Here is a 55,654-nt window from a genome sequence, read left to right on the forward strand (position 1 = left end):
GCTCCGGGACCGCCGGGGTCGCTGCGGGCTCCGGGGTCACCGTGGGCACCGGACGCAGCCGGGTCCGCGCCCGGGCACCCGCCGTGGGCAGCAGGTGTACGGCCGACTCGGCCGCCCGGGCCAGCAACCGTCGGTCGGCATCACGGGCCGGGTGCAGCGCGGCGGCGATCGTCACCGACACCACGATGTCCCGCGCCGCCACCACCCGCGCCATCGAGCGCAGCAGGGTGTCCGCCCCGAGGAAGGCCGTTGCCGTGGTGGTGGAGTCGATGGCCTCGCAGCGGTAGGCGAGCCGCAGCGGCACCACCGGGCTGCCCGCGTCGATCGCCGCCTGGAACATCGCCGGCCGGAAGCCGCCGCCGGGGCGGCAGTCGGCAGCGCCGTCACCAGCGCACCAGGTCGTACCCTCCGGAAAGACCGCCACCGAGCGGCCGGCGCGCAGCACGTCGGCGACCCGGCCGACGCTCGTCGGCAGTGCCCGCGGCCGGGACCGGTCCACGAAGACCGTGCCCGCCGCCGCGGCCAGCAGGCCGACCACCGGCCAGGAGCGGATCTCCCGCTTCGCGACCATCCGGGTGGGCGCGACCGCCAGCACCGCGAGGATGTCCAGCCAGGAGACGTGGTTGGCGACCAGCAGCGCCCGCCGCCGGGGCAGCCGGCCCCGGATCACCAGCCGGACGCCGAACGCGCGCGTGGTCGCCCGGGCCCAGCCGCGTACCGCCGCCTGCCGTTCCCGGGTCGGAAGCACGGGCAGCAGCAGCACCAGGCCGACCCCGGCAACCAGCATTCCGGCCGCGGCGACCAACCGCAGCACCCGGCGGGCCACCGGCACCGTGGGCACCTCGCCGGCCGGCGGCAGACAGTCGTCGCCACAGCCCGAGGAGGGCCGCCACAGGTCGTGCGCCCCGGTGGTCACCGCTGCTCCCCGCCCAGGAAGTGGCGCAGGTAGCGCGGGTTCATCCGGTCCAGGGAGAACAGCACGTAGAAGTCCGCGCACCCGAAGTCGGGGTCGTACGACGGCTCGCCGCAGATCCACGCGCCGAGCCGGAGGTAGCCCCGCAGCAGCGGTGGCACCACGACACGCCCCGCCGGTCCGGCAGCGGCCACCGGCGCGGCGGCCGGCCCGAGAGCCGCGGCCGACTCGGCGAACCAGGGTCGCCGTGGGCGGACCCGCAGCGGCGGCGGCGACAGGTGCCGGGCCTCGGCCTGGCTCCACACCTCGGCGACCGTCCGCCCACCGTCGGCGACCGGCACCGAGGCACAGCCACCGAGCCAGCGGGAGCCACGCAGGTGCAGGTACCGGGTGATGCCGGCCCACATCAGGTTGATCACCGCGCCCGAGCGGTGGTCCGGGTGCACACACGACCGGCCCGCCTCGACGAGGTCGTCGCGGAGCGGGTCGAGCGCGGAGAGGTCGAACTCGTCCTCGGCGTAGCGCTGGTCGGTGCGGCCGGGCGGTAGCAGCCGGTAGGTGCCGACCACCTCGCCGCTGCTGTCCTCGCGGACGATCAGGTGGTCGCAGTACGCGTCGAAGGGGTCCACGTCCAACCCGGCCTCGCCGGGGAGGAGGGTGGCGCCGAGCTCGGTGGCGAACACCTCGTGGCGCAGGCGTTGCGCGGCCGCGACCTGGGTGGGGTCGTCGGCGATCAGCAGGGTGTATCCGCTGGTCTTCAGGGATGTGCCAGCGGCATGCAGAACGGCCATGGGATCTGTGTAGGTGCCCGGGTTGCCATCCACGGGGACCACCGGTGTCGATCGGGTGAACGCCGGCCGGCAAGACCGCTGGCGACACCCCGCGACGACCGTGCGAGGCTGCCCGGGCAGGCCGGCGAGGGCGCCGGTACGCCCACCGGAGGTCGACGATGCGCATCGAGTCCCGCTACAACGGGCCCCCCGGCTCCGGCAACGGCGGCTGGAGCGCGGGAGTGTTCGCCACCGAGGCCGGCGGCACCGGACCGGTCGAGGTGACGCTGCGCCGGCCACCACCACTGGAGACCGAGTTGACCCTGGTCGGCGGTGAGGTCCGTGACCCGTCCGGCGAGCTGGTGGCCGAGGTGCGCCCGGTCGGGACCGTCGATGCCGTCGTACCCCCGGTGGACCTGGCCACGGCGGCAGCCGCGGCGGCCCACTTCCCCGGCCTGGTCGATCATCCGTTCCCCGGCTGTTACGTCTGCGGGCCGCAGCGGGCGGACGGGTTGCGGATCTTTCCCGGTCGGCTGCCCGATGGGCGGACCGCAGCGCCGTTCCGGGCACCCGAGCAGGTCAGCGAGGCTACGGTCTGGGCGGCGCTGGACTGCCCCGGCGGCTGGGCGGTGCTCGCGCCCGGTCGCCCGTACCTGCTGGGCCGGATCGCCGCCGTGGTCACGGCGATGCCCCTGCCGGGCGACGAGTGCGTGGTGACCGGAGAGCTGCTCGGCGTCGACGGACGCAAGGCGCTCGTGCGGACCAGCCTGTACGGCCCGGACGGCGCGCTGCTGGGCGCGGCCCGGGCGACCTGGATCGCGTGCTGACCTCCGGCCGTCGTCCGCAGGGATGAGTCGCCTCCTCCCCTCGGCGGACCCGAACGTAGCGACCGCGCCTGATTGACCTTGTTGCCATGGGCCGTCACGCTGTGCCACGGCGTACCTCGACGCCACACACGGGAGGAGAACGATGTCTGACGGGCAGAGAAGCCCCACCAGCGACGGTCAGATCGTGGTGTCCGGTCTGACGAAGCAGTACAAGAGCGTCCGGGCGGTGAACAACCTGTCCTTCACCGTGGCGCCGGGGCGGGTGACCGGCTTCCTCGGCCCGAACGGCGCCGGCAAGACCACCACGCTGCGCATGTTGCTGAACCTGGTCACCCCCACCGCCGGCACGGCCACCATCAGCGGCCACCGGTACGCCGACCTACCCGACCCACTGCGGCACGTCGGCGCGGTGCTGGAGGCCTCCAGCGCGCACAAGGGCCGTACCGGCATCAACCACCTGCGGGTGATCTGCGCGGCGGCTGGGCTGCCGAAGCAGCGGGCCGACGAGGTGTTGGCCCTGGTCGGGTTGACCCCGGCGGCGAAGCGCAAGTTCAAGGGTTACTCGCTGGGCATGAAGCAGCGGCTCGGCATCGCCGCGGCGATGCTCGGTGACCCCCGGGTGCTGATTTTGGACGAGCCGGCCAACGGGCTCGACCCGGAGGGCATCCGGTGGATGCGCGGCTTCCTCAAGAACCTGGCCCACGAGGGCCGCACCGTGCTGGTCTCCAGCCACCTGCTGTCGGAGATGCAGTTGCTGGCCGACGACGTGGTGATCATCGCGGCCGGGCAGCTCGTCCGGCAGGGGCCGGTCGACCAGGTCCTCGGGTCGATGGCGCAGGGCGCCCTCGTCCGGGTCCGCACTCCGCAGGCCGAGGCGCTGACCGCCGCGCTGAAGGCCCAGTCGGCGACCGTCGACACCGACGAGCACGGCACCCTGCTGGTCGGCGGGGTCGACGCCCCGACGGTCGGTCGGGCCGCCCTGGCGGCCGGGGTGGAACTGCACGAACTGTCCACCGAACGGCCCGACCTGGAACGGGTCTTCCTGGAGCTGACGGCCGGAAAGGCGGGCATCCGATGAACCTGGTCCGATCCGAGCTGCTCAAGATCCGTACCACCAACACCTGGTGGATCTTCGCGCTCATCTCACTGCCGCTCTGGGCGCTCACCCTGCTGATCAACTGGCTGCAGGCCGACACCCTCACCAACGGGGACCTCGGCGAGGTGCCGGCCGACCAGGCCGACACCCTGACTGCCGCGTCCAGCGCGGACGCGCTCTCGTCGAACCTGTTCACCACCGGGCAGTTCTTCGGGCTGCTCATCGTGATGCTGCTCGGCATCATCGTGGTGACCAGTGAGTTCTTCCACCAGACGGTCACCACCACCTTCCTCACCCAGCCGCACCGCACCGCGGTGATGAGCGCCAAGCTGGTCGCGGCCGGCGTACTGGCCCTGCTGTTCTGGCTGGTCACCACCGCGTTCAACCTGATCGCCGGTTCGGCGGTGTTGAACGCGATCGGGCTGGGCTCGCAACTCGGCAACGACGCCGCGTGGCGGGCGATCGGGTTGAACCTGCTCGCGTACCTGCTCTGGGCGGTGTTCGGCGTCGGCATCGGCGTGCTGATCCGCAGCCAGATCGGCGCCACCGTGACCGGCATCCTGCTCTACCTGGGCGGCTCGATCGGCGCCATCTTCGTGATCGCCATCCTGGCCGACCGCTGGGGCGACTGGATCAACAACCTCCAGTTGCTGGTGCCGTCACTGGCCTCGTCGCTGATGGTCACCGGGGCGGACATCCCCGGCAACCCGCCGCGCTGGGCGGGCGCCGCCGTGCTGATCGGGTACGCGGTGGTCACCGGCGTGGTCGGCACCCTGCTGATGCGCCGTCGCGACATCTCCTGAACCGACCGGTCCGGGGTGGTGACGACACGTCCGCCACCCCGGGCCGCCCGGCCAGTTCGCGCGGCTGCTCAGCTCTCCGGTCGTCTGGCCTTACCAGTCGCGGCGGGACCCCGCAGCGGTTGGTGAACTTCTGGCATCTTCTGTGAAACCGGCCACGGGACCGAGGCGGAAATGCCTGCGGGATCGGTACGGCGTAGCCTGGGAGGCGTCCCTTCCGCGCCCCTGACCGGGCGCGGGGAACACACCGCGTGCCACACAAACCCGCGTGAAAGAGGCGATTACCGGCCGTGTCGACCCAGCAGACTTCGCAGGAGAACCCACTAGCGGGTTTCGGCCCGAATGAGTGGATCGTCGAGGAGATGTACCAGCGTTACCTCGCCGACCCAACGAGTGTCGATTCGGCCTGGCACGACTTCTTCGCCGACTACCGCCCGGCGCCCGGAGCGGCCACCCCGCGCGGCGCCGAGTCGTCGGACAAGCCGGCCGCCGCTCCCGAGCCCGACGGCCAGCCGGAGGCAGCCGCCAAGGTCAGCCAGCCGAGCGCCACGGCGAAGCCGGCGACCGCGAAGCCGTCCGCCGCGCAGTCGGCACCGGCCAAGCCCGCCGCCGCTCCGGCCAAGGCCGCACCGGAGAAGGCCGCCCCGGCCAAGCCGGCCGCCAAGGCCGCCGCGCCGACCGCTGACGGCCCGCAGACCACGCCGCTGCGTGGCGTCGCCGCGAAGATCGTCCAGAACATGGACGCCTCGCTGAGCGTGCCCACCGCGACCAGCGTCCGCGCGGTCCCGGCGAAGCTGCTGGTCGACAACCGCATCGTGATCAACAACCACCTCGCCCGTGGGCGCGGTGGCAAGGTCAGCTTCACCCACCTGGTCGGTTACGCGATGGTCCGGGCGCTGGTCCAGCACCCGGAGATGAACAACTCCTTCGCCGAGGCCAACGGCAAGCCCGCCGTGGTCCGCCCGGCGCACGTCAACCTCGGCATCGCGATCGACCTGGCCAAGCCGGACGGCAGCCGCAACCTGGTGGTCCCCTCCATCAAGGGTTGCGAGACGATGGACTTCCGCCAGTTCTGGCAGGCGTACGAGGACGTGGTCCGGCGGGCGCGGCGCAACGAGCTGACCATGGAGGACTACTCCGGCACCACGATCTCGCTGACCAACCCGGGCGGCATCGGCACCGTGCACTCGATGCCGCGGCTGATGCAGGGCCAGAGCGCGATCATCGGCGTCGGCGCGATGGAATACCCGGCCCCCTACCAGGGCATGTCCGAGGCCACCCTGGCCGAGCTGGCCGTCAGCAAGATCATCACGCTGACCAGCACGTACGACCACCGGATCATCCAGGGCGCGCAGTCCGGCGAGTTCCTCAAGGTGATGCACGAGCTGATCCTGGGCGAGCACGGCTTCTACGACCAGATCTTCACCTCGCTGCGCATCCCGTACGAGCCGGTGCGCTGGATGCGCGACGTCGCGGTCAACTCCGAGGGTCAGATCAACAAGACCGCCCGGGTGCACGAGCTGATCCACGCGTACCGGGTGCGCGGTCACCTGATGGCCGACACCGACCCGCTGGAATTCACGATCCGCAAGCACCCCGACCTGGACGTCCTCCAGCACGGGCTCACCCTGTGGGACCTCGACCGCGAGTTCCCGGTCAACGGCTTCGCCGGCCGGCAGCGGATGAAGCTGCGCGAGATCCTCGGCGTGCTGCGCGACTCGTACTGCCGCCGGGTCGGCATCGAGTACATGCACATCCAGGACCCGGAGGAGCGTCGCTGGGTCCAGGAACGGATCGAGCGCAAGTACGAGAAGCCGGCCGCCGACGAGCAGAAGCACGTGCTCAACCGGCTGAACGCCGCCGAGGCGTTCGAGACCTTCCTGCAGACCAAGTACGTCGGCCAGAAGCGCTTCTCGCTGGAGGGCGGCGAGTCGCTCATCCCGCTGCTCGGTGAGGTGCTGGAGTCCTCCGCCGAGAATGGCCTGGACGAGGTCGTCATCGGCATGGCCCACCGGGGTCGGCTCAACGTGCTGGCGAACATCGTCGGCAAGCCGTACGAGAAGATCTTCTCGGAGTTCGAGGGCCACCTGGACCCGCGCTCGACGCAGGGCTCCGGCGACGTGAAGTACCACCTCGGTCAGAACGGCAAGTTCACCACCCCCGACGGCGCGCACTCGGTCAAGGTGTCGGTGGTGGCCAACCCGTCGCACCTGGAGGCCGTGGACCCGGTGCTGGAGGGCATCGTCCGGGCCAAGCAGGACCGCATCGACCTCAAGCTCGAGGGCTACACCGTGCTGCCGCTGGCGGTGCACGGTGACGCCGCGTTCGCCGGGCAGGGAGTCGTCGCCGAGACGCTCAACCTGTCGCAGCTGCGCGGCTACCGCACCGGCGGCACCGTGCACGTGGTGGTCAACAACCAGGTCGGCTTCACCACCGCCCCGGAATACAGCCGGTCCAGCCTCTACAGCACCGACGTGGCCCGGATGATCCAGGCGCCGATCTTCCACGTCAACGGCGACGACCCGGAGGCCGTGGTCCGGGTGGCCCGGCTGGCCTTCGAGTACCGGCAGACGTTCAACAAGGACGTCGTGATCGACATGGTCTGCTACCGGCGGCGCGGGCACAACGAGGGCGACGACCCGTCGATGTCCAACCCCCAGATGTACAAGATCATTGACTCGAAGCGCTCGGTCCGCAAGCTCTACACCGAGGAGCTGATCGGTCGCGGTGACATCACCGTGGAGGACGCGGAAGAGCTGCTGCGCGACTACCAGGCACAGCTGGAGAAGGTCTTCAAGGCCACCCGGGACGCCGCGTCGGCACCGCGCCAGCTCAACCGGCCGCGCCGCGAGGAGGAGCCGGAGCCGCAGGTCGACACCGCCACCGACGCGTCCGTGGTCAAGGCGGTCGGCGAGGCGCACATCAACCTGCCCGAGGGCTTCACCCCGCACAAGCGGATCCAGCAACTGCTGGACCGGCGGGCCAAGATGTCCGTCGAGGGCAACATCGACTGGGGCTTCGGCGAGATCATCGCGCTCGGCTCGCTGCTGCACGACGGGGTCACCGTCCGACTGGCCGGTCAGGACTCGCGGCGCGGCACGTTCGTGCAGCGGCACGCCTCGGTGGTCGACTCCCGCACCGGCGACGACTACCTGCCACTGAAGTCGCTCACCGGCGACGGCGAGCGCTCCCGGTTCTTCGTGCACGACTCGCTGCTCAGCGAGTACGCGGCGATGGGCTTCGAGTACGGCTACTCGGTGGAGAACATCAACGCGCTGGTCGCCTGGGAGGCCCAGTTCGGTGACTTCGTCAACGGCGCCCAGTCCGTGATCGACGAGTTCATCTCGTCCGGCGAGGTGAAGTGGGGCCAGCGCTCCGCCGTCACCCTGCTGCTGCCGCACGGGCACGAGGGCCAGGGCCCGGACCACACGTCCGGCCGGCCGGAGCGGTTCCTGCAGATGTGCGCCGAGGACAACATGCGGGTGTCCATCCCGACCACCCCGGCGAACTACTTCCACCTGCTGCGCCGCCAGGCCCTGTCGCCCAAGCGCAAGCCGCTGGTGGTGTTCACGCCGAAGTCGCTGCTGCGGCACAAGCTCTGCGTCTCGTCGGTGGAGGACTTCACCACCGGCACCTTCCAGCCGGTGCTGCGCGACACGGCCGCCCCGGCGCCGGAAGCGGTGAAGCGGGTGCTGCTCTGCTCCGGCAAGGTCTACTACGACCTGTTCCAGGCCCGTCAGGACCGCGGCGTCACCGACACCGCGATCCTCCGGATCGAGCAGCTCTACCCGCTGCCGGTGGAGGAGATCCGGGCCGCCCTCGCGCAGTTCCCCAACGCGGAGGACTTCGCCTGGGTGCAGGAGGAGCCGGCCAACCAGGGTGCCTGGTCGTTCGTCGCGCTCAACCTGCTGGAGCACCTCACGGACGTCCGGCTGCGGCGGATCTCCCGCCCTGCGGCGGCCGCCCCGGCGGTCGGCTCGGCCAAGACCCACGAGGTCGAGCAGAACGCGCTGATCGAGGCGGCTCTCCCCCGCCCGTGACCTGACGCACCACGAGAGCCGGGGCAGGGCCGTTCACCACGGTCCTGCCCCGGCTCCGTCGGTCCCCTCACCCACCCGATCGCCCGGCCCGCGCCGGGCCGAGCACGAGGACGTACGCGATGTACTTCACCGACCGTGGCATCGAGGAGCTGGTCGAGCGCCGGGGCGCCGACCAGGTGACCCTGGAGTGGCTGGGGGAACGCCTGCGCGACTTCGTCGACCTCAACCCCGACTTCGAGACCCCCATCGAGCGCCTGGCCACCTACCTGGCCCGCCTCGACGACCCCGACGACGACGACGCCTAATCCCGTTCCGCCCCCGGTGATCAAGAGGTTTCGGTCACCATGGGGGCCGGAAGTGACGCGAACTTCTTGATCACCGGGCAAGGGGTGGGTACGTGGCTCGCAGTGTGTATCTGACCAGCGTCGGTTCGGGCGGGGGCAAGTCGACCATCGCCCTCGGGCTGGCGGAGCTGTTGTCCCGCCAGGTCGGGCGGATCGGCGTGTTCCGGCCGCTCGTCGCCGACACCGGCCAGGACCCGATCCTCGCCCTGCTCAGCGAGCGTTACCGGGTCGATCTGCCGCTGGCCGAGCTGGCCGGGGCGAGCTACGCCGAAGCGGCTTCGCTGGTCGCCGACGGCCGGCGGGAGGAGCTGATCTCCACCGTCGTCGAGCGGTACCGGGCGGTGGAACGGCAGTGCCCGGCCGTGGTCGTGGTGGGCAGCGACTTCGACGACCCGGGGGATCCGGCCCGCCCCCGCGAGTTGGCCTTCAACGCCCGGCTGGCCACCGAGTTCGGCAGCGTGGTGGTGCCGGTCGTGGACGGCTTCGGCCAGGAGCCGGCCGCGGTCGCGGCGGCGGTGCGCGGGGCGTACCACGATCTGGCCGACCTGGGCGCGACGGTGCTCGCGGTGATCGCCAACCGGGTGCCCGGGCCGATGACGCTGCCCGACCTGCCGGTCCCCGCGTACGCCATCCCGGAGGTGCCCACCGTGTCGGCGCCGACGGTGGCCGAGGTGGCGGCGGCGCTCGGCGCCACCCTGCTGGCCGGGGACGACGCCGCGCTCAGCCGGGACGTGCTGGACTTCGTGGTCGGTGCGGCACACGTGCCGACCCTGCTGGACCACCTCACCGAAGGCGCTCTGGTGATCACCCCCGGGGACCGGGCCGACCTGCTCGTCGCCGCGAGCGCCGCACACGTGGCCGGGCAGGTGTCGGTGGCCGGGCTGGTGCTCACCCTCGGCGAGCAGCCCGACCCTCGGGTCATGCGGTTGGTGGAGGGGCTGAACACCGGGCTCGCGGTGCTGTCCGTGCGCAGCGACAGCTACGACACGGTGGCCGCGTCGAGCCGGATCGAGGGCCGGCCCAGCACGGCCAACCCGCGCAAGGTGGAGGCGGCGCTGGGCGCGTTCGAGCGCTGCGTGGACACCGACGACCTGGCCCGCCGGCTGCGGGTCAGCCGGTCGACCCGGGTCACCCCGCTGATGTTCGAGAACGAGCTGATCGACCGGGCCCGTTCGCAGCGCCGGCACCTGGTGCTGCCGGAGGGCACCGACGATCGGATCCTGCGGGCGGCGGAGATCCTGCTGCGCCGGGGGGTGGCCGAGCTGACGCTACTGGGCCGGCCGGACGACGTGGCCCGGCGCACCCGCGAGCTGGGCATCGACCTCGGCGACGCGAACGTGGTCGACCCGGTCGCCAGTGACTGGCGGGACGACTTCGCGGCCGAGTACGCGCGGCTGCGCGCCCACCGGGGCGTGACCGCCGAGCTGGCGCACGACATCGTGGCCCAACCGAACTACTTCGGCACCCTGATGGTGGCGACCGGACGAGCCGACGGCATGGTCTCCGGCGCCACGCACACCACCGCCGCCACGATCCGACCGGCGTTCGAGATCATCCGTACCGTGCCGGACGTCTCGGTGGCCTCCAGCGTCTTCTTCATGCTGCTGGCGGACCGGGTGCTGGTCTACGGAGACTGCGCGGTCAACCGCGACCCGGACGCGGCGCAGCTCGCCGACATCGCGATCTCGTCGGCCGACACCGCCGCCCGGTTCGGCATCGAACCCCGGGTGGCCATGCTGTCGTACTCCACCGGCAGCTCCGGTGCCGGCGCCGACGTGGAGAAGGTCGCCGCGGCCACCGCACTGGTACGCGAACGGCGGCCCGACCTGCTGGTCGAGGGGCCGATCCAGTACGACGCGGCGATCGACCCGGCGGTGGCGGCGACGAAACTGCCGGGGAGCCCGGTCGCCGGGCACGCCACGGTCTTCATCTTCCCGGACCTGAACACCGGCAACAACACGTACAAGGCGGTGCAGCGTTCGGCCGGGGCGGTCGCCGTCGGCCCGGTCATGCAGGGCCTGCGACGGCCGGTCAACGACCTGTCCCGTGGCGCGGGAGTGCCGGACATCGTCAACACCGTGGCGATCACCGCCATCCAGGCGGCCACCGAGGAGGCGTCGTGAGTCGGGTGCTGGTGCTCAACTGCGGGTCGTCGTCGGTGAAGTGGCGCCGCTACGACGGTGACCGGGTGCTCGACCACGGCACCGTCGAGCGGGTCGGTGAGCCCGGTGGGGGCCCGGCGGACCACGCCACCGCCGTCCGCCAGATCCTGGACGGGCTGGACCTGACCGGGTTGGCCGCGGTCGGGCACCGGGTGGTGCACGGTGGCCGGACGTTCAGCGCGCCGGTGCTGGTCGACGACGCGGTCCTGGCCGCGATCAGGGACCTGGTGCCGCTCGCCCCGCTGCACAACCCGGCCAACCTGGCCGGCATCGAGGTGGCCCGCGCGGCGCTGCCGGGCGTCCCGCAGGTCGCCGTCTTCGACACCGCGTTCCACCACACCCTGCCGGAGGCCGCCGCGACGTACGCGGTCGACCGGGAGGTCGCCGAGCGGTACGACATCCGCCGGTACGGCTTCCACGGCACCTCGCACGCGTACGTGTCCCGCCGCACCGCAGAGCTGCTGGGCCGCCCGTACGAGCAGCTCAACACGATCACCCTGCACCTGGGCAACGGGGCCAGCGCCTGCGCGGTGGCGAACGGTCGCAGCGTCGCCACCTCGATGGGCATGTCCCCGTTGCAGGGGCTGGTGATGGGCACCCGCAGCGGTGACCTGGACCCGACGGTGATCTTCCACCTGCGCCGGGAGGCCGGGCTGTCGGTGGACGAGATCGACGACCTGCTCAACCACCGCAGCGGCCTGCTCGGGTTGACCGGCGCCAACGACATGCGCGAGGTGCTCCAGCGCCGGGCGGCCGGTGACCGGGCGGCGGAGCTGGCCTTCGACGTGTACTGCCGGCGGATCACCGAGTACGTCGGGGCGTACTACGCGCTGCTCGGCCACGTCGACGCGATCACCTTCACCGCCGGGGTCGGCGAACACGCGGCGCCGGTCCGGGCTGCCGCCCTGGCCGGCCTGGACCGGCTCGGCATCGCCGTGGACGATGCCCGCAACGGCGGCGACGGCGACCGGGTGATCTCACCCGACGACGCCGAGGTGAGCGTCTGCGTCATCCGCACCGACGAGGAACGGGAGATCGCCCGGCAGACCCGGGACGTGGTCGCGCACCGCTGACGACCGATCCGAGGCGGCGGATCAGCGACGGGTTTTACGCCGACGCCGGGCACTGACGGTGCGGCGGACCCGATCCCGGCCGGGCCCCCGTCTGGCCCGGGTCGGGCCGGGAGCCCGGTCCGGCAGGGTGGCCGACCAGACCATGATCCCACCGGTCACGGCGAAGGCCAGACCGAAGGGGATGCCGCCCCAGGCGTTGAGGACGAACACCGAATCGTCGGTGTTGCCGTTCTCGGCGAGGAACTCCTCGGGGTGCACCGGGTCGACCCACACCCGCAGCGCCGCCGGCGGTTCCTCGGTGCAGCCGCCGGCCGAACCACAGAGGATCCGCTCGGAATACCGGACACCCTCGTAGTCGTACCCGACCCGGATGGTGTCGGTGCCGCCGCCACGTCCGGTGGTGTCCCGGCGGTCGCTCACCTCAGCCAGAACCGGCACACCCTCGGCCCGTAACCGCTCAGCCTTGGTGTGCAGGTGCCACTTGTAACCGGCGACGCTTGTCGCGTACGCGAGGCTGGCGAGCAGGAGCAGGGCACCCAGGACGGCCGGACCGCGGCGGATGCTCCGGAGCCTGGTGAGCAGGGACGCCGACGGGTCGTCCGCTGGCCGCGAGTCGAGCGCGTCGGCCCGGTCCGGCACGCTCAGCTCGTCGCGAGCCAGGCGACGAGGGCGACCAGCACGACCACGACGACCGCCGCGCCGATGATCAGCGGCAGGCGGGATGGCGACTCCACTGGCGCGGCGGCCTCCGGCGTCTGGCTGAACGCGCGGAACGCCTCGGTGTTGCCACTGGGGTCGGTGTAGTTCTCAGGCATGCCGGTGACCCTAGCGAAGCCGGTCCAGGCGCACCGCCCCCGCCCACACCACCTGCCCGGGTCGACCCGCCCGGCGGAGCGGACCCGACCGGGTGGTGGGCAGAGCCGGGCCGGACGGCGGGGTCGTCGCGCACGCTCGGGCACCTACCGTGGACCCATGGGGGCGCGACGGCTGGTCGCCGTACTGGTGACGGCACTGGTGGCGGGCTGCGCACCGGCCACCGCCGCGACCGACGAGGCCACCGGGCCGGTGTCGGCGCGTCGGGCGCCCGAGGGGTCGTACGCCGTCGGCGTGCGTACGCTCACCCTCGATCCGCGCTCGGCGCGCCCCCTGCCGGTGACGATCTGGTTCCCGGCGTCGGCGGACGGGGTGGCGGCCGGCCGGTTCCCGGTGGTGGTCTACAGCCACGGGCTGGGCAGCCGACCCGATCTGCACGCCGGGCTCACGACCCGCTGGGCGGCGGCGGGGTTCGTGGTGGCCGCTCCCGCGTACCCGCACACCCGGCAGGGTGCCGCCCACTTCACCCGAGCCGACGTGCGCAACCAGCCGGCCGACGCGTGGCGGCTGATCCGGCACCTCGGGCGGCTCGACCGCAACAGCGAGGATCCGCTCGCCGGTCACCTGGACCTGACGTCGGTCGCCGCCGCAGGGCACTCGGCGGGCGGTTTCACCACCTCCGGCATGTTCAGCGAGGGGCATCCGGCCCGGTTGCGCGCCGGGATCGTGATCGCCGGGGGCGGGCTGCCGGGCAGTTTCGCGGGGCCGGTCGCGCCGGTGCTCTTCGTGCACGGCACGGCCGACGCCGTGGTGCCGCTGACGGTCGGACGGGCGGCGTACGGGCGCACCCCCGGCCCGGCCGCGTTCCTCAGCCTGCTCGGCCAGGACCACGGCGCGTACCTCACGCCGGGCCACCCGGGCTTCGCCCCGGTCCTCGCCACCACCACCGACTTCCTGCGCTGGACGCTCTACGGCGACAGGGCGGCAGGCGCACGTCTCCCCGCCGACGCCCGCACTCCCCTGACCCGCTACGAGTTCCGCCCCGCCCCCTGATGCCCTGGCGCGTCACGCCTGGCGGTTCTGGTCGAGCAGGTCCTCGTACACCCCGACCTTGAAGGTGATCAGGTCCAGGCACTGGGCGAGCCGGCCGATCTGGTCGGTGACGCGCCCGTGGTGCTCGCGCAGGAGCGCGAGTCGTTCCTCCTCGTTGCCGTTGCCCTCGCGAACGAGGTCGGCGTAGCGGCGGAGCGCGGGCAGCGGCATGCCGGAGGCGCGGAGAATGATGCAGATGCTCAGCCAGTCGACGTCGTCCTGGCTGTAGACGCGACGCCCGGCGGCCCCACGGCGTACGGGGGTGACGAAGACGCCCTGCTGCTCGTAGAAGCGCAGCGCATGCACGCTCAAGCCGGTGCGTTCGGCGACCTGCCCGATGCTCAGACCAGCGGTGACCTCAGCCATGCCGAGCAGGGTAACGAGGGTTGACCTAGAGCCGACTCTAGCTCCTACGGTGCCTGGAGATCACCGCTGAATCACCTAGGAGCACCTGCATGCGCTATCGCACCCTCGGCGGCACCGGCATCGAGGTGAGCACCCACTGCCTCGGGACCATGATGTTCGGTGCCGTCGGCAACCCCGACCACGACGACTGCGTCCGCATCATCCACGCTGCCCTCGACCAGGGCATCAACGTCGTCGACACCGCCGACATGTACGGCAGGGGCGAGTCCGAGCAGATCGTGGGCAAGGCGCTGCGTGGGCGCCGCGACGACGTCGTGCTCGCCACCAAGGTGCACTTCCCGATGGGCGAGGGCCCCAACCAGGGTGGCAACTCGCGGCGGTGGATCCTCAAGGCGGTCGAGGGGAGCCTCCGGCGGTTGGACACCGACTGGATCGACCTCTACCAGGTGCACCGTCCCGACCCCTCGACCGACATCGAGGAGACGCTCTCGGTGCTCAGCGACCTCGTCCGCGAGGGCAAGATCCGCGCCTTCGGCTGCTCGACGTTCCCACCCGAGGAGATCGTGGAGGCGCACCAGGTCTCCGAGCGCCGCGGCCTCGGACGCCTGCGCACCGAGCAGCCGCCGTACTCGATCCTGGCCCGCGGCGTCGAGGCCTCGACCCTGCCGGTTTGTCAGCGCTACGGCATGGGGGTGCTGGTCTGGAGCCCGCTCGCCTTCGGGTTTCTCAGCGGGAAGTACCGCAGGGACCAGCCCGTCGACCTGACGACCGGACGGGCCGCCCTGCGGCCGGCGCAGTTCGACCCCGCGATCGCCGAGAACGCCGCCAAGCTGGACGCCGTCGAGAAGCTCGTCGACCTCGCGGCAGGCATCGGCTGCACGCTTCCGCAGCTCGCCATCGCCTTCACCGTGGCCCATCCGGCCGTCACCTCGGCGATCATCGGACCACGCACCATGCCGCAGCTGGAGGACCTGCTCAAGGGCGCCGCGCTCACCCTGGACGACGCGACCCTCGACCGGATCGACGAGATCGTGCCGCCCGGCACCAACCGGTACAACCCGAACGCCGCCTTCCCGCCGCGTTCACTGACCGACACGGCGCTACGGCGACGCCCCCTCGCCGACCGTGCGGCGGCCTGAGTGAGCCCGACGTCGGGACGCAGCGGCGGGTGATCGGGTGGGCACAGCGCGCCGAAGCCCGCCGGGCGGGTCCGTCGGGCAGGGCACAATTGGATTCATGTCGCGTCGTGTCACACCCGCACTGATGGCCAGCACCGTGCTGATGGCCGGTCTGGTTGGCTGCTCAGCGGACACCCGCCCGAGTCAGAGCGGGCAGGCACCGCCGGTCGAGCCGAAGGCCGCCGCCACGCCGACACCGCAGGTCCCCGCCGGGAAGGCCCCGCAGCGCGCCTTCGCGGTCGGCGTACGCCAACTGAAGCTGAACAGGGACGGCCGCGCGCTGCCGACGACGCTCTGGTACCCGGCGGCCGGGCAGTCCGGCGGCGCGGCCAAGCGGTCCGCGGCGGCGGCGGAGGGCCGGTTCCCGGTGGTGATGTTCAGTCACGGCCTGGGCGGTCGGCCGGACGATTACGCCACGCTGCTGACCACCTGGGCGGCAGCAGGGTTCGTGGTGGCCGCGCCGACGTTCCCGCACACCTCCACGGGCGCGGACAACAACGTCCTCGACGTGCTCAACCAGCCGGCCGACGTGTCGTACGCGTTGGACCAGGTGCTCGCGTTGGACGCCAAGGCCGACGACCAGTTGCAGGGCCGGTTGGACGCCGACCGGGTGGCCGCGGCCGGGCACTCGGCGGGCGGGGTGACCACCATCGGGCTGTTCACCGCCAACCGGGACGAGCGGCTGGACGCGGGTGTGGTGTTCGCGGGCACGGCGCTCGGTGTGGGCACCGCGTTCGCCGGCGCGGCCGCACCGCAACTGTTCGTGCACGGTGAGCTGGACGAGGTGGTCGAGTACGCGGCGGGCAAGGCCGCGTACGACAAGGTGCCCTGGCCCAAGGCGATGCTGAGCCTGCCGAAGGGCGACCACGGGCGGACGATGCTCAAGGACAGGGCCGCGCTGCGGGTGGTGTCGGACACGTCCATCGAGTTTCTCCGCTGGTCGCTCTACGGAGACGCGGCGGCCAAGCAGCGCATCCCCACCGGCGCGGCACGCGGCGACATCGCCACCTTCGACAACCACCTCTGAGCCGGCGGGCCGATCACGACGAAGATCCGCGCAACATCAGTGATGTTGCTGCCTCAGCGCGGCCCGAGGCAGCAGTTTCCCCGATGTTGCGCGGACCATGACGGCAGCGTCAGGCGGTGTGGTCGATGACGACCTTGCCGAAGGCGTCGCCGGAGTGCAGCCGGGCGAAGGCGTCCTCGACGCGGCTGAACGGCACCACGCTGTCCACCACCGGCCGCACCTCGTTCTCGGAGCAGAACGCCAGCAACTCGTACAGCTCCCCCGGGGTGCCCATCGACGTGCCCAGGATCTCCAACTGCATCGCGAAGAGCCGGCGCAGGTTGACCGACGGCTGGTGCCCGGCGGTCGCACCGGAGACCACGATCCGGGCCATCGGCGCGGCCGACTTCATCGAGTGGTCGAAGGTGGCCGCGCCGACCGTCTCGATCACCACGTCCACCCGTTCCGGCAGCCGGGCACCGGGCTCCACGGCGGTGGCGCCGAGGGCGGAGATCCGCTCCCGCTTGGCGGCGTCGCGGCTGGTCGCGTACACCCGCTTGCCCATCGCGACGGCGAGCGCGACGGCCGCGGTGGCGACGCCACCGCCCGCGCCCTGCACCAGCACGCTGTCGGCGTCCGCGACACGGCCCTTGGTGGTCAGCATCCGCCAGGCGGTCAGCCAGGCCGTGGGCAGGCACGCCGCGTCGGTCGCCGACATGCCGTCGGGCAGCGGGACCAGGTTCGACCGGGGTACGGCCACCCGCTCGGCGAGCGTCCCGGCGAAGTGCTCGGAGAGGATGGAGACCCCGCGTGGGTCACCCGGGGTGACCACCACCGGGTACACGACCATCGGGCGACCCTCCGGGTCGAGCCCCACCGCGTCGCAGCCGAGGATCATCGGCAGCTGGGCCTCGGTGAGGCCCACGCCGCGCAGTGACCAGAGGTCGTGGTGGTTGAGCGAGGTGGCGCGCACCTGCACGGTCACCCAGTCGTCGGCCGGGTGGGTCGGCTCGGGCCGCTCACCGACAGTGAGCGCGGTGAGCGGATCGGCGTCGTTGAAGCGGGAGGCGAAGGCAGCACGCATGATCGGCACGGTAACAAGCTGAGCGCCCGTTAAGAAGCCGCCCTGCGCACAGACCCCCGGCCCGTGCGGTGCGGTCCTTACCTGCGGGCGACGCCGTCGCGGCGGGCCGCCTCGGCGACCGCCTCGGCCACGGCCGGCGCGACGCGCGGGTCGAGCGGGGACGGGACGATCGCGTCGACGGTCAGCGACTCGGCCACCACACCGGCGATGGCGTCCGCGGCGGCGACCTTCATCGCCTCGGTGATCCGGGTGGCGCCGGCGTCGAGCGCGCCGCGGAACACCCCGGGGAAGGCCAGCACGTTGTTGATCTGGTTGGGGTAGTCACTGCGCCCGGTGGCGACCACCGCGACGTGCCGGGCGGCCACCTCGGGGTGCACCTCCGGGGTCGGGTTGGCCAGTGCGAACACGATCCCGTCGGGCGCCATGCCGGCCACCGCGCTCTCGGGGATCTGCCCACCGGAGACCCCGATCAGCACGTCCGCGCCGCGCAGCGCCTCGGTGATGCCGCCGTGGCGACCGTCGGCGTTGGTGCTCTCCGCCAGCTCGGCCTTGGTGCCGGTCAGCTCCTTGCGGTGCCGGCCGATGATCCCCTTGGAGTCGCAGACCACCACCTGGTCGGGGTTGACGCCCCCGGCGATCAGCATCTTCGTCACGGCCACCCCGGCCGCGCCCGCGCCGCTCACCGCCACCCGCAGGTCACCCAGCTTGCGGTCGAGCAGGCTGGCGGCGTTGCGCAGCGCGGCCAGCACCACGATCGCGGTGCCGTGCTGGTCGTCGTGGAAGACCGGGATGTCCAGCGCCTCGTCGAGCCGGCGCTCCACCTCGAAGCAGCGGGGAGCGCTGATGTCCTCCAGGTTGATCCCGCCGAACGACGGGGCCAGTGCCCGCACCACGGCCACGATCTCGTCCACGTCCTGGGTGTCCAGACAGATCGGCACCGCGTCCACCCCGCCGAACTGCTTGAACAGCACCGCCTTGCCCTCCATCACCGGCAGCGCCGCGCGCGGGCCGATGTTGCCGAGCCCGAGCACCGCCGAGCCGTCGGTGACCACCGCGACGGCGTGCGCCGCCCAGGTGTAGTCGTCGGCCAGGTCGGGGTCGGCGGCGATCGCCTCACACACCCGGGCCACCCCCGGGGTGTACGCCAGGGAGAGGTCCTCCCGGCTGGTGAGCGGCACGGTCGAGGCGACGGCCATCTTGCCGCCCCGGTGCAGCAGGAAGACGGGATCAGCAGGGTCCACGGTGGACGAAGACATGGTGGTGACTCCAGTATCTGTCGAGCAGACGGGGCGGCCGGCCCTGCCGCGAGGTGGGCGGCGAGCGGTGGCACGCGGTGCGGGGGGTCACCCGGGCACTTTCCGAGCATAGTGTCGACACTGCCCCTCGGATGTGAGCAGGGTCATATCCGTCGGCGAGGAACCCGCCCCGGGCGTGGCCAGTAGCGCGCCACCACCCGTCCCCGTACGTCGGCCACCCCGTACGCCCGGGAGTCGTCGGTGATCAGGTCGTTGTCCCCCCGCAGCCACCAGCCGCCGTCCTGCGGCCGGACCGCGCGCTTCACCACCAGCAGCTCGGGACGGGTCCGGAAGACCGCGACCACCACGTCCCCGGGTCGGATCGGGCGGCCACCGGGGCGTACCAGCACCGCGTCGCCGTGCCGCAGTGTCGGCGCCATGGACGGCCCGGTAACCAGAACGGCGGTCAACGGTCGCCGCAACCGGGCCGCCTCACCCGGGTGATCGGTGTCCACTGGTTTCACCTCCACCCGGTTCGGGGAGCATTCCCAGGAGTAATGTCGCCTTTGATCATCGCAAACTTCCCATGGAGGATCCCGATGCGACTTCCGCGCATCCTTGCGCCCCGCGTCACCGCGAGCGCTCACTGCGACCTGCCGTGCGGCGTCTACGACCCGGCCCAGGCCCGGATCGAGGCCGAATCGGTCAAAATGATCTGCGAGAAGTACCAGGCGAACACCGACCCGGAGTTCCGCACCCGCTCCATCATCATCAAGGAGCAGCGCGCCGAGCTGGTCAAGCACCACCTGTGGGTGCTGTGGACCGACTACTTCAAGGCGCCGCACTTCGAGAAGTACCCGAACCTGCACACCCTGTTCAACGAGGCCACCAAGCTCGCCGGCGCCGGTGGCGTCAAGGGCAGCCTCGACCCGGCCACCGCCGACAAGCTGCTCGCGAAGATCGACGAGATCTCGAAGATCTTCTGGGAGACCAAGAAGGCGTGACCATCCCGGTCATCCCGACGATCCGGCCGGTACGTCCCGAGGACGTGCCGGCCGTCGTCGCCATGGTTCACGAGCTGGCCGAGTACGAACGTGCCCCGGAGCAGTGCCACCTGACGGTCGGGCAACTGACCTCGGCCCTGTTCGCAGGTGCCGCAGGTCCCGCGGCGGACCCGCCAGGCGGGCACACTCCCGCGCCGGCGCTCTTCGGGCACGTCGCGGTGGACGAACGCGACGAGCCGATCGGCTTCGCGCTGTGGTTCCTCAACTTCTCCACCTGGGCCGGCGTGCACGGCATCCACCTGGAGGATCTCTACGTCCGGCCGGCCGCCCGCGGCACCGGGGCGGGTCGACTGCTGCTCGCCGCTCTGGCCGACATCTGCGTACGACGCGGATACCGGCGACTGGAGTGGGGGATGATCGACTGGAATCCGGCCGCCGGGTTCTACGCCGCGATCGGGGCGGAGCAGATGAACGAGTGGGTCCCCTACCGGCTCAGCGGAGACGCCCTGCGCCAGTTGGCCGCCCAGGCCGCCACCGTCGGCACGCGTACGGGCGACTGACCGGGTAGAGTCCCCGACCGGGGGGATGAGGCGTGACTCAACTGACTGGCCAGCCAGCAATCGACGACGACGTGGTGCACCTCACGGTGCCCGCCGACGGCGGTTACCTCGGCGTGCTCCGCACCGCCACCGCCGGTCTGGCGGCCCGGTTGCAGTTCGCGCTCGACGAGATCGAGGATCTTCGGATCGCCGTCGACGAGGCGTGCGCCATGCTGCTCGCCATCGCCACCCGTGACGCCGAGCTGGAGTGCCGCTTCGCGGTCACCGAGGACGCGCTGAGCGTCGAGGTGACCGTGCCGACCGTGCGGGGTGCGACGCTGCCCGGCGAGTCGTCCTTCGCCTGGAAGGTGCTCACCGCGCTGACCACCTCGGCGTCGGCCACGGCCGCCGACGGTCGGGCCACGATCGCGCTGCTCACCCGCCGTTCCGGCGGTTACTGACCGGCTCGTCACCTCACCGGCAGGGTCGCGCTCCGGCAGGGTCGCGCTCCGGCAGGGTTACCTCCCGGGCGGCCGGCAGGGTCACTCGAAGCCGAGCGCCCGGGTCGTCGGTGGGCTGACCAGCAGCCAGCTCACGCCCAGGCCGAGTGCCATCAACGGCACGCCCAGCCAGCCCAGCCCGGCCTGGATCATGAACCACCCGATCGGCAGCAGCATGAGCTGAAGCACGATCGCGGGGGCCCGTGCGCCCGCCTGGCGGCGCAGCAGAGCCCGGCCCAGCGCCCAGAGCACGACCGCAGCCCCGATGGCGAACGCCGTCACCAGCAACGCCGACGGAAGATCGGTGGTGGTGGCCGTGAGGTCGGCCCAGATCAGCCACACGGCGATCAACCCGACGACGGCCGCCTCCGCCCACAGCAGCCGGACCGCCCAGCGGAGCGTGACGGGAAACGGGGCCGAGTCGATGGTCACGCGCGCCACGATACCCGGGCTGACGGGAGGTACAGTGCCGCCCATGCGGGCCGTCCTGGTGGTCAATCCAAAGGCCACCACCACCAGCGAACGCAGCCGGGACGTGCTTGTCCGGGCGCTGCGCAGCGAAGTCGACCTCAGCGTGCGCTACACCCGCCGACGCGGGCACGCCGTGGCGTTGGCTCGGGAGGCCGCTGCGGAGGGGGTCGACCTGGTCGTCACCCTGGGTGGCGACGGCACGGTCAACGAGGTGGTGAACGGCCTGATGACGGCCGACCCGCCCACCGGCACCGACGACGCCCCGTTGGCCGAGCGACTGCCGGCGCTGGCGACCGTACCGGGGGGCTCCACCAACGTGTTCGCCCGCGCGGTGGGTCTGCCTCGGGAGTGGCCGGAGGCGACCAGCATGATCCTCGAAGGGCTGCGGCTGGGCCGGAGCCGGACGGTCGGGCTGGGCCTCGCGGACGACCGCTACTTCACCTTCTGCGCCGGGTTCGGCCTGGACGCCGCGGTGATCCACCGGGTGGAGCAGGCCCGGCGCAAAGGACGGGTGTCCACGCCGTCGCTCTACCTGCGCTCGATCATGAACCAGTATTTCTTCGCCTCGGACCGCAGGCATCCCGCGATCACCTTGGAGCGCCCGGGCGAGCAGGCGGAGGCCGAGTTGGCCACCGTCATCATTCAGAACACGGCGCCGTGGACGTACCTGGGCGACCGGGAGGTCAACCCGAACCCGGCCGCGTCGTTCGACCTCGGGCTCGACGTGCTGGCACTGCGTCAGCTCCGGGTGGCTAGCACAACACGCACAGTGACCCAGTTCCTGGGTCGGCAGCCGGATCCACGAGGTCGGCAGGTGTTACGACTCCATGACACGGCGGAGTTTACCCTGCTCTCCAACCGTCCGCAGGCGTTCCAGCTCGACGGCGACTATCTCGGCGAGCGGGAAAAAGTCAGATTCACCTCCGTTCCCGCCGCACTGAGAGTAATCTGCTAGGTCTCGGGTACTGCCGTAGGTCGACACGGTGACCGCAGCCACACCAGCTGGTTACCGCCACACCGAGGGGCAGGTGCCGGAAATGTCAGCAATGTCACGCGGACTGTACTATATTGATCCTCGACTGTGGCACGGCGGGTAACCAGGAAAGCACTGGAACCCGGACAAATGGGTTGTGGGCTTGCTCACCGCTTGGAGTTTTTCCGAGCGTCACCCTTGACATCACGAGCGTTCGTGAAAGTATTCACAAGCGAACTTGAGTTACCGGGACATTGCCTGGATATGCTCGTCAGGTTGAGCTGTTCCAGCAGGTCCCCGGCGATCACCGCCTGCTCACGCACTGCCGAATGGTTGGGCGCTAACTGTCACCATCGGCACGCGGATGCATATAGGAAAAGCACGACTAGCAATTGTTTGCCACCCATCCAGAATGAGGAGTGTTGCCGCCATGGACTGGCGTCACCATAGTGTCTGCCGCGACGAGGACCCGGAGCTGTTCTTTCCGATCGGGACGTCCGGACCGGCTCTCCTGCAGGTCGAGCAGGCCAAGGCCGTCTGCAGGCGCTGCTCCGTGACCGACCAGTGCCTGCAGTGGGCACTCGAGTCTGGTCAGGACGCTGGCGTCTGGGGCGGAATGAGCGAGGAGGAGCGGCGCGCTGTGAAGCGGCGCGGCGGCCTCCGGGTGCTGCGCGCTCACTCCGCCTGATCCCCCCAACGACAAACCGTTACGCCCCGGTGGGTTCACCCGCCGGGGCGTAACGCTGTCCGGCATCGGGCCCGCACCGGTCACCCGATCGGTGTGACCAGCGGCCGGCAGGGCCGGTCGTCGACCCGGCGCAGCACCAACTCGACCAGCTCCGGTGCGTCGGTCAACGGCGCGGCGACCGACACCGCGCCGGCCACCCGGGCCGCCTCGGCCACCGCGTCGTGGAACAGGCCCGGCGCGAGGAAGTACGCGCACACCGCGACCCGACGCGCGCCGGCCGCCCGCAGCCGGGACACCGCCACGCCGGCCGCCGGTGGCGCCGCCGAGGCGTACGCCACCCGGCAGGGCACCGCGAACTCCACAGCGAGCGCGTCCGCGACCTGGCCCACCGAACGACGCGCCCGCGCGTCCCGGGTGCCCGCAGCGGCCAGCACCAACGCGTCGAAGCGACCCGGGTGCGCCTCACCGAGCCTGCGGCGCAACCCGCCCAGCAGCGCGGCATCGACCGTCCCGTCCGCCGGGCCGAGCACGTCGGTCACCCGTACCGCCAGCGGTGGCCCGGCCTGCGCCGCCGCGGCGACCGCCGCCGGAATGTCCACCCGATGGTGGTACGCGGCGGTCAGCAGCAGCGGCACCAGCACCGCCTGACGGTGACCGGCCAGGGCCAGGTCGCGCAGGACCGCTGTCGGCCCCGGCTCGGTGTGGTCCAGCCAGCTCGCCCGGACCGGTGTGCCCGGCCGGGCAGCCGACACGGCTCGCGCGAGCGCCCGGGTGGCATCGGCCGCTCGCGGATCACGGCTGCCGTGTGCGACCACCACCACCGGAGTCACCCCGCCGGCCGCACCAGGGCCGGTCGGGGTCGTCGTCGGCGAGGTCAGACGTGCAGCCCGCACTCGGTCTTCTCGAACATGGCCCACCGGCCGGCCCGCGCGTCCTCGCCGGCCTTGGTGCGGCGGGTGCACGGCCAGCAGCCGATCGACCCGTACCCCTGCTTGAACAGCTCGTTGACCGGCACGTTGTAGCGGGCGATGTAGGCGTCCACGTCCCGCTGCGACCACGCCGCGATCGGGTTGACCTTGACCTTGCCGCGTCGCGGGTCGAAGGTCACCACCGGCGTGTTGGCCCGGGTCGGCGACTCGTCCCGGCGCAGACCCGCGGCCCAGGCGTCGTACCCGGTCAGGGCCCGCTCCAGCGGCTCCACCTTGCGGAGCTGGCAGCAGTCGTCCGGCGACTTGTTGAACAGCCGGGGGCCGTACTGGCCGTCCTGCTGGCCGACGGTGAGCCGGGGCCGGATCGACCGGACGGTCACCGGCAGCGTCCGGGCGACCTCGTCGCGCACCCGAAGCGTCTCGGGGAAGTGCAGGCCGGTGTCGAGGAAGACCACGTCCACGCCCGGGGCCACCCGGGACACCAGGTGGGCCAGCACCGCGTCGGCCATCGAGCTGGTGACGCAGAACCGGTCGCCGAAGGTCTGCGCGGCCCAGCGGGCGATCTCCAGCGCCGGGGCGCCCTCCAGATCGCCAGCAGCCTGCTCGGCCAGGACGCGAAGCTCGTCCGGGTCGCGCCGGGTCGCGTCGGCCGGCGTCGGGCCACCCGGACCGACCAGGCGCAGGTTCGCTGCGGAGACGAGGCTCATCGGGTCACCGACCGGGAGAGCAGCCCGGTGAACTTCACCGAGAAGACCCGGGTGCAGGCGCGGCACTCCCAGGCGCCGTGCCCCGCCTCGTTCGGCCGCAGGTCCTCCTCGCCGCAGTACGGGCAGTACAGGGGTGCCGCTCGGTTCTCGCTGCTCACCGCAGTTCCTCCTCGTCGACTCTGATCACCCAGTTGGCGAACGTCTCGCCCTCGCTCCGACCGGCCAGGTAGCGACGGGCCAGCCGTTCCACGTACTCCGGAAGCTCCTCCGCGGTGGTCTTCAGGCCGCGCAGCTTGCGGCCGAAACCGGCGGTCTGACCCTGGGCCATGCCCAGCCCGCCGCCCAGGTGAACCTGGAAGCCCTCCACCTGCCGCCCGTCCGGGCCGACCACCAGTTGACCCTTGAGCCCGATGTCGGCCACCTGCGTCCGCGCGCAGGCGTTCGGGCAGCCGTTGATGTGGATCGAGATGTCCGCGTCGAAGTCGCGCAGCCGCTGCTCCAGCCGGGCCACCAGCTCCTCACCGCGGGCCTTCGTCTCGACGATGGCCAACTTGCAGTACTCGATGCCGGTGCACGCCATCGTGCCGCGCCGCCAGGCCGACGGCCGGGCCTCCAGGCCGATGTCGCGCAGCGCGTCGACCAACGACTCCGTCCGCTCCGACGGCACGTCGAGCACCAGCAGCTTCTGGTACGGGGTGAGTCGCACCCGGTCGCTGCCGTGCGCCTCGACCACGTCCGCCAGTTGGGCGAGCTGCCCGCCGGAGACCCGCCCGACCACCGGCGCGGCGCCCACGTAGTGCCGCCCGTCGGCCTGCTCGTGCACACCCACGTGGTCGATCGGCTTCGACGGCAGGGTCGGCGCCGGACCGTCGAGCAGCGTACGACCGAGGTAGTCCTTCTCCAGGACCTCGCGGAAACGCTCCACACCCCAGTCGGCCACCAGGAACTTCAGCCGGGCCCGGTTGCGCAGCCGGCGGTAGCCGTAGTCCCGGAAGATCCCGACCACGCCGGCCCACACATCCGGAATCTCGGCCATCGGCACCCAGACGCCGAGCCGCTGGGCGAGCATCGGGTTGGTGGAGAGACCACCGCCGACCCACACATCGAAGCCGGGACCGTGCTCGGGGTGGTCGACACCGAGGAAGGAGATGTCGTTCGACTCGTACGGGGTGTCGACCAGCCAGGAGATCGACGTCTTGAACTTGCGGGGCAGGTTGGAGAACTGCTTGTCGCCGACGTACCGGGCGACGATCTCGTCGACCGCCGGGGTCGGGTCGAGCAGCTCGTCGCGGGCGACCCCGGCGACCGGGCTGCCCAGCACGATCCGCGGGCAGTCGCCGCACGCCTCGGTGGTCTGGAGGCCGACCGACTCCAGCCGGCGCCAGATCTCCGGCATGTCCTCGACCCGGATCCAGTGGTACTGGATGTTCTGCCGGTCGGTGATGTCGGCGGTGTCCCGCGCGAACTCCCGGGAGATGTCCGCGATCACCCGCAACTGGGCCAGGCTGAGCTGCCCGCCGTCGATGCGGACCCGGAGCATGAAGAACTCGTCCTCCAGCTCGTGTGGCTCCAGCACGGCGGTGCGCCCGCCGTCGATGCCCGCCTTGCGCTGGGTGTAGAGGCCCCACCAGCGGAACCGGCCGCGCAGGTCCTGCGGGTCGATGGAGGCGAAACCGCGGTGCGCGTAGATGGTCTCGATGCGGGCCCGGACGTTGAGCGGGTCGTCGTCCTTCTTGATGCGCTCGTTGGGGTTGAGCGGCTCGCGGTGGCCGAGCGCCCACTGACCCTCACCCCGTGGCCGGCGTGGCACCCGGGCCGGGCGGGCCGTCGGGTCCTCGGAACGGGCCGGGATGCTGCTGACCGCCATCGCGGCGTCCTCCGTTGTCTGCTGTGCCTCGGGGTTACGCGGGGCGCGGCGGCCGGCCCGCGAAGCGGGCGGGACAACGGTGTCTGAGACAGCCGGCGCGGAGCGCGCCCGAGACAGAATGGTCGGGCGTCGTCAGTAGGCCGGACAGATCGCGCTGCGCACGCGGCCGTAATCGACGTGGCGACGAGCCACGAAGCGGCGGACGACTGCGGCGGTCATGAGCCCCATGCTGCCACACCCCATGGGGGCCGGCCAATGTCCGCGTGCTGGATCCCACATCACGGGCCAGGCTGGTCGGCCAGCTGGTCACCGGGGACAGTTCGTGGCACCGCGAGCGGCGTGGCCGTGGCAGGCTCGGACCGTGGGCGGATTGTCCGAGTCGACTGCGGCGGCGTGGGAGTACCTGCGCCGCCTGCCGGTCTGGCTTCCCCCGGCGCTGCTGACCCTGGCGGTGACGCTGACCGGGCTGGGCTCCGCCCAACTCTGGCGTGACGAGCTGGCGACCTGGAGCGCGGCCACCCGGTCGCCCGCCGACCTGGCCCGGCTGGCCGGCACCATCGACGCCGCCACCGGGCCGTACTACCTGCTGATGCACGGCTGGACCAGGGTCTTCGGCGACTCCACGATCGCCCTGCGCGCGCCGGCCGTGCTGGCGATGACCGTGGCCGCCGGGTTGCTGGCCGTGCTCGGCGCGCGGCTCGTCGACCGGAGTGCCGGCCTCCTCGCCGGGCTGCTGTTCGCGGTGCTCCCCGGCACCTCCCGCTACGGTCAGGAGGCCCGACCGTACGCGCTGGCCACCATGCTGGCGGTGCTCGCCACCCTGCTGCTGGTGACCGCGCTGCGCCGACCGAGCTGGGCCCGCTGGGCCGGTTACGCCGCCGCTGTCGCCGCTCTCGGGCTCGTCCACCTGATCGCGCTCACGCTGCTCGCCGCGCACGCGCTGGTCGTCCTGGTCACCTGGTGGCACGGCCCCGCCGAGGCCGGCATCGCCACCGGGGAGCACCCCACCGGCGAGCGGGACCGGCGGGTGTGGCGGTGGGTGGTCGCCGTGGTTCCGGTCGCGCTGCTGGCCGGTCCGTTGCTGGTGAAGGCCCGGACCCAGCAGTCCCGGCAGTTGAGCTGGGTGGACCTGGCGCGGTTGGACGACCTCACGGCGCTGCCCGGCGGCGTGGCCCAGAGCAGCGTGGTGGGCGGCCTGCTGGTCGGGGTCGCCGCGCTGGGCGCGGCCCGGCTCGGGCGGCGCGCCCTGCTGCCGGTGAGCGCGGTGCTGCTGCCGGTACTGCTGCTCTTCGTCGCCGGCACGGTCGTACCCCTGTGGGTGCCCCGGTACCTGGTCTTCGTGGTGCCCTTCGCGTGTCTGCTGGCGGGTGCGGCGCTGGCCGCGGTGGCGACGCCGGCCGCGCTCGTCGTGGTGGTCCTGGCCGGGCTGCTCGGCCTGCCCGACCAGGCCGCGCTGCGGCGGACCCACGAGTGGCCGCGCAGCGCGCCGGTGGACTACGCGGGCGCGGCGCGGGTGATCGGCGATGGTCAACGGCCGGGCGACGCGGTGGTCTACTCGCCCCGGCACAGCTGGCTCTTCCTCGACCTCGGCATCGAGTACCACCTCGGCGACCCCCCACGGGACGTGCTGGTCACCGAGGACGAGGTCCGCCGGGGCGACCTGTGGGCCGCCGAGTGCCCGAGACCGGCGCAGTGCCTGGCCGGTACGCCCCGGGTGTGGTTGGTCGTCGCCGGCCGGCACACCGAGCCGCTGGCCGCCGTGCCGGGCGCCAAGGGCGACGCGCTCCGAGCGGACTTCACCGTCGCGCAGGTCTGGCCGCGCCCCGGCCTGACCGTCGCCCTGCTGACCAGCCGCCCCGACCGCTGACCCGCTGACACAGCCCGGTTGCCACCTGGGGCCCGTCGCTGCTCGGGCCGTCGCTGCTCGGGCCGTCGCTGCTCGGGCCGACTGGGGCCCGTTTTCCCGCCGCCGCCTCAGCTCGACCGGCCCGACCCGCCCGAATGCCGGAGGCTGCGCCCGGCGGCTTCCGACAGCCGTCAGACCGCGACCACCCCGGAAGGCGATATACCTGTGAGGCATAAATATGACTCACAGGTATATCGCTCGAAACGACACGACCGCTCGGACGCGTTGCCTCGCCAACGACGGACGGGGGCGGGTGGCGCGGCGGTCAGGCCTGTGAGCGGCCGTCCGGGGTGTTGCGGGCCAGCGGGACGACCAGCACGGCCTCGGTGCCGCCGTTGGCTCCGGCCCGCAGCTCGATGGTGCCGCGCAGCTCCCCGGTGACCAGGGCCCGGACGATCTGCAGGCCGAGCCGGCTGGCCCGCTCCGCGTCGAAACCCGGCGGCAGTCCGCGCCCGTTGTCGGTCACCGAGACGTGCAGCATCTTGCGGAACCGGTGTGCCGAGACGACCACCTCGGGTCGCAGCGAAGGATCGACCTCGGGAGCGGCGACCGGCACCATGCCCGAGGCGGCAGGCGCGCGGGGCTCCTCCGCCTCGTCGGCCGGCGGAAAGCCGTGCTCGACGGCGTTGAGCAGCAACTCGTTGAGGACCATCACCAGCGAGGTGGCGATCTCCGCAGGCAGCACGCCGAAGCTGCCCCGCCGTCGCATTCCGACGCTCACCTCGGTCGCCGCGACCTCCGTCGCCGCGCTGGCCACCCGGTCGACGATGCCGTCGAACTCGACCGCCTCGTCGCTGGACATGGAGAGCGTCTCGTGCACCAGGGCGATCGACGCGACCCGGCGGACCGACTCCTCCAGCGCGACCCGGGCCTCCGGCATGGACACCCGACGGGCCTGTAGCCGCAGCAGCGCGGCGACGGTCTGGAGATTGTTCTTCACCCGGTGGTGGATCTCCCGGATGGTGGCGTCCTTGGTGATCAGGGCTCGGTCCCGGCGACGGACCTCGGTGATGTCCCGGACCAGCACCAGCGCGCCGATCGGCACCCCGGCGGGCATCAGCGGCAACGCCCGGGTGAGCATCGTGGCACCGCGGGCGTCGATCTCCCGGCGGGGCGGCGCCTCACCGCGCAGCGCGGCCAGGATGCCGTTCGAGGCCTCGGTGCCGTCCAGCGGGTCGCCGGCCAGCCGGCGGTGCAGCGCGGCCAGGTCCTCGCCCACCAGGTGCGAGGCGTAGCCCAGTCGGCGGTACGCGGACTGCGCGTTCGGGCTGGCGTAGGTGACCTTGCCGCCGGCGTCGAGGCGGACCAGGCCGTCGCCGACCCGGGGCGCAGAGGTGGTCTCGCCGGGATGCCGGGGCGGCGGGAAGGTGCCGTCCGCGATCATCTGCGCCAGGTCGTCGGCCGTGGTCAGGTAGTTGAGTTCCAACTGGCTGGGGGTGCGCGCCGTGGAGAGGTTGGTGTCCCGCCCCACCACGGCGATCACCTCACCGGCCTCCCCCTCGGCGGTCCGCAGTCGGACCGGGATCGCCTCGTGCCGGGCCGGTACGTCGCCGTACCAGACCGGGTCACCCTCCCGCCAGATCCGGCCCTGGGAGTACGCGACGCCCAGGTGGGCCACCTCCGGCCCGCCGACGATGCGCCCCACCTGGTCGTCCTGGTACGCGGTGGGTGCGGTGGTCGGGCGGACCTGGGCGACGCAGAGGAACGTGCCGTCGGCGTCGACCGGCACCCAGAGCAGCAGGTCAGCGAAGGACAGATCGGAGAGCAGTTGCCAGTCGCCGGCGATCCGGTGCAGGTGGTCGATGTCGGCCGGACGGAGATGGGTGTGCTCCTCGGCGAGGTCGCGCAGCGTGGACACGGTGACCAGGGTGCCACGCCGCGCCTCACATCGTCGCGGTGACCTTCTTCAACCCGCGCGGCGCGTCCGGGTCCTCACCTCGGGTGAGCGCCAGGGCCAGCGCCAACCGCTGCAACGGCAGGATGTCCAGCAGCGGGGCGTACCGTTCGTCGACCTCGGGAACGGCCAGCCGGGTGGCGCCCGGCACCTCGGCGGAGCCGACCACCACGACGTCGGCGCGGCGCTCGCCGAGGCGGGGCAGCACCTCGCCCATCGACCGTCCACCCGGACCGGAGCCGACGACCGCGAGCACCGGGACCTCGGGGTCGGTCATCGCGAGCGGGCCGTGCAGCAGGTCGGCGCCGGAGAAGGCGAGCGCCGGCAGGTACGACGTCTCCATCAGCTTCAGCGCGGCCTCCCGGGCGGTCGGGTAGGCGTACCCCCGGCCGGTGGTGACCAGTTGCCGGGCGAAGCGGTAGCGCGGCGCGAGCCGGGTCGGGGTGTCGTCGGCCAGGGTGCGGGCGGCCAGCTCGGGCAGCGCGTCGAGCGCCTCCCGTTCGGCCGTCGGGAGTACGCCGTCGCCGGCCCGGACCCCCTCCACCAGCATCAGCAGAGCAAGCAGCTCGGCGGTGTACGTCTTGGTGGCGGCCACCGCCCGCTCGTGGCCGGCGGCGATGTCGACGCTCAGCTCGGCCACCTCGACCAGCGGCGAGTCGGGGGCGTTGGTCACCGCGAGGGTCAGTGCCCCGGAGGCACGGGCGGCGCGCAGCACCTCGGCGAGGTCGGGGGAGCCGCCGCTCTGGCTGACACCGACGACCAGCGCGTCGGACAGGTCGGGGCGGGCCCCGAACAGGGTGACCGCACTGGGCGAGGCGAGCCCGGCGGGCAGGCCGAGCCGGATCTCGGTGAGGTACGCCCCGTAGAGGGCCGCGTGGTCGGAGGTGCCCCGGGCGGTGAAGACGACGTGTCGCGGGCGGCGTTCGGCGATGATCGCCGCCACCCGGGCGATCTCGGCGGCGTTGGCGGTCGAGAGCAGGCGGGCGTAGCCAGCCGGCTGCTCGTCGATGTCGGCGGCCATGCCAGCCCCTGCACGTGTCACGGTGACCCTCCCCCTGCGCGGTTGCCGCGCGATTCTTGCTCAGTCTTGCACTTTTAACCGTATCTCAGCAATCGAACGAGCAGGACTGCGCAGCTGATCACCAGTTGATCTCAATATCAACTACGCTGGGAGTGCTGCACCCGCCTGGCCCAGCGACGAGAGGACGACGTGCCCGAGGGAACGGACGATCCCGCGCTCTCCGTGACGGAGGAGCTGGCGCTCGCCCGGCTGGCACTCGACGAGGGCGACCTGCGCCACGCCGCCGGGCACCTCGCCGGCGCGTTGGCACGAGCACCCACCCTGCCGGAGGTGCACGAGACGCTGGCCCGACTCGCCGCGGCGAGCGCCGGCGGTCTCGACCTCTTTCCGATCAACCACCACACCTTCGTGGGGGCGGTCGTCGCCCGCGCCCACCTGCTCGCCACCGCCGGCCGCCCCGCCGAGGGGCTGGAGCTGCTGGCCGCGGCGACCGCGCACGCGCCCGGCACCCAGTGGGCCGGCGTTCCCTGGGTCACCGCGCCCGAGCTCGCCGAACGGCTGGATCCGGACCACATCGCCCGCGTCCTCATGCAGGTCTGCGCGGCGCTGTCCGACCCGGTGCCGCGCATCGGCCGGGCCGCTCTGACGCCGTACCTCACGCTGGCCCGCAACGCGGTCACCGTGCACCCCGAGCACGGCCTACTGCTGGGCGCGGCGTCCGCGCTGGCCCGGCGTCTCGGCGAGGTCACCCTCGCCGTCCGCTGGGCCACCCGAGGCGTACGCGCACAACCCTCGAAGATGGGCGAGGTCTGGCTCGGGTACGCGTACCGCAGCGCGGGCCGGACCCGTGAAGGCCTCGCGGCCCTCGGTCGGGCCGTCGAGCTGGACCCCGACGACCTGGCGATCTACGCGGACATCGCCGGCACCCTGGCCGACATCGGCCGCCTCGACGAGGCACTGGAGTGGACCGAGCGGGCGCTCGCGCGCGACCCGGCGTTCGACTGCGCGGTGCACACCGCACACCGCCTGCGGCACCTACGCGACGGCGACCTGGCCCACCTGGTCGCGCTGGCCGACTTCGTCCGCGACCACCCCGACGACAGCCACGAGCACGGCGACCTGGCCCAGTGCTGCCGCGCGCGGCCCTGGCTCGGTCAACTGACTCCGGCCGGCGGCCCGCTGGTCGACGCGATGCGCCAGGCGGTGGCCGACGACGACAACGGTCTCGGTAGCGCCGTACGCCTACCCGCCGCCGCCCCGCCGAGCGCCGTCCGGACGGCGACGTCCACCGCGCCCGGGCTGCGGATCGAGGTCGTCGGGGGCGCGCTGGAGCCGGACCCGCGCGAGCCGCGGCGGGCGTCCGCCCAACAGTTGTGGCGCTACGCGGACGACCTGCCCACGCCCGCGCTGCCGGCACCCTCGGCGACGGCGGTCGAACGGATCGGGCAGGTCGCACACCCGGCGTGGCCGCACCCACCGGCGGCGTACGACGCGGCGGTGGGCCTGGCCGGCCTCGACGTGACCGACCTGCTCGGCCTGCTGGTGCACCCGCCCGCCGCGCCGGCCAACGCGGTGGGTCGGCTGCTGGCCGCCCACGACCCGTCGGTCTGGGTCCGTGGTGTGCAGGTGTGGGCCTGCCTGGGGCTGCTGCACCACCGCACCGACGAGCCGTGGGAGGGCTCGACCCGCCGCCGCGTGCTGCTCGACCTGATCTGGGGTGTGGAGGACTGGGTCACCGAGGCGGCGCTGTTCGCCCTGGTCACCGCGGCCTGGGTGGATCCCTCGGTGCGGTCGGACGTGGCGCGGGTGGTGGCGGAACGGCTCGCCGATGCGGTCGCCGTGGCACGGACCCGACCGGTGCCGATCGCCGCCTCGCTGGCCCACCTGGCACTTGCCGCCCCGGATCTGGACCCGGCCACCGCGGCACTGGCCACCGAGCTGCTCGGCCCTCTCTCCCCCCAACTCCCCCGCCCCCGCAACCCGCTACGCCGCCTCTGGCAACGACTGCGTGGTGCGCTCACCCGATAGACGCACCGTCGCGGGAAGAGGAGCGCCGCGCCAGCCCGGACGGGACGACGCGGCGCGCGGTGAGGAGTGTCGGGTCAGGCGACCGGGGCCGCCTTGCCGAGAGCGATCTCGGCCTCCTCCTCCGGAGTGGCCTGCGGCGGCGCCTCGTTGGCGGTCCGCAGCGGGATCTCCTTGATGAACCAGGCGAGCACCGGGATCACGATGGTGAACAGCACCGCCCAGAGGAAGACGTGCGAGATCGCGTCGGAGAGACCGCCGAGCACCATCTCGCGGGCCTGGGCGGGCAGGTCCTTGAGCTTCTCCAGGTCCATTCCCGCGCCGCCGGACTCGCCGCCGAAGGCCCGGCCACCCTCGGAGCTGGCCAGCCGGTTGGCGAAGATCGCGCCGAACAGCGAGATGCCGAACGAGCCGCCGATCGACCGGAAGAAGGTCGCCGCGCCACTGGCCGCGCCGAGATCCTTCTGCTCCACGCTGTTCTGCGCGATCAGCATGGACGTCTGCATGAGGAAACCCATGCCGACGCCGAGCACGACCATGTACAGCGAGGACATCAGCTTGCTGGTGTCGGTGTCGAGCATCGACAGCAGCGCCATGCCCGCGGTCATCATGACGCCACCGATGATCGGGTACGCCCGGTACCTGCCGTTGCGGGTGATCGCCCGCCCGATGACCAGCGAGACCACCAGCATGCCGAACATCAGGGGCAGCAGCAGCAGACCGCTGTTGGTCGCCGACGCACCCTGCACGGTCTGCTGGTAGAGCGGCAGGAAGTTCATCGCGCCGAACATCGCGAAGCCGAGCAGGAAGCCGATCACCGAGATCAGCGCGAAGTTGCGGTTGGCGAAGAGCGCCAACGGCAGGATCGGCTCCTGGACGCGGCGTTCCACCAGGCCGAACGCCACCAACGCGAGCACGGCCAGGACGGCCAGGCCGAAGATCTGCGGCGACGTCCAGTCGTACTCGTTGCCGCCCCAGGTGGTGATGAGCACGATCGCGGTGATGCCGACCGAGAGCAGACCCGCGCCGAGCCAGTCGATCCGGTGCTCGGTGCGGTACTTCGGCAGGTGCATGGTGGTGATCAGCACGAGCAGCGCGATCCCACCCAGGGGCAGGTTCACGTAGAACGCCCAGCGCCAGGAGAGGTGGTCGGTGATGAAGCCACCGGCCAGCGGGCCGGCGACCATGGCGATGGCCATGATGCCGGCGATCATGCCCTGGTAGCGCCCACGCTCGCGGGGCGGAACCAGGTCACCGATGATCGCCATCACGCCGACCATGAGGCCACCGGCGCCGAGACCCTGCACGGCCCGGAAGGCGATCAGCTGGACCATGCCGTCCTGCGGGCCGCCGAGCATCCCGGAACCGGCCATGCCGCAGAGTGCGGAGCCGACGAGGAAGACGACCACCGAGGTCAGGAAGACCGACTTGCGGCCGTAGAGGTCACCGAGCTTGCCCCAGATCGGGGTGGAGACGGTGGTGCCCAGGACGTACGCGGTAACCACCCAGGTGAAGTGGTTGAGCCCGCCGAACTCGCCGACGATCCGCGGTAACGCGGTGCTGACGATCATGTTGTCGAGCATCGCGAGCATCATCGCGATCATCAGCCCGAACAGCACGACCCTGATGTTGTTGGGTCGTACGCCGGCCTGGGTTGCCTGAGTCATGGGTAAGCTCCCCCCGAGGATTGCCGTACTTACTTGCCGCCCGGCTAGTCACCTTACTAGCCGCACGGTAAGTTGGGTACGAGCAACGGTCAAGCCAATTGGAGGGCGTGGGTGAGCGAGAGCACAGGCGGCGGAACGCGGGAACGGATCAAGGCCGTCGCGCTCGAACTCTTCACCGAGCAGGGGTACGAGAAGACCTCGCTCCGGGAGATCGCCGAGCGCCTCAATGTCACCAAGGCCGCTCTCTACTACCACTTCAAGAGCAAGGACGACATCGTCGCCAGCTTCGTCGAGGACCGGCTGGAGGGGATGGACGCCCTCACCACCTGGGCCGCGACGCAGCCGGCCACTCTGGCGACCCGGCGCGAGCTGATCTCCCGCTATGCCGACACGATGTTCGGTGGCGACCAGCCGTCGGTGATGCGCTTCTTCGAGCAGAACCAGACCGTGCTCAAGAGCCTCGCCTCCGGCCAGCAGATGCGCGGCCGGATGATGCAGCTCGCCAACGCGCTCTGCCGGGGCGACGACTCCCCCGCCGCCCAACTGCGCGCCGCACTGTCGCTGTTCGCCGTGCACACCAGCTGGTTCGCCGTACGGGCACCGGACATCACCAACGAGGAGCGTCGCCGGCTCGCCCTGGAGGTGGCCGACGAGCTGCTCGCCAAGATCGGCGCGGACGCCGACGACAGTGCGGCACCGGCCACCTCGGGCAGCCCGGTCGACTGATCGGTCGGCGGCTCAGCCGCGGGTCAGGTCCAGGCGCAGGCCGAGCAGGTCCACGCCCGCCGCGGGCGCCCAGTCCTTCTCCGGTGCCCGGACGAAGCCCAGCCGCGAGTAGAGCCGGTGCGCCGAGTCGGCCATCCCGGCCCGGACGCAGATCACCAGCGCCGTGCAACCCAGCTCGACAGCGCGCGCGACGCACGCCTGCGCCAACACCGCACCGACGCCCCGACCCTGGGCGCCCGGGTCGACCGCGAGCATCCGGAACTCCGCCTCACCCGGGCCGGACAGCTCCGCGAACCGCGTGCCCGGCAGCACGAACGTCACCGAGCCGAGCACCGCGTCGGTCACCTCGTCGACCGCGACCAGCACCTCACCGCTGGCGGCCCGGCTCGACACGTCGGCCAGCACCTCGCCGTACCCGTGTTCGCCCTTGAGCTGACCGTCCGCCTCGTACGCGGCCACGGTCAGCCGGGCCACCGCCGGGAAGTCGGCAGGCCCGGCAGGACGGACCCGCAACCCGGTCAAGCGATCACCGCGATGAGGTCACCGTCCTGTACGACGTCACCCTCGTGCACGGCGAGCTGCTGGATCACACCATCGGACTCGGCGATGACCGGGATCTCCATCTTCATCGACTCGAGGATCACCAGGGTGTCGCCCTCGGCCACCGTGTCACCTGCCGTGGCGACGACCTTCCAGACGTTCGCCACCATCTCGGCGCGGATCTCCTCGGCCATGTCCGGGCCCTCCCTCATCGCGATGTGTCTGCCGTCGTATCCAATCATGCGTCGCCCGGCGGCGGGCGCGCAGCGGCACTGCCGGGATGGCACGCCCGCCCTGGGGAAGGCGGCGGGTGTCGACCGCACTACCATCAGCGGGTCGGACCCGACGCCGGACCGCCGGTGGGTGCACTGGCGCCGAGGTCGTGCGCAGGACGGATCCGACCCATCACGAGGAGGTCACATGGCGAAGAAGTCCCGGAAGAAGAAGGCCCGTAAGAAGAGCGCCGCCAACCACGGCAAGCGTCCCAACTCCTGAACGGGTCGACGGGCCCACGGCCCGTCACCGCTCAGCCCGACCCGGCCGACGCCGGGTACACCGGTGGCCCGGGTCGACATCGACCCGGGCCACCGGTGTTGAAGCTGTGTCGCGCCGACGCTCAGTCGGCCAACTCGCGGGACTCACTGGTCTCGAAGACCACCAGCTCGGTGAGCTTGACCCGCAGCCGCTCACGCAGCTCGTCCGGCGCGGTCTCGTTGCCGCAGCACCGAGCCACCAACGCCCGCACCTCCTGCTCCAGCCCGTACTCGCGCAGGCAGGGCCCGCACTCGTCCAGGTGGTGCCGGATCAGCGAGCGCCGCTCGTCGGCGCACTCCAGATCCAGGTAGAGGTAGACCTCCGCGAGCACTTCGCGGCAATCCGTCTCGTGCGGCTCCCCACAGCTCACGTCACACCTCCCGGCCGGCAGCGGCGTTCGAGCCCTTCGCCGAGCGGGCCGCACTGAAGCCCCGCTCCCCGGCGTAGCGCTCGAGCAGCTTGCGCAGATTACGACGGCCCCGGTGCAGACGCGACATCACGGTGCCGATCGGCGTGCCCATGATGTCCGCGACCTCCTTGTACGAGAAGCCCTCGACATCGGTCAGGTAGACGGCCAGGCGGAACTCCTCCGGCAACTGCTGGAGGGCCTCCTTGACGTCGCTGTCCGGCAGCCGGTCCAGCGCCTCCGTCTCGGCCGAGCGCAGCCCACTGGAGGTGTGCGACTCGGCCTCGGCGAGCTGCCAGTCGGTGATCTCCTCGGTGGGCGCCTGGATCGGCTGGCGCTGCCGCTTGCGGTAGGAGTTGATGTAGGTGTTGGTCAGGATCCGGTAGAGCCAGGCCTTCAGGTTCGTGCCCTGCTCGAACTGGTGGAAGGCGGCGTACGCCTTCAGGTAGGTCTCCTGAACCAGGTCCTCGGCATCCGCCGGGTTGCGCGTCATCCGCAGCCCAGCAGCGTAGAGCTGATCGACGAATGGCATCGCGTCCCGCTCGAATCGGGCCCTGCGCTCGTCCGTCTTCTCGGTGGTCAACCGCACATCCCCTCGCGTCGGATGCTTTCCCGCCGAGGATACGCGCACGGACGTGCCCGCAGATTCACTTCCGGCTGGTGTGCCCGTGCTCACCACACCCGTTCCGCCCGGGCCCGCCGTCGCGGGCCACTCCGGGCCATCCAGCAGCCTCTTCAGCTGCCGGGCGTCCCGTTCGTCCCGTTCCAGGCTTCGTGTCTCGGTCGGCACCGGTCACCCCCCTCGCAGAAAAGTCGTCCAGGGTTGGTAACGCGAGATGACCACTGGGGCATTCCGACCGGCCCCCCGTTCCTGGTCCCGGCTTCGACGGCGGCCGGCGCTGGGACCAGGAAGGGCCTGGGAGGACTGGTGCCGTCGGTCCGGTTCGGGCCGGTGGCACCATCGGATGCAACGACCCTCGCCCGGCACCGGAAACGGTCGGCCGGGCGAGCCGGATCAGGTCGCCGTCCAACCCCGGGCCCGCAGCCAGTCCCGGACGACAGCCGCGGTGCCGGCCGGATCACGCCGGAGGTCGTGCGTCTCCCCGGGACGGCTCACCACCTGCACGGTCGGCGACGGCTCCGGCGTCCCGAACGGGTCCCGGTCGCCGTTGACGACCAGCGTCGGCAGGCCGGTGCCCAGCTCGGCGGCACGCGAGCGCTCCGGCCGCCCGGGTGGGTGCAGCGGAAAGGCCAAGGCGACCACACCGACCGCCCCCACCTCGCGCGCCGTCCGACAGGCGACCCGCGCGCCGCTGGAACGACCGCCCACCAGCACCGTCGGCACGTCGGCGTGACGTTCGCGCAGCACGGCGAGCACCGCCGTCCACGCCTCGTCGAGGTGACCCGCCGGTGCCGGGGCACGCCGACCGGCGACCCGGTAGGGCTGGGTCACCCGGACCACCGCCAGGCCGGCCGCGACCGACGCGTCGCGTACCGCCAGCAGGTCGGGCGCGTCGATGCTGCCGCCCGCTCCGTGCCCGAGAACGAGCAGAGCGGTGGCAGGGCGGGCCGGCAGGTCGGTGGTGATCCCCGCCGGGCCGCGCGGAGTGTCGATCTCGTCGCTGGCTGGCACCGACCCATTCTGCGCCGCCTGACAGACGGCGCGTGGCGGACCGGGCCGTTGGTCAGCTCAGCGGGACCAGGGTGAGTAGTCGGTCCCGTACCGGCGGGCCGGGGCCGTCGACGGCGTCCGGGTCCGGCTCGACCTCGCCACGCCAGGCGACCAGCATCGCCCGCCGCTCGCGGGGTGTGGTGGCACCCCACACTCCGTGGCAGTCACCGACGTCGAGGGCCCAGGCCAGACAGGACCCCTGTACGTCGCAGCCGCGGCACAGTGCGACGGCGGCGTCCGCCGGCTCGTTGGGTGCCGGAAAGAATGTCTCCGGATCGACGCTCTGACAGGTGCCTCTGGTGCGCCATGCGTCGTCCTGTTGCCGTTCCCGCACCGCTCGCAGCAGTCGCGGATCTCGCCGCGCCGCAGCCACCTCGTGCGGGCGGGGCATACGCGCTCGTGTCAATCCACCCACCTCCCCCGTGGGACCGGCAAGATCGGTGGACGTCGTCCGCCCCGTGCGAATCGACAGCCACTACCGGCGCTGTGTTCTATCGCACTTCGCAACATGGGGACAAGGGTCTGCCGGGAACCTGACTGAACAGCCAGGAGACGAATCGCGCGCAACCCTGTCAAATCGGTGCCCGACGATGCGCGGGGACGTCAGAACAGGGTCAACTCCTGCGGTGTCACCGTCGGCGCCACCGACACCCGCGCGGTCAACTGCGGCCCGTCGTTACGAACGTCGCCCACCGCCGCCCCCACCGGTCGGATCTCCAACCCCGCCAGCCGCTCGGGCGACGCCGGGACGAGCAACCGCTCCGGCTCGTCCGTCGACGCCAGCCACGACGACCAACTCTCGGGCGGCAGCAGCACCGGCATCCGGTCGTGCACCTCGGCCAGGTCGCCGAGCGCCGCGGTGGTCAGCACGCTGAAGGTGAGCCGGGATTCGGCGCCGGACTCCCAGACCGACCAGATGCCGGCCAGGGCGAGAACCGTGCCGTCGGCGGGGGTCATGTAGTAGGCCTGCCGCCCGCCGTCGGGCCGACGCACCCACTCGTACCAGCCGTCGGCCGGGACCAGGCAGCGGCGACGGGCGAACGACCCGGCGTACGCCCGGCTGGTGGCCACCGTCTCCGCCCGCGCATTGATCATGCGGGCGGCCCCGGCTGCGGAGCGGGACCAGTGCGGCAACAGACCCCAGCGACCGACACACAGGCTGCGATGCCCCTCCGGGCTCACCCGGACCAGGGGCACCCGGTCGGTCGGCGCGACGTTGTGGTCCGGACGGACCACGCCCTCGGTGTCGTCGGACGACTCGAACAGCGCGCTGAGCTCACCGGGGCTCCGAGTCGTCGCGTACCTGCCGCACATGGGGCACACGCTAACGCGTCGAAGGCCCCGTCGGCTGTCCCGCCAACCGGGAGTACGAGCGCCGGGCCACGCCGTCGACCAGTCGGCACGGCAGAATGTAACCGTGGGGAATCTGACCGCGACCCGGCCGCCGCAGCCGTGGACCGCACCGACCGCGTCCGACCCGGTGGCGGCGACGCTGCGCCTGCCCGGTTCCAAGTCGATGACCGCGCGCGCCCTGGTGCTCAGCGCCCTGGCCGCCGGCCCGTCGACGCTGGCCAGGCCGCTACGCGCCCGCGACACCGAGTTGATGGCCGCCGGCCTGCGGGGAATGGGCGCGCACGTGTCGATCAGCGACGACGAGCAGTGGCTGGTCCGGCCGCACCCGCTGGCCGGCCCCGCGCACGTCGACGTCGGGCTGGCCGGCACCGTGATGCGGTTCGTGCCTCCGGTGGCCGGGCTGGCCGACGGGCAGGTCACCTTCGACGGCGACCCCCATGCCCGCACCCGACCGCTCGGTCCGCTGATCGAGGCGCTGCGGTCGCTGGGTGTCCGGATCGACGTCACCGGCGCGGGCAGCCTGCCGCTGACCGTGTTCGGCACCGGCCGGGTCACCGGCGGTGAGGTGGTGATCGACGCGTCCGCGTCCAGCCAGCTCGTCTCCGGGTTGCTGCTGGCCGGCCCGCGGTTCGACCGGGGCGTCGTGGTGCGGCACGTCGGCACGCCGGTGCCGTCCGCGCCGCATCTCCGGATGACGGTGCAGATGCTGCGGGCCGCCGGCGCGGCCGTCGACGACACCACCCCCGACGTGTGGACCGTCGAGCCCGGCCCCCTCACCGGGCGCGGCTGGGAGATCGAGCCGGACCTCTCCGGCGCGGTGCCGTTCTTCGCCGCGGCCCTGGTCACCGGCGGCGAGGTGACCTTGCAGGGCTGGCCGCGCAGCAGCCCGCAGCCGGTCGAGCAGCTCCGCTCGCTGCTCCAGCGGATGGGCGGCGAGGTCACCCTCTCCACCAACGGGCTGACCGTCCGGGGCACCGGCGTGGTGCACGGCCTGACCGCCGACCTCTCCGACGTCAGCGAGCTGACCCCGGCGCTGACCGCGCTGGCCATGCTGGCCGACTCACCGTCGGTGTTCACCGGCGTCGGGCACATCCGTGGCCACGAGACCGACCGGCTGACCGCGCTCGCGCGGGAGTTCACCGCCCTCGGGGCGGACGTCACCGAGTCGCCGGACGGGCTGGAGATCCGACCCCGACCACTGCGCGGCGGGGTGTTCCGCACCTACCACGACCACCGGATGGCGCACGCCGCCGCGGTGGCCGGCCTCGCCGTGCCCGGCATCGAGGTGGACGACGTGGGGTGTACCTCCAAGACCATGCCCGAGTTCCCGGCACTATGGTCAGCGATGGTGACCGGCAAGAGCTGAAGCGAGAAGAGGACAGGTCCTGGCGACCAAACGGCGGGAGTACGACGAGGACGACGTACGGGTTCGGCCCGGAAAGTCGTCGCGCCCGCGTACGCGCACCCGCCCGCAGCACTCCGACGCGGTGGACGGGTTCGTCATCGCCGTGGACCGGGGGCGCTACCAGTGCGTGCTGTCCGGGGCCGAGCGCGGCGTGGTCGGGGCCGAGCTGCCCACGATCACCGCCATGCGGGCCCGCGAGCTGGGCCGCAAGTCGGTGGTGGTCGGCGACCGGGTCAGCCTGGTCGGGGACACGTCCGGCGCGGAGGGCGCCCTGGCCCGCATCGTCCGGATCGCCGAACGCCGCTCGGTGCTGCGCCGCACCGCCGACGACGACGAGACCACCGCCGAGGGCCGACTGGAACGGGTCGTGGTGGCCAACGCGGACCAGTTGGTGATCGTCAGCGCGTTGGCCGACCCACCGCCGCGCACCGGGTTCATCGACCGCTGCCTGGTGGCCGCGTACGACGCGGACGTCGAACCGCTGCTCTGCCTCACCAAGGCCGACCTGGCCGGGCCGGAGGAGGTGCTGGGTTACTACACCGAGTTGGAGCTGCCGTACGTGCTCAACCGCCCCGACAGCGACCTGGCCGCGCTGCGCGCGCTGCTGGGCGGCAAGGTGTCGGTGCTGGTCGGGCACTCCGGGGTGGGCAAGTCGACGTTGGTCAACCGCCTCGTTCCGGACGCGCTGCGCGCGGTCGGCGTGGTGAGTGCGATCGGTCGTGGCCGACACACCTCCACCAGCGCGGTGGCGCTGCGGCTGCCACCGGTGCCCGGCGTCGACACCGACCCCGGCTGGATCATCGACACCCCCGGCATCCGCAGCTTCGGCCTGGCCCACGTGTCCGCCGACAGCCTGCTGCACGGCTTCCCCGACCTGGTCGAGGGCACCGTCGACTGCCCACCCAACTGCCAGCACACGGCGGACGAGGCCGACTGTGGGCTGGACGCCTGGGTGGCCGCCGGCAAGGCCGATCCGCGCCGGTTGGCGTCGTACCGCCGGTTGCTGGCCTCCCGGGCCGGCGAGGGTGACTCGCGCGGCGAGAGCGACCAGCGCGGGCCCGGCGAGGGTGACCGGCGCGGCCCCGACGAGTGAGCCGGCGGGCGTCGGCTAGGTTGCCGGGATGACCGGGTACGCCGACGACCTCGCCCTCGCCCACCTGCTCGCCGACCGGGCCGACGCCATCTCCACAGCCCGGTTCCGCGCGCTCGACCTGCGGGTCGAGGCGAAGCCCGACCTGACCCCGGTCTCCGACGCGGACACCGCCGTGGAGCGCGAGATCCGCGCCCTGCTGGCCGAGCACCGCCCGGCGGACGGGCTGCTCGGTGAGGAGTACGGCGCCGGGCCCTCCACCGACGCGGACGGCCGCCGGTGGATCATCGACCCGATCGACGGCACCAAGAACTTCGTGCGGGGCGTGCCGGTCTGGGCCACCCTGATCGCGCTCTACGACGGCGACCGGCCGGCGGTCGGCGTGGTGTCCGCCCCGGCGCTGGGACGACGCTGGTGGGCCAGCGCGGGCGCGGGCGCGTACGCCGGTCGTCGCGCGGGCGCCGGCGAGCGGATCGGGGTGTCCGCGGTACGCGAGATCGCGGATGCCAGCTTCTGCTACTCGTCGCTCGACGGGTGGGAACGCGCCGGTCGGCTCGACGCGATGCTCGACCTGATGCGGGCCACCTGGCGCAGCCGGGCGTACGGCGACTTCTACGGCTACATGCTGCTGGCCGAGGGCGCACTGGACGTGATGGTCGAGCCGGAGCTGTCCCTGTGGGACGTGGCGGCGCTGGTGCCGATCGTCACCGAGGCGGGTGGCACGGTCACGGATCTGTTCGGCCGGCCGGCCCCGGCCGGCGCGCCGGGCACCGACAGCAGTGTGGTGGCCACCAACGGTGTGCTGCACCCCGACATCCTCACCAGGCTCGATCGCCCAGCCGAGCGCTGACCCCCGGCAACCTCTATCCTCGCCAGGTGGTCTCCTCCGGTTGGTGTTTTCTCGCGACGATGATCGTCGCGTACGGCTTCGCCAACCTTCTCCAGTCGGTGGCCGCGGCCCGCACCACGGTTCACCACACCTTCGATCCGGGCCTGCTGCTGCGCCTCGCCGGGCACCGGACGTACCTGATCGGTCTGGGCTGCCAGATCGCCGGTTTCGTGTTCGCCTTCCTGGCCCGACGGGACCTGCCGCTGTTCCTCGTGCAGGCCAGCGTGGCGGCCGGGCTCGGGGTGACCGCCATCCTCGGTGTGCTGGTGCTGAAGTGGCGACTGCCGGCGGCGGAGGTGGTGCTGCTGGCCCTGCTCTTCGCCGGCATCACCGCCCTGGTGCTCTCCGCCCGCCCGGCGCCGTCGAAGCAGCTCGGCACCGCCGGAACGATCGCCCTGCTGGTGGCGCTCGGCGTCATCGCGGTGCTCGGGGTCTTCGCCGTCCGGCTGCACGGGGCGCCCGGTTCGGTGGCCCTCGGCTCGCTGGCGGGGCTGGCGTTCAGCTCGGCCGCGGTCGCCGCCCGGCCGCTGGCATCCGCGTCGTCCGCCGAGGCGTTCCTCGCCCACCCGCTGTTCTACCTGCTGATCGCCCACTCGATCGTCGGTCAGCTGCTGCTCGGCCTGGCCATGCAGCGTGGCTCGACGACCGCCGCGGTCGCCGCGATGGACGCCGCCGGCGCGGTGCCGGCCGCGATCGTCGGCCTGCTGCTGCTCAACGACAAGATCTGGCCGGGCCGGGAGTGGCTGGCGGCGGTCGGTTTCCTGGTCACCCTGGCCGCGGTGATCGGGCTGACCCGGTACGCGCAGCCGCAGCAGCAGCGCCCGGCAACGCGTCGCCGCGACCGGGCGATGGTCGCGGCGACCCGTCCCGGCTGACCGACCCGGGCCGCCCGACCTGCCGCTCAGGCCTCGACCGGCTTGCGGCGACTCACCACCCGCTCGTAGAGGCGCTCCAGCGCCCCGGCGGTCCGCTCCCAGGTGTAGCTGCTGCGGACCCGGTCCACCGCGGCGTGCCCGTACGCGAACCGGCCGGCGTTGTCGGCGAGCAGCCGACGGATCGAGACCGCGAGTGCCCGCACGTCGCCGGGGGGCACCAGCCGGCCGGTGACCTCGTCGACGACGGCGTCGGCCAGGCCACCCATCGCGTAGCCGATCACCGGCACGCCGCAGGCCATCGCCTCCAGCGAGACCCGCCCGGCCGAGGAGTAGTGCGGGGTGCAGGCGACGACGTCCGCCGACCGGTACCAGGTGGCCATCTGGTCGTGCGGCACCGCGCCGACGAGCCGTACCTGGTCGACGACGCCCGCCTGCTCGGCCAGCTCGCGCAGGCGCCGCGCCTCGGCGTGGTTGGCCAGTTGGTCGGCCGGTGGACCGCCGGCGATCACCAGCTCGGCGTCGCCGACCAGCCGCATCGCCCGGATCAGGTCCTCCTGGCCGTGCCCCGCGGCGAGCGAGCCGACCGAGAGGATGCGGGCCCGTTGCTCGCGTGGCGCCGCCTCGCCGTCGGGGTGGAACTGCTCGATGTCCACCCCGGGTGGCACCAGGGCCACCGAACTGCGTTGCAGACCCATCCGGGTCAGCTCGTCGACCTCGTCGTTCGACTGGGCCACCGCGATGTCCACCGCGCGGGTCAACGCGCGTTCCAGCGTGATCCGCTCCCCCGGCCCGTCGTAGCGGCCGCCCAGGTGGCGCAACTGCTCGATGCCCAGTGAGTGGAACGTCTGCACCACCGGGATGTCGGTCTCGCGTACGGCGTGCGCGGCGGCCAGGCCACCGATCCAGTAGTGCCCGTGCACCACCTCGGGTCGCCAGGCGCCGGCCCACTCGTCGGTCAACCAGCGGCCGAACTCCGTCACGTACGGGATCAGCCCGGCGGTGGGCAGTGGGGTGGGCGGACCAGCGGGCACCTGGTGCACCTGGTAGCCGTCGACGGGGACCGTCGCCGGCAGGCCGGGGTCGTCCCGGCGCTCGTAGAGCCGTACGTCGTGGCCTCGTTCGGCCAACTCGGCGGCGACCCGGGCGATGTGCTGGCGGGTGCCGACCGGCGGGCCGTCGGCGTGGCGGTACGAACTGGCGTGCGCGCAGACGAGGCCGACGCGCATGGGTCACCTCCCTGCGATCTTTCCTCGGCGGTGGTCCTCCCGGTCAGAGCGTCCCATTAACCCCGGGACCGGGAGTCGAAACCTGGCAGATCAGGAAGAGTCCGCGCGAGTGCCACCGACACTTGCGCCACGGCAATCGCAACCGGCACAGGTCACCCGAGTTCGACGATGATCGACAAGCCGCAGGTGGTATGACCAGGCCCGGGCGGGGGTACCGCTCAGGAATGCCGCTGACCCGCACTCTCGACGATTCGACCGTGGTGATCACCGGCGCGTCCAGCGGGATCGGCACGGCGACCGCGTACGCCTTGGCCCGCCGGGGTGCTGCCGTCGTGCTGGCCGCTCGCAGCGAGCCGGCCCTCCGACAGGTCGCGCAACGCTGCCGGGAGTTGGGCGGCCAGGCGCTGGTCGTACCGACCGATGTGACCGATCTGGAGTCGGTGCGACGGCTGGCCGAGCGGGCGGCGGCCGAGTTCGGCCGGATCGACGCCTGGGTGAACAACGCCGCGGTGGGCGCGGTGGGCCTGTTCGACGAGATCCCGGTCGCCGAGTTCCGCCGGGTGCTGGAGGTCAACCTGCTCGGAACGGTGCACGGCATCAAGGCCGCCCTGCCCTACCTGGGGGCGGCCGGTGGCGGTGTGCTGGTCAACAACGCCTCGGTGCTGGCCGAGGTGGCCATGCCGTACCAGTCGGCGTACAACGCCAGCAAGCACGGCATCCGCGGGTTGGCCGACACGGTCCGGCAGGAGCTGCGGGTCACCGGCCGCGGTCAGATCTCGGTCTGCACGGTGCTGCCGGCCACCATCGACACCCCGTTCTTCCGGCACACGGCCAATCACACCGGCCGGGAACTGGTGCCACCGCCTCCGATCTACCCGCCGGAGGTGGTCGCCGAGACCATCGTCCGGCTGCTGCGCCGGCCTCGCCGGGAGGCGTACGCCGGTGGCGCGGCCCGGTTGATCGGTCTGCAGTGGCGGCTGGCGCCCGCGTTGGTGGAACGCACCCTCGGCTGGTACCTCCAGCGCACGCAGTTCGGTCCGGGCGCCCGGGCGGACAGCAGCGGCAACGTGTTCCAGGCCGACGCCCAGGCCCGCCGGGACGGCGGCTGGAACGGCCGACGACGTCAGTTGGTGCGGATGACCGCCGCGTTCGGTCTCGCCGCCGCCGGCACCGCCGTCGGCACCATGGCGGCCATCAACCGCCGGTCCCGGTCGGTCCGCTGATGACCGGCATCGACCGCCCGAATGCGCGAACGGTGACTGACGCGCACAATGAGGCGATCATGTCGAACTGTCTCGTGGAAATCGACGAGTCGTCGGCGGTGGTCCGGCTGACCGGTGTGCTCGACGCCGCCGGAGCCGAGGCGGTACGCGGCGCGCTGCTTGCCAGACTCTCGGACCGGCCGGGCCCGGTGGTGGCCGACGTGACCGGGCTGCGCATCGTCGACGAGGTCGGGCGGGGCGTCTTCGCCGAGGTTCGCCGGGAGGTGGCCGACTGGCCTGCCGCGGATCTGCTGCTGTGTGACCCGGCGGTCCAGGTGGGCGTCGGAGCGCCGGCCCGGCAGACCGTGGAGGCCGGTGTGCCGGTCTGGCCGACGGTGGACGGCGCGCTCGCCGCGCTCGCGGCGACGCCGCTGGCGGCGGTGCTCTCCGCCGACCTGGCCCCGGCGGTGGGAGCTGCCCGGCAGGCCCGCGAGCTGGTCACCACCGGCTGCCAGCGCTGGGGCATGTCGATGCTGGTCGACCCGGCCTGCATCGCGATCACCGAGATGGTGAACAACGTCGTGGCGCACGCCCGGACCCCAATGACGGTGCGGCTCGCTCCTCAGGACAGCACCCTGCACCTGGCGGTCCGCGACCACTCCCCGCGTCGCCCGACGTTCGCCGGGGTGTCCCCGCCGAACCGGGCCGGCGGCCGGGGCCTGCTGCTGATCGACACGGTGGCTCGCCGATGGGGCAGCAGCGCGATACCGGACGGCAAGGTCGTCTGGTGCGTCCTGCACCCGGACGACGAGGTCGCCCACCTCGGCTGACGGGCGTTTCGCCGCCGCTGTCGTTTTCGCCACCGCACAGCCTGCGGTGCTCCGGTTATGGCGGGAGGGCAGCGGGTAGTGATCAGACATGCGCGACAACGAGTACCCGACCCCCGTGTCCGACACCGAGGCGCAAGGCCTGCCCGACACCGCCGATGACGACTCGACCGCCAACGACGACGTCCTCACCGGGCGCGAGGCGGACGGCCCGGACCCGGCCCAACTGCCCGGCGACCGTACGCCGGTGGCGGTGGACCGGTTCGGGACGACCGCCGAGGAGCAGCTCGACGGTGAGTCGTTGGACTACAAGCTCGACCGGGAGGTCTACGAACGCCCGGCCGACGACCCGCTGGCCGGGACGATCGACCCGAAGATCGCCTTCGAGGCGGACAATCTGGAAGCCGCGGCGGAGGCCCAGCTGGACGCCGACGTGATGGATCCCGGGCCCACCTCGGACCCGAACTCACCGGTCTCCCTCTACGACCACGGTCAGCTCGGCACGGTGGCCGACGCCACGGTCGGCCGGCTGGTCGAGCCGGACGAGGGCGCGCACACCGACCAGGAGACCGACTCGGTGGCGTACGACGCCGGATCGGCTGGGGGCGGGGCGACCGCCGAGGAGTTGGCCATCCACGAGACGGAGCCGCCGCGCTCGGTCTGACCCCGGTCAGTCGTCCAGGCCGCGTTCGATGGCGTACCGGGTCAGCTCGACCCGGTTGTGCAGTTGCAGCTTGCCCAGGGTGTTCTGCACGTGGTTCTGCACCGTGCGGTGCGACAACCCGAGCCGCTGCGCGATCTGCTTGTACGACAGCCCCCTCGCCACCTGCCGCAGCACCTCCGTCTCGCGCTCGGTGAGCCGGGGCGTCGCGGGCTGCCCGTCCCCGGCCGGGTCGGTCGGTTGCCCCGGCCGGGCGGCCAGCCGGCGGTACTCGCCGAGCACGAGCCCGGCCAGGCCGGGGGTGAAGACCGCCTCGCCGGCCGCGGTTCGGCGGACCGCGTCGAGGAACTCGGCGGGTGCGGTGGACTTCACCAGGTAACCGGTGGCCCCCGCCTTGACCGCGTCCAGCACGCTCTGCTGTTCACCGCTGGCGCTGAGCATCAGCACCCGCACGTCGGGCAGTGCCGCACGCAGACCCAGGATCACCTCGACGCCGGAGATGTCCGGTAGTTGCAGGTCGAGGACGACCACGTCGGGCCGCGCGGCGGCGGCGACCCGGACGGCCTGCCGCCCCTCGCCGCTGGTCGCCACGACCAAGAAGCCCGCCTCGGTGAGGTCGCGGGCCACACCCTCGCGCCACATCGGATGGTCGTCGACCACCATCACCCGCGTCGCGTTCACCGCTGCGCCCTCGGCACGGTCAGCTCGATCTCGGTGCCGGCGTCGGGGGCGGACACGATCCGGACCGTTCCGCCCACGTCGGCCACCCGACCCTGGATCGACTGGCTCACGCCGAGCCGGCCCTGTGCGGCCGCCTCGGTCAACCGGCCGTCCGGGATGCCCGGCCCCTCGTCGCGGATCGACACGGTCACCGTCGCCCCCTCATCCTCGATCAACACCCAGGCCCGCCCGCTGGCGTGCCGCCCCACGTTGTCCAGGGCCGCGCCGGTCGCGGCGGCCAACTCCCCGGCCACCCGCCGAGGCAGCGGCACCGGGGTGGCCGGGGCGGAGAGCACCACTGCCGCCGAGGCGTACCGGCCGAGCAGCGCCCGCAGGTCGACCGCCGCGGCCTCGCCGCCGTCGGGCAGCACGGCAGCGGTCGCCGGGCTGGTGCCGGCGATCAGGGCCCGCAACGCGACCTCCTGCTCGCCGGCCAACCGGGCCAGCTCGCCGGCCTCGCCGGGCAGGTCGGCGCCCCGCCGCTGCACCATTGCCAGCACCTGGAGCACCGAGTCGTGGATGCCCCGGGCCAGCCGCTCCCGCTCGCGGGTGGCGGCCTCCAACTCCACCGCGCGTTGCAGCCGTGCCTCGGCGCTCGCCGCGAGCCGGGACACGTGTCCGACCACCACTCCGGCGAGCAGCATCAGGATCACCCCGGTGAACGAGGACTGGCCGATCCGCTCCCGGGTGATCAGATCCGCGCCGGCGACCAGCAGCGCGGCGATGGTGCCCCGCCGCCGACCGCCGGAGACGGCCCAGGCCAGCACCGGGCCGGCCATCCAGGCGACCCCCATGGTGGGTACGCCGGTGGCGAGCGCCGCCCGACCGACCACCCACGGGGTTGCCGACACGATGGCCAGCACGACCCCGAGGTCGGCCAGGAGCAGCGGCCAGCGCCGCCAGGCCGGCCGGGCGTACCCGACCGCGGTCGCGGCGGTCCAGGCGGCCATCACCAGGATCAGGGCGCCGACGGCGTACGGGTGGTCGTACCGGTCGGCGTCGCGCACCGCGAGCACGCAGACGTACGCCAGGGACGCCAGCCGGAACACCGCCAGCGCACGCCACAGCGGCACCTCGAATCCACCCGGCGGCGACGACATGGCGGTCAGGATGCCACAACCGGTCGAGCCGCACGGCGAGCAGCGAGTGCGGTTCGGGAAACCCTGACGTACGGTGGAAAAGCCGCGAAATACTCCGAGATCCGCCGCCGGGACGGGCCCATGACGAACGCAGATCCGCACGCACCGCGTACGGTTGTGCCCATCGAACCTGCCCTCCTGATCGCCGACGCCTTCGACCAGGCCCAGGTGACCGAGATTCGACACTCGGTCACCTCATGCGCGCATGCCTGCGGACTCACCGGTCAACGGCTGGACGACTTCGTGCTCGCGATCAACGAGTTGATCACCAATGCGGTCCGACACGGTGGCGGGCGTGGATGGCTGCGACTCTGGCACGAGTCCGACCTGCTGGTCTGCGAGGTGGCCGACCACGGGCACGGCATCAGCCCGCAGCGGCTGGGTGACCGCAGTCGGCCGGCACCGGACACCGCCGGCGGTTGGGGCCTCTGGCTGGCCCGCGAGCTGACCGACGCCATGGAGGTCGTCTCCACCGCCGCCGGCACCACCGTCCGGGTCACCGCCGGCCTCGTCAGCCACGACCGCACCACGCGCTGATCCCTCCCGCAGCCGCGCCGCGGGACAGGGAAACGGCTGCGGCGTGCGGTTGCCATCGGCGGCTCAGGCGAACAGCGCCGAGACGGACTCCCCGTTGTGGATCCGGCGCATCGCCTCGGACAGGGCAGGCGCCACCGACAGAACCTGCAACTTCGGCACCCGCTTGGCGTCCGCGATGGGCACCGTGTTGGTGCAGACGATCTCCAGGACGCCGTCCTGGTCGCTGAGCCGCTGGAGGGCGTCGCCGGAGAAGAGGCCGTGCGTGCAGGCCAGCCGGATCGACCGGACCTTCAGGCCCCGCAGGTGCTCCATCAACTCGACAACCGTGCTGCCCTTGGCGATCTCGTCGTCCAGCACGATGACGTCCCGGTCGGTCACCTCGCCGATCACTGCGCTGATCTTGACCAGGTCGTCACTGAACCGCTGCTTCGCACCGGCCGCGACCGGCGTGCCGAGCAACCGGGCGAAGGCCGCCGCCTCCTTGGCGTTGCCGAGGTCGGGCGAGACCACCACGGTGTTGCTCAGGTCGTAGCGCCGGAAGTGGGTGGCCAGTTCCCGCAGCGCGTGCAGGTGATCCACCGGGACGCTGAAGAAGCCGTGCACCTGCGGCGAGTGCAGGGTCATCGCGAGCACCCGGTCCGCCCCGGCCGACACCAGCAGATCCGCGACGAGCCGGGCGCCGATCGAGATGCGCGGCGCGTCCTTCTTGTCGGATCGGGCGTACGCGTAGTGCGGCAGCACCACGGTGATCCGGCCGGCCGAGGCGCCCCGCGCCGCGTCGATCATCAGCAGCAGCTCGACCAGGTTCTCCTGCACCGGCGGCACCAACGGCTGGATCAGGAACACGTCCCGCTCCCGGCAGTTGGCCTGCAACTGCACTTCCAGACAGTCGTTCGCGAATCGGGAGACCCGCACCGGGTGCAGCGGCACCCCGAGGTGGGCACAGATCTCGGCAGCCAGGTCGGGATGGGCAGTTCCACTGAAAACGGCGATGTCGCGCACGTTCGCACATCGTAGGCGACGCGGACGGCCGGGGACGGCGGCGGGCCGCAACCGGCCGTGACGCCTGTCGCACCGAACGCCGGTCCGGGTACGGTGCTGCGGTGACCCCCCAGTACGTCGCCGCCATCGACCAGGGCACCACCTCGTCGCGGTGCATCGTCTTCGACTCCGCCGGGGACATCGTCGCCGTGGCCCAGCGCGAGCACCGGCAGATCTTCCCCCGACCGGGCTGGGTGGAACACGACGCCGAGGAGATCTGGGACAACGTCCAGCAGGTGGTGTCCGAGGCGCTGCGGGCCGCCGGCACCGACACCGCCGGCCTGGCCGCCGTCGGCATCACCAACCAGCGGGAGACCACCGTCGTCTGGGACCGGGCCACCGGTCGCCCGGTGGCCAACGCCATCGTCTGGCAGGACACCCGCACCGGGCCGCTGCTGCGCGAACTGGCCTCGGCGTACGGCGAGGAGCGGTTCCGGTCCCGCACCGGCCTGCCGCTGGCCACCTACTTCGCCGGCCCGAAGCTGCGCTGGCTGCTGGACGAGGTCGACGGCCTGCGCGAGCGCGCGGAGCGCGGCGAGGTGCTCTTCGGCACCATGGACAGCTGGCTGATCTGGAAGCTGACCGGCGAGCACGTCACCGACGTGACCAACGCCAGCCGGACCATGCTGATGGACCTCACCACCCTCGACTGGGCCCCGGACCTGCTGGACGCGATGGGCGTCCCGGCGGCGATGCTGCCGCAGATCCGCTGCTCCGCCGAGGTGTACGGCACCGCCACCGGCGTGCTGGCCGGGGTGCCGGTGGCCAGCGCGCTCGGTGACCAGCAGGCCGCCCTGTTCGGGCAGACCTGCTTCCAGCCGGGCGAGGCGAAGTGCACCTACGGCACCGGGAGCTTCCTGCTGCTCAACACCGGTGCCACCCCGGTGCCGTCGACGCACGGCCTGCTCACCACGGTGGCCTACCGGATCGAGGGGCAACCACCGGCGTACGCCCTGGAGGGCGCCATCGCGGTCACCGGCTCGCTGGTGCAGTGGCTGCGCGACAACCTCGGGTTGATCTCCACGGCGGCGGAGGTGGAGGAGTTGGCCCGCACCGTCGACGACAACGGCGGCTGCTACGTGGTGCCGGCGTTCTCCGGGCTGTTCGCCCCGCACTGGCGCACCGACGCCCGTGGCGTGATCGCCGGTCTGACCGGCTACATCACCAAGGGGCACCTGGCGCGGGCTGCCCTGGAAGCGTCGGCCTGGCAGACCCGCGAGGTGGTCGACGCGATGGACGCCGACTCCGACGTGGCGCTGCGGCGACTCCGGGTGGACGGCGGGATGACCGCGAACGGGCTGCTCATGCAGTTCCTCGCCGACGTGCTCGACGTGCCGGTGGTCCGGTCCCGGATCACCGAGACCACCTGTCTGGGCGCCGCGTACGCGGCCGGCCTGGCGGTCGGCTTCTGGCCGGATCTGGCCACCCTGCGGGCGCAGTGGCGCTCCGACGCGCAGTGGGAGTCGACCATGGCCCCGGAGCTGCGCGACCGGGAGCTGCACAACTGGCGCAAGGCAGTGCAGCGCACGCTCGACTGGGTGGAGTGAGCGCCGACGCGGCGGTCAGCTCCAGCGGTTGCCGGTGAGCTTCTCGTACACCTCGACGTAGCGGGCGCGGGTCGCCTCGACGACCTCGTCGGGCACGTCCGGGGCGGGGGCCTGCTTGTCCCAGCCGCTGCCGGTGGCCCAGTCCCGCACGTACTGCTTGTCGTAGGAGAACTGCACCCGGCCCGGCTGGTACGACTCGGCGGGCCAGAACCGCGACGAGTCGGAGGTGAGCAGCTCGTCGCCGAGGACCAGGGTGCCGTCCGGTGCCCAGCCCAGCTCGATCTTGGTGTCGGCGACCAGGATGCCCCGGTCGGCGGCCAGCTCGGCGCCGCGCCGGTAGACGTCGATGGTGATCTGCCGCAGTCGCTCGGCAGTGGCCTCGCCCACCTTGTCCACCACGTCGTCGTACGTGATCGGCTCGTCGTGCTCGCCCACCGGTGCCTTGCTCGACGGCGTGAAGATCGGCTCGGGCAGGATCGACGCCTCGCCGAGCCCTCGCGGCAGGGTCACGCCGGACACCGCGCCGGTCTGCTCGTACTCCCGCAGGCCGCCGCCGGTGAGGTAACCCCGGGCCACGCACTCGACCGGCACCATGTCCAGCCGCTGGCAGCGGATCGCCCGCCCGGCGAACTCGGCGGGCACGTCGGTTGCCGAGATGACGTGGTTCGGCACCAGGTCGGCGAGCTGCTCGAACCACCAGAGCGAGAGCGCGGTGAGCAGGCGACCCTTGTCCGGGATCGGCGTCGGCAGCGCCACGTCGTAGATCGAGATGCGGTCCGAGGCGACCAGGATCAGATCATCGCCGTCGGAGTAGACGTCCCGAACCTTGCCCGAGTGCAGAAGTTCCACGCGCCCTAGTACACCATGCGACATCGGGAGCCCTGATTCGACCACCCACGCCGGGGGGTGACCGGACGGACGTTGACACCTTCGTGCGCTGCCTGCGTGAATGGTCCGACCGCCGCCCTCGCAGGTCCAGGAGACCCCCGTGCCCGTTGTTCGACCCCCGTTCGACCGCCTCGGCGCCGACCCGGGCCGGCGCCGACTGCTGACCGCGCTGCTCGGCGCACCTCTGCTCGGCGCCGGTGGGCTGGCCGGGTGCAGCGACGACGCCGCCACGTCGACCCAGGACGGGCCGGTCGAGCTGTCGGTCTTCTGGTGGGGCGGCACCAGGCGGGCCGAGATCACCGAGAAGGTGCTGCGGCTCTACTCGGAACGCAACCCGCGGGTCACCTTCCGGGTCACCTGGCAGGGCGCCGACGGCTACTACGACCGCCTGGCCACCCAGGCGGCCGGCGGCAACGTACCGGACCTGATCCAGATCGACGACGCCATGCTGACCGAGTACGCCCAACGCCAGATCATTCTCGACCTCACCGACCGGGTCGCCGACCACCGGCTGGATCTGCGGGGTCTGCCGGAGGGGCTGATCCGCTACGGCACGGTGGAGGGGCGGACGATGGGGGTGGCCTGCGGGCAGACCCACGCCGGTGTGGTCTTCAACCGGGAGTTGCTGCGGGAGCTACAGGTGCCCGAGCCGCGGGCCGGGATGAGCTGGGCCGAGTACCTCTCGTGGGCCGAGCAGGTCACCGAGGCCAGCGACGGCCAGGTGGCCGGCACCATGGACGGGTCCGGTGACTACCGGGCGCTCTGGCTCTGGCTGCGGTCGCAGGGCGGCGAGCTCTACCGCGGCAAGCAGCTCGGCTTCGGCGTGGAACAGCTGATCGCCTGGTTCGAGCTGTGGCAGCGGGCCCGCAGCGTGCGGGCCACCCCGGGTGCGGCGCTGGTCGAGCAGGCCGACAGCGGCGAGCCGTCCCGGCAACTGGTGGTGACCGGGTTGACCGCCGCGTCGTTCGCGTGGTCCCACCAACTGCCCGAGTTGCAGCGGCTCACCGAGGCCGAGCTGGGCATGGTCGGCTTGCCGGGGCCGACCGGTGCGCAGTGGGCACGCGCGTCGATGTTCTGGGCCGCGTTCCGGGGCACCCGCCACCCGGACACCGTCACCGACGTGATCAATTTCCTGACCACGAACGGCGAGGCCGGCACTGTCCTCGGGCACGAACGCGGCCTGAACGCCAGTCTCGCCGTCCGCCGCTATGCCGAGGGCAGCATCACCGATCCGGCCCAGCGGCGGGCCGCCGCGTTCGGCGCGGCCATCGCCGACCAGCTCGGGCCGGCCCCGGCGCCACCACCGAAGGGGCACGCCAAGGTGCGGACCCTGCTGGTCGCCACCGCGGAGAGCATCCGCGTCAAGCGGGCCGGCACGCGGGCGGC

At 72.3% G+C, this 55,654-nt stretch carries 57 protein-coding genes (1 of these 57 cut by a window edge); 29 read left to right on the forward strand and 28 right to left on the reverse strand.

Annotated features, from left to right (window positions below):
* The coding region (locus tag LADH09A_RS03660; RefSeq protein ID WP_238643307.1) for a lysophospholipid acyltransferase family protein at positions 1 to 916 on the reverse strand (916 nt) is incomplete at its 3' end.
* On the reverse strand, positions 913 to 1,704 hold the full coding sequence (locus LADH09A_RS03665; RefSeq protein ID WP_238643308.1) for a GNAT family N-acetyltransferase: 792 nt from the start codon (positions 1,702 to 1,704) through the stop codon (positions 913 to 915). The genes LADH09A_RS03665 and LADH09A_RS03660, both read right to left, overlap by 4 nt.
* A 158-nt stretch (positions 1,705 to 1,862) precedes the next feature.
* On the opposite strand from LADH09A_RS03665, the gene LADH09A_RS03670 reads away from it, so the two are divergent.
* The 7 genes from LADH09A_RS03670 to LADH09A_RS03700 all read left to right on the forward strand — a co-directional run bounded on the left by LADH09A_RS03670 (position 1,863) and on the right by LADH09A_RS03700 (position 12,025).
* Complete coding sequence (locus LADH09A_RS03670) at positions 1,863 to 2,510, forward strand: hotdog fold domain-containing protein (protein WP_238643309.1); 648 nt, start codon at positions 1,863 to 1,865, stop codon at positions 2,508 to 2,510.
* A gap of 142 nt (positions 2,511 to 2,652) precedes the next feature.
* On the forward strand, positions 2,653 to 3,588 hold the full coding sequence (locus LADH09A_RS03675; protein WP_238643310.1) for an ABC transporter ATP-binding protein: 936 nt from the start codon (positions 2,653 to 2,655) through the stop codon (positions 3,586 to 3,588).
* Positions 3,585 to 4,409 carry an ABC-2 transporter permease family protein gene (locus LADH09A_RS03680; protein WP_238643311.1) on the forward strand — a complete coding sequence of 275 codons (825 nt, stop codon included), beginning with the start codon at positions 3,585 to 3,587 and terminating at the stop codon, positions 4,407 to 4,409. The genes LADH09A_RS03675 and LADH09A_RS03680 overlap by 4 nt, the downstream gene beginning before the upstream one ends.
* A gap of 287 nt (positions 4,410 to 4,696) precedes the next feature.
* Positions 4,697 to 8,446, forward strand: coding sequence for a multifunctional oxoglutarate decarboxylase/oxoglutarate dehydrogenase thiamine pyrophosphate-binding subunit/dihydrolipoyllysine-residue succinyltransferase subunit (locus LADH09A_RS03685; RefSeq protein ID WP_238643312.1), 3,750 nt, complete (start codon positions 4,697 to 4,699; stop codon positions 8,444 to 8,446).
* Positions 8,447 to 8,565: 119 nt separating this feature from the next.
* Positions 8,566 to 8,751 carry a DUF6104 family protein gene (locus tag LADH09A_RS03690; protein ID WP_238643313.1) on the forward strand — a complete coding sequence of 62 codons (186 nt, stop codon included), beginning with the start codon at positions 8,566 to 8,568 and terminating at the stop codon, positions 8,749 to 8,751.
* Positions 8,752 to 8,843: 92 nt separating this feature from the next.
* Positions 8,844 to 10,913 (forward strand): phosphate acetyltransferase, encoded by a 2,070-nt coding sequence (gene pta, locus LADH09A_RS03695; RefSeq protein WP_238643314.1) that lies wholly within the window; start codon positions 8,844 to 8,846, stop codon positions 10,911 to 10,913.
* The gene (locus LADH09A_RS03700; RefSeq protein WP_238643315.1) at positions 10,910 to 12,025 is read left to right on the forward strand and encodes an acetate/propionate family kinase; all 1,116 of its coding nucleotides are present in this window, start codon (positions 10,910 to 10,912) and stop codon (positions 12,023 to 12,025) included. The genes pta and LADH09A_RS03700 overlap by 4 nt, the downstream gene beginning before the upstream one ends.
* Before the next feature lie 21 nt (positions 12,026 to 12,046).
* On the opposite strand, the gene LADH09A_RS03705 is transcribed toward LADH09A_RS03700, so the two are convergent.
* Positions 12,047 to 12,664 carry a hypothetical protein gene (locus LADH09A_RS03705; RefSeq protein WP_238643316.1) on the reverse strand — a complete coding sequence of 206 codons (618 nt, stop codon included), beginning with the start codon at positions 12,662 to 12,664 and terminating at the stop codon, positions 12,047 to 12,049.
* Between the two features lie 2 nt (positions 12,665 to 12,666).
* On the reverse strand, positions 12,667 to 12,840 hold the full coding sequence (locus LADH09A_RS03710; RefSeq protein ID WP_238643317.1) for a hypothetical protein: 174 nt from the start codon (positions 12,838 to 12,840) through the stop codon (positions 12,667 to 12,669).
* A 157-nt stretch (positions 12,841 to 12,997) separates the two neighbouring features.
* Between LADH09A_RS03710 and LADH09A_RS03715 the strand changes: the two genes are divergently transcribed.
* Positions 12,998 to 13,891 (forward strand): alpha/beta hydrolase family protein, encoded by an 894-nt coding sequence (locus LADH09A_RS03715; protein WP_238643318.1) that lies wholly within the window; start codon positions 12,998 to 13,000, stop codon positions 13,889 to 13,891.
* A 12-nt stretch (positions 13,892 to 13,903) separates the two neighbouring features.
* Here the strand turns inward: LADH09A_RS03715 and LADH09A_RS03720 are convergent, their stop codons facing one another.
* Positions 13,904 to 14,296 (reverse strand): MerR family transcriptional regulator, encoded by a 393-nt coding sequence (locus LADH09A_RS03720; protein WP_238643319.1) that lies wholly within the window; start codon positions 14,294 to 14,296, stop codon positions 13,904 to 13,906.
* A gap of 89 nt (positions 14,297 to 14,385) precedes the next feature.
* On the opposite strand from LADH09A_RS03720, the gene LADH09A_RS03725 reads away from it, so the two are divergent.
* Together LADH09A_RS03725 and LADH09A_RS03730 are read left to right on the forward strand one after the other, a co-directional pair.
* Positions 14,386 to 15,435 (forward strand): aldo/keto reductase, encoded by a 1,050-nt coding sequence (locus LADH09A_RS03725; protein ID WP_238643320.1) that lies wholly within the window; start codon positions 14,386 to 14,388, stop codon positions 15,433 to 15,435.
* Positions 15,436 to 15,532: 97 nt separating this feature from the next.
* Entirely contained in the window at positions 15,533 to 16,501 is a 969-nt protein-coding gene (locus tag LADH09A_RS03730; protein WP_238643321.1) for an alpha/beta hydrolase family protein, read from the forward strand.
* 109 nt (positions 16,502 to 16,610) lie between these two features.
* On the opposite strand, the gene LADH09A_RS03735 is transcribed toward LADH09A_RS03730, so the two are convergent.
* The 3 genes from LADH09A_RS03735 to LADH09A_RS03745 form a co-directional block, all read right to left on the reverse strand.
* Complete coding sequence (locus LADH09A_RS03735; RefSeq protein ID WP_238643322.1) at positions 16,611 to 17,573, reverse strand: zinc-binding dehydrogenase; 963 nt, start codon at positions 17,571 to 17,573, stop codon at positions 16,611 to 16,613.
* A gap of 68 nt (positions 17,574 to 17,641) precedes the next feature.
* Entirely contained in the window at positions 17,642 to 18,820 is a 1,179-nt protein-coding gene (locus LADH09A_RS03740) for an NAD(P)-dependent malic enzyme (protein ID WP_238643323.1), read from the reverse strand.
* Between the two features lie 143 nt (positions 18,821 to 18,963).
* Positions 18,964 to 19,314, reverse strand: coding sequence for a S24/S26 family peptidase (locus LADH09A_RS03745; RefSeq protein WP_238643324.1), 351 nt, complete (start codon positions 19,312 to 19,314; stop codon positions 18,964 to 18,966).
* Positions 19,315 to 19,398: 84 nt separating this feature from the next.
* On the opposite strand from LADH09A_RS03745, the gene sodN reads away from it, so the two are divergent.
* The 3 genes from sodN to LADH09A_RS03760 are packed head-to-tail and all read left to right on the forward strand — an operon-like array spanning position 19,399 to position 20,803.
* A complete protein-coding gene (gene sodN, locus LADH09A_RS03750; protein WP_238643325.1) occupies positions 19,399 to 19,803 on the forward strand; it encodes a superoxide dismutase, Ni in 405 nt (134 codons plus the stop codon).
* A complete protein-coding gene (locus LADH09A_RS03755; protein WP_238643326.1) occupies positions 19,800 to 20,363 on the forward strand; it encodes a GNAT family N-acetyltransferase in 564 nt (187 codons plus the stop codon). Before sodN ends, LADH09A_RS03755 begins: the two co-directional genes overlap by 4 nt.
* Positions 20,364 to 20,395: 32 nt before the next feature.
* Positions 20,396 to 20,803 (forward strand): ATP-binding protein, encoded by a 408-nt coding sequence (locus LADH09A_RS03760; RefSeq protein ID WP_238643327.1) that lies wholly within the window; start codon positions 20,396 to 20,398, stop codon positions 20,801 to 20,803.
* A gap of 81 nt (positions 20,804 to 20,884) precedes the next feature.
* Here the strand turns inward: LADH09A_RS03760 and LADH09A_RS03765 are convergent, their stop codons facing one another.
* A complete protein-coding gene (locus LADH09A_RS03765) occupies positions 20,885 to 21,319 on the reverse strand; it encodes a hypothetical protein (protein WP_238643328.1) in 435 nt (144 codons plus the stop codon).
* On the opposite strand from LADH09A_RS03765, the gene LADH09A_RS03770 reads away from it, so the two are divergent.
* Together LADH09A_RS03770 and LADH09A_RS03775 are read left to right on the forward strand one after the other, a co-directional pair.
* Positions 21,318 to 22,268 carry a diacylglycerol/lipid kinase family protein gene (locus LADH09A_RS03770; RefSeq protein ID WP_238643329.1) on the forward strand — a complete coding sequence of 317 codons (951 nt, stop codon included), beginning with the start codon at positions 21,318 to 21,320 and terminating at the stop codon, positions 22,266 to 22,268. The genes LADH09A_RS03765 and LADH09A_RS03770 overlap by 2 nt on opposite strands.
* A 448-nt stretch (positions 22,269 to 22,716) precedes the next feature.
* Complete coding sequence (locus LADH09A_RS03775) at positions 22,717 to 22,974, forward strand: WhiB family transcriptional regulator (protein ID WP_088950012.1); 258 nt, start codon at positions 22,717 to 22,719, stop codon at positions 22,972 to 22,974.
* Positions 22,975 to 23,054: 80 nt separating this feature from the next.
* Here LADH09A_RS03775 and LADH09A_RS03780 read toward each other — a convergent pair whose 3' ends face one another.
* The 4 genes from LADH09A_RS03780 to LADH09A_RS03795 are packed head-to-tail and all read right to left on the reverse strand — an operon-like array spanning position 23,055 to position 26,477.
* Complete coding sequence (locus LADH09A_RS03780) at positions 23,055 to 23,867, reverse strand: sirohydrochlorin chelatase (protein WP_372492219.1); 813 nt, start codon at positions 23,865 to 23,867, stop codon at positions 23,055 to 23,057.
* Positions 23,849 to 24,610, reverse strand: coding sequence for a phosphoadenylyl-sulfate reductase (locus LADH09A_RS03785; RefSeq protein WP_238643330.1), 762 nt, complete (start codon positions 24,608 to 24,610; stop codon positions 23,849 to 23,851). Before LADH09A_RS03785 ends, LADH09A_RS03780 begins: the two co-directional genes overlap by 19 nt.
* On the reverse strand, positions 24,607 to 24,768 hold the full coding sequence (locus LADH09A_RS03790) for a hypothetical protein (RefSeq protein ID WP_172862104.1): 162 nt from the start codon (positions 24,766 to 24,768) through the stop codon (positions 24,607 to 24,609). Before LADH09A_RS03790 ends, LADH09A_RS03785 begins: the two co-directional genes overlap by 4 nt.
* On the reverse strand, positions 24,765 to 26,477 hold the full coding sequence (locus LADH09A_RS03795; RefSeq protein WP_238643331.1) for a nitrite/sulfite reductase: 1,713 nt from the start codon (positions 26,475 to 26,477) through the stop codon (positions 24,765 to 24,767). The genes LADH09A_RS03790 and LADH09A_RS03795 overlap by 4 nt, the downstream gene beginning before the upstream one ends.
* A gap of 403 nt (positions 26,478 to 26,880) precedes the next feature.
* On the opposite strand from LADH09A_RS03795, the gene LADH09A_RS03800 reads away from it, so the two are divergent.
* Positions 26,881 to 28,344: a glycosyltransferase family 39 protein gene (locus LADH09A_RS03800; RefSeq protein ID WP_372492221.1), complete on the forward strand. Its 1,464-nt coding sequence runs from the start codon at positions 26,881 to 26,883 to the stop codon at positions 28,342 to 28,344.
* A gap of 304 nt (positions 28,345 to 28,648) precedes the next feature.
* Here the strand turns inward: LADH09A_RS03800 and LADH09A_RS03805 are convergent, their stop codons facing one another.
* Together LADH09A_RS03805 and LADH09A_RS03810 are read right to left on the reverse strand one after the other, a co-directional pair.
* Positions 28,649 to 30,241: a PAS domain-containing sensor histidine kinase gene (locus LADH09A_RS03805; protein ID WP_238643333.1), complete on the reverse strand. Its 1,593-nt coding sequence runs from the start codon at positions 30,239 to 30,241 to the stop codon at positions 28,649 to 28,651.
* 25 nt (positions 30,242 to 30,266) lie between these two features.
* Positions 30,267 to 31,298 (reverse strand): SIS domain-containing protein, encoded by a 1,032-nt coding sequence (locus tag LADH09A_RS03810; protein WP_238643380.1) that lies wholly within the window; start codon positions 31,296 to 31,298, stop codon positions 30,267 to 30,269.
* 189 nt (positions 31,299 to 31,487) lie between these two features.
* On the opposite strand from LADH09A_RS03810, the gene LADH09A_RS03815 reads away from it, so the two are divergent.
* Positions 31,488 to 33,326, forward strand: coding sequence for a tetratricopeptide repeat protein (locus tag LADH09A_RS03815; RefSeq protein WP_238643334.1), 1,839 nt, complete (start codon positions 31,488 to 31,490; stop codon positions 33,324 to 33,326).
* 74 nt (positions 33,327 to 33,400) lie between these two features.
* On the opposite strand, the gene LADH09A_RS03820 is transcribed toward LADH09A_RS03815, so the two are convergent.
* Positions 33,401 to 34,990, reverse strand: a complete 1,590-nt coding sequence (locus LADH09A_RS03820) for an MDR family MFS transporter (protein WP_238643335.1) — start codon at positions 34,988 to 34,990, stop codon at positions 33,401 to 33,403.
* Positions 34,991 to 35,101: 111 nt separating this feature from the next.
* Between LADH09A_RS03820 and LADH09A_RS03825 the strand changes: the two genes are divergently transcribed.
* Complete coding sequence (locus tag LADH09A_RS03825; protein ID WP_238643336.1) at positions 35,102 to 35,716, forward strand: TetR/AcrR family transcriptional regulator; 615 nt, start codon at positions 35,102 to 35,104, stop codon at positions 35,714 to 35,716.
* Between the two features lie 12 nt (positions 35,717 to 35,728).
* Here the strand turns inward: LADH09A_RS03825 and LADH09A_RS03830 are convergent, their stop codons facing one another.
* The gene (locus LADH09A_RS03830) at positions 35,729 to 36,238 is read right to left on the reverse strand and encodes a GNAT family N-acetyltransferase (protein ID WP_238643337.1); all 510 of its coding nucleotides are present in this window, start codon (positions 36,236 to 36,238) and stop codon (positions 35,729 to 35,731) included.
* The gene (locus tag LADH09A_RS03835) at positions 36,235 to 36,450 is read right to left on the reverse strand and encodes a biotin/lipoyl-binding carrier protein (protein ID WP_179783558.1); all 216 of its coding nucleotides are present in this window, start codon (positions 36,448 to 36,450) and stop codon (positions 36,235 to 36,237) included. The genes LADH09A_RS03830 and LADH09A_RS03835 overlap by 4 nt, the downstream gene beginning before the upstream one ends.
* A gap of 226 nt (positions 36,451 to 36,676) precedes the next feature.
* Here LADH09A_RS03835 and LADH09A_RS32025 point away from each other — a divergent pair, with 226 nt between their 5' ends.
* Positions 36,677 to 36,751, forward strand: a complete 75-nt coding sequence (locus tag LADH09A_RS32025) for a 50S ribosomal protein bL37 (RefSeq protein ID WP_369814844.1) — start codon at positions 36,677 to 36,679, stop codon at positions 36,749 to 36,751.
* Between the two features lie 121 nt (positions 36,752 to 36,872).
* Here LADH09A_RS32025 and rsrA read toward each other — a convergent pair whose 3' ends face one another.
* The 5 genes from rsrA to LADH09A_RS03865 form a co-directional block, all read right to left on the reverse strand.
* Positions 36,873 to 37,160, reverse strand: a complete 288-nt coding sequence (gene rsrA, locus LADH09A_RS03845; RefSeq protein WP_238643339.1) for a mycothiol system anti-sigma-R factor — start codon at positions 37,158 to 37,160, stop codon at positions 36,873 to 36,875.
* A 1-nt stretch (position 37,161) separates the two neighbouring features.
* A complete protein-coding gene (locus tag LADH09A_RS03850; protein ID WP_308194469.1) occupies positions 37,162 to 37,986 on the reverse strand; it encodes a sigma-70 family RNA polymerase sigma factor in 825 nt (274 codons plus the stop codon).
* Positions 37,987 to 38,211: 225 nt separating this feature from the next.
* Positions 38,212 to 38,829 (reverse strand): alpha/beta hydrolase family protein, encoded by a 618-nt coding sequence (locus LADH09A_RS03855; RefSeq protein ID WP_238643340.1) that lies wholly within the window; start codon positions 38,827 to 38,829, stop codon positions 38,212 to 38,214.
* A gap of 52 nt (positions 38,830 to 38,881) precedes the next feature.
* Positions 38,882 to 39,274 carry a WhiB family transcriptional regulator gene (locus LADH09A_RS03860; protein WP_238643341.1) on the reverse strand — a complete coding sequence of 131 codons (393 nt, stop codon included), beginning with the start codon at positions 39,272 to 39,274 and terminating at the stop codon, positions 38,882 to 38,884.
* A gap of 197 nt (positions 39,275 to 39,471) precedes the next feature.
* A complete protein-coding gene (locus LADH09A_RS03865; RefSeq protein WP_238643342.1) occupies positions 39,472 to 40,182 on the reverse strand; it encodes an SOS response-associated peptidase in 711 nt (236 codons plus the stop codon).
* A 103-nt stretch (positions 40,183 to 40,285) separates the two neighbouring features.
* On the opposite strand from LADH09A_RS03865, the gene aroA reads away from it, so the two are divergent.
* The 4 genes from aroA (at position 40,286) to LADH09A_RS03885 (ending at position 44,480) form a co-directional block, all read left to right on the forward strand.
* Positions 40,286 to 41,587 carry a 3-phosphoshikimate 1-carboxyvinyltransferase gene (gene aroA, locus LADH09A_RS03870; RefSeq protein WP_238643343.1) on the forward strand — a complete coding sequence of 434 codons (1,302 nt, stop codon included), beginning with the start codon at positions 40,286 to 40,288 and terminating at the stop codon, positions 41,585 to 41,587.
* A 121-nt stretch (positions 41,588 to 41,708) separates the two neighbouring features.
* Entirely contained in the window at positions 41,709 to 42,719 is a 1,011-nt protein-coding gene (gene rsgA / locus LADH09A_RS03875) for a ribosome small subunit-dependent GTPase A (protein WP_238643344.1), read from the forward strand.
* A 28-nt stretch (positions 42,720 to 42,747) separates the two neighbouring features.
* Entirely contained in the window at positions 42,748 to 43,566 is an 819-nt protein-coding gene (gene hisN / locus LADH09A_RS03880; RefSeq protein ID WP_238643345.1) for a histidinol-phosphatase, read from the forward strand.
* A gap of 59 nt (positions 43,567 to 43,625) precedes the next feature.
* On the forward strand, positions 43,626 to 44,480 hold the full coding sequence (locus tag LADH09A_RS03885) for a hypothetical protein (RefSeq protein ID WP_238643381.1): 855 nt from the start codon (positions 43,626 to 43,628) through the stop codon (positions 44,478 to 44,480).
* A gap of 26 nt (positions 44,481 to 44,506) precedes the next feature.
* Here LADH09A_RS03885 and LADH09A_RS03890 read toward each other — a convergent pair whose 3' ends face one another.
* Positions 44,507 to 45,706, reverse strand: coding sequence for a glycosyltransferase (locus LADH09A_RS03890; RefSeq protein ID WP_238643346.1), 1,200 nt, complete (start codon positions 45,704 to 45,706; stop codon positions 44,507 to 44,509).
* Between the two features lie 224 nt (positions 45,707 to 45,930).
* On the opposite strand from LADH09A_RS03890, the gene LADH09A_RS03895 reads away from it, so the two are divergent.
* The 3 genes from LADH09A_RS03895 to LADH09A_RS03905 all read left to right on the forward strand — a co-directional run bounded on the left by LADH09A_RS03895 (position 45,931) and on the right by LADH09A_RS03905 (position 48,399).
* Positions 45,931 to 46,929, forward strand: coding sequence for an SDR family oxidoreductase (locus LADH09A_RS03895; protein WP_238643347.1), 999 nt, complete (start codon positions 45,931 to 45,933; stop codon positions 46,927 to 46,929).
* A 59-nt stretch (positions 46,930 to 46,988) separates the two neighbouring features.
* Positions 46,989 to 47,738, forward strand: coding sequence for an ATP-binding protein (locus LADH09A_RS03900; RefSeq protein WP_238643348.1), 750 nt, complete (start codon positions 46,989 to 46,991; stop codon positions 47,736 to 47,738).
* 88 nt (positions 47,739 to 47,826) lie between these two features.
* Positions 47,827 to 48,399, forward strand: a complete 573-nt coding sequence (locus LADH09A_RS03905) for a DUF5709 domain-containing protein (RefSeq protein WP_099848385.1) — start codon at positions 47,827 to 47,829, stop codon at positions 48,397 to 48,399.
* 6 nt (positions 48,400 to 48,405) lie between these two features.
* On the opposite strand, the gene LADH09A_RS03910 is transcribed toward LADH09A_RS03905, so the two are convergent.
* Together LADH09A_RS03910 and macS are read right to left on the reverse strand one after the other, a co-directional pair.
* Positions 48,406 to 49,059 (reverse strand): response regulator, encoded by a 654-nt coding sequence (locus LADH09A_RS03910; RefSeq protein ID WP_238643382.1) that lies wholly within the window; start codon positions 49,057 to 49,059, stop codon positions 48,406 to 48,408.
* Positions 49,060 to 49,073: 14 nt separating this feature from the next.
* Positions 49,074 to 50,216, reverse strand: coding sequence for a MacS family sensor histidine kinase (gene macS / locus LADH09A_RS03915; RefSeq protein ID WP_238643349.1), 1,143 nt, complete (start codon positions 50,214 to 50,216; stop codon positions 49,074 to 49,076).
* 120 nt (positions 50,217 to 50,336) lie between these two features.
* On the opposite strand from macS, the gene LADH09A_RS03920 reads away from it, so the two are divergent.
* The gene (locus tag LADH09A_RS03920) at positions 50,337 to 50,792 is read left to right on the forward strand and encodes an ATP-binding protein (RefSeq protein ID WP_238643350.1); all 456 of its coding nucleotides are present in this window, start codon (positions 50,337 to 50,339) and stop codon (positions 50,790 to 50,792) included.
* A gap of 63 nt (positions 50,793 to 50,855) precedes the next feature.
* Here the strand turns inward: LADH09A_RS03920 and LADH09A_RS03925 are convergent, their stop codons facing one another.
* Positions 50,856 to 51,794, reverse strand: coding sequence for a ribose-phosphate diphosphokinase (locus LADH09A_RS03925; protein ID WP_238643351.1), 939 nt, complete (start codon positions 51,792 to 51,794; stop codon positions 50,856 to 50,858).
* A gap of 101 nt (positions 51,795 to 51,895) precedes the next feature.
* Here LADH09A_RS03925 and glpK point away from each other — a divergent pair, with 101 nt between their 5' ends.
* Entirely contained in the window at positions 51,896 to 53,380 is a 1,485-nt protein-coding gene (gene glpK, locus LADH09A_RS03930) for a glycerol kinase GlpK (protein ID WP_238643352.1), read from the forward strand.
* A gap of 15 nt (positions 53,381 to 53,395) precedes the next feature.
* Here the strand turns inward: glpK and LADH09A_RS03935 are convergent, their stop codons facing one another.
* Positions 53,396 to 54,229, reverse strand: coding sequence for a phosphoribosylaminoimidazolesuccinocarboxamide synthase (locus LADH09A_RS03935; RefSeq protein WP_238643353.1), 834 nt, complete (start codon positions 54,227 to 54,229; stop codon positions 53,396 to 53,398).
* Between the two features lie 139 nt (positions 54,230 to 54,368).
* Here LADH09A_RS03935 and LADH09A_RS03940 point away from each other — a divergent pair, with 139 nt between their 5' ends.
* Positions 54,369 to 55,654: the 5' portion of an ABC transporter substrate-binding protein gene (locus tag LADH09A_RS03940; protein ID WP_238643354.1), read on the forward strand. Its footprint extends 46 nt past the window's final position; 1,286 of the gene's 1,332 nt are visible here — the first part of the coding sequence; it begins with the start codon at positions 54,369 to 54,371; the stop codon falls past the right edge of the window.

It is taken from the genome of Micromonospora cabrerizensis (genome assembly GCF_022230955.1).
GTDB classification, from domain to species: Bacteria; Actinomycetota; Actinomycetes; order Mycobacteriales; family Micromonosporaceae; genus Micromonospora; species Micromonospora cabrerizensis.

What these genes read in the sequence shown, in the direction of transcription:
- LADH09A_RS03665 (WP_238643308.1), bottom strand. Translation starts at nt 1,704, where the DNA reads ATGGCCGTTCTGCATGCCGCTGGCACATCCCTGAAGACCAGCGGATAC.
- LADH09A_RS03670 (WP_238643309.1), top strand. Translation starts at nt 1,863, where the DNA reads ATGCGCATCGAGTCCCGCTACAACGGGCCCCCCGGCTCCGGCAACGGC.
- LADH09A_RS03675 (WP_238643310.1), top strand. Translation starts at nt 2,653, where the DNA reads ATGTCTGACGGGCAGAGAAGCCCCACCAGCGACGGTCAGATCGTGGTG.
- LADH09A_RS03680 (WP_238643311.1), top strand. Translation starts at nt 3,585, where the DNA reads ATGAACCTGGTCCGATCCGAGCTGCTCAAGATCCGTACCACCAACACC.
- LADH09A_RS03690 (WP_238643313.1), top strand. Translation starts at nt 8,566, where the DNA reads ATGTACTTCACCGACCGTGGCATCGAGGAGCTGGTCGAGCGCCGGGGC.
- LADH09A_RS03710 (WP_238643317.1), bottom strand. Translation starts at nt 12,840, where the DNA reads ATGCCTGAGAACTACACCGACCCCAGTGGCAACACCGAGGCGTTCCGC.
- LADH09A_RS03715 (WP_238643318.1), top strand. Translation starts at nt 12,998, where the DNA reads ATGGGGGCGCGACGGCTGGTCGCCGTACTGGTGACGGCACTGGTGGCG.
- LADH09A_RS03720 (WP_238643319.1), bottom strand. Translation starts at nt 14,296, where the DNA reads ATGGCTGAGGTCACCGCTGGTCTGAGCATCGGGCAGGTCGCCGAACGC.
- LADH09A_RS03725 (WP_238643320.1), top strand. Translation starts at nt 14,386, where the DNA reads ATGCGCTATCGCACCCTCGGCGGCACCGGCATCGAGGTGAGCACCCAC.
- LADH09A_RS03730 (WP_238643321.1), top strand. Translation starts at nt 15,533, where the DNA reads ATGTCGCGTCGTGTCACACCCGCACTGATGGCCAGCACCGTGCTGATG.
- LADH09A_RS03740 (WP_238643323.1), bottom strand. Translation starts at nt 18,820, where the DNA reads ATGTCTTCGTCCACCGTGGACCCTGCTGATCCCGTCTTCCTGCTGCAC.
- sodN (WP_238643325.1), top strand. Translation starts at nt 19,399, where the DNA reads ATGCGACTTCCGCGCATCCTTGCGCCCCGCGTCACCGCGAGCGCTCAC.
- LADH09A_RS03770 (WP_238643329.1), top strand. Translation starts at nt 21,318, where the DNA reads ATGCGGGCCGTCCTGGTGGTCAATCCAAAGGCCACCACCACCAGCGAA.
- LADH09A_RS03765 (WP_238643328.1), bottom strand. Translation starts at nt 21,319, where the DNA reads ATGGGCGGCACTGTACCTCCCGTCAGCCCGGGTATCGTGGCGCGCGTG.
- LADH09A_RS03775 (WP_088950012.1), top strand. Translation starts at nt 22,717, where the DNA reads ATGGACTGGCGTCACCATAGTGTCTGCCGCGACGAGGACCCGGAGCTG.
- LADH09A_RS03785 (WP_238643330.1), bottom strand. Translation starts at nt 24,610, where the DNA reads ATGAGCCTCGTCTCCGCAGCGAACCTGCGCCTGGTCGGTCCGGGTGGC.
- LADH09A_RS03795 (WP_238643331.1), bottom strand. Translation starts at nt 26,477, where the DNA reads ATGGCGGTCAGCAGCATCCCGGCCCGTTCCGAGGACCCGACGGCCCGC.
- LADH09A_RS03810 (WP_238643380.1), bottom strand. Translation starts at nt 31,298, where the DNA reads ATGGCCGCCGACATCGACGAGCAGCCGGCTGGCTACGCCCGCCTGCTC.
- LADH09A_RS03820 (WP_238643335.1), bottom strand. Translation starts at nt 34,990, where the DNA reads ATGACTCAGGCAACCCAGGCCGGCGTACGACCCAACAACATCAGGGTC.
- LADH09A_RS03835 (WP_179783558.1), bottom strand. Translation starts at nt 36,450, where the DNA reads ATGGCCGAGGAGATCCGCGCCGAGATGGTGGCGAACGTCTGGAAGGTC.
- LADH09A_RS03865 (WP_238643342.1), bottom strand. Translation starts at nt 40,182, where the DNA reads ATGTGCGGCAGGTACGCGACGACTCGGAGCCCCGGTGAGCTCAGCGCG.
- hisN (WP_238643345.1), top strand. Translation starts at nt 42,748, where the DNA reads ATGACCGGGTACGCCGACGACCTCGCCCTCGCCCACCTGCTCGCCGAC.
- LADH09A_RS03885 (WP_238643381.1), top strand. Translation starts at nt 43,626, where the DNA reads ATGATCGTCGCGTACGGCTTCGCCAACCTTCTCCAGTCGGTGGCCGCG.
- LADH09A_RS03890 (WP_238643346.1), bottom strand. Translation starts at nt 45,706, where the DNA reads ATGCGCGTCGGCCTCGTCTGCGCGCACGCCAGTTCGTACCGCCACGCC.
- LADH09A_RS03895 (WP_238643347.1), top strand. Translation starts at nt 45,931, where the DNA reads ATGCCGCTGACCCGCACTCTCGACGATTCGACCGTGGTGATCACCGGC.
- LADH09A_RS03900 (WP_238643348.1), top strand. Translation starts at nt 46,989, where the DNA reads ATGTCGAACTGTCTCGTGGAAATCGACGAGTCGTCGGCGGTGGTCCGG.
- LADH09A_RS03905 (WP_099848385.1), top strand. Translation starts at nt 47,827, where the DNA reads ATGCGCGACAACGAGTACCCGACCCCCGTGTCCGACACCGAGGCGCAA.
- LADH09A_RS03910 (WP_238643382.1), bottom strand. Translation starts at nt 49,059, where the DNA reads ATGGTGGTCGACGACCATCCGATGTGGCGCGAGGGTGTGGCCCGCGAC.
- macS (WP_238643349.1), bottom strand. Translation starts at nt 50,216, where the DNA reads ATGTCGTCGCCGCCGGGTGGATTCGAGGTGCCGCTGTGGCGTGCGCTG.
- LADH09A_RS03920 (WP_238643350.1), top strand. Translation starts at nt 50,337, where the DNA reads ATGACGAACGCAGATCCGCACGCACCGCGTACGGTTGTGCCCATCGAA.